The 55,779-nt window shown below is 50.9% G+C and carries 47 protein-coding genes and 1 riboswitch; of the genes, 7 read left to right on the top strand and 40 right to left on the bottom strand.

The genetic code is table 11. The features are described 5' to 3' along the window. Positions 1 to 107: 107 nt before the first annotated feature. From deoD to BMW43_RS11665, 18 genes are all read right to left on the bottom strand, one after another. A complete protein-coding gene (deoD, locus tag BMW43_RS11580; RefSeq protein WP_091747420.1) occupies positions 108 to 809 on the bottom strand; it encodes a purine-nucleoside phosphorylase in 702 nt (233 codons plus the stop codon). Positions 810 to 887: 78 nt separating this feature from the next. Beyond that, a complete protein-coding gene (locus BMW43_RS11585; RefSeq protein WP_245732392.1) occupies positions 888 to 1,814 on the bottom strand; it encodes a DMT family transporter in 927 nt (308 codons plus the stop codon). A 129-nt stretch (positions 1,815 to 1,943) separates the two neighbouring features. Further along, entirely contained in the window at positions 1,944 to 2,939 is a 996-nt protein-coding gene (locus tag BMW43_RS11590; protein WP_245732394.1) for an NADH:flavin oxidoreductase, read from the bottom strand. Positions 2,940 to 3,024: 85 nt separating this feature from the next. Next, entirely contained in the window at positions 3,025 to 3,717 is a 693-nt protein-coding gene (locus BMW43_RS11595) for a winged helix-turn-helix domain-containing protein (RefSeq protein ID WP_091747424.1), read from the bottom strand. A gap of 13 nt (positions 3,718 to 3,730) precedes the next feature. Continuing rightward, positions 3,731 to 6,427, bottom strand: coding sequence for an ATP-binding protein (locus BMW43_RS11600; RefSeq protein WP_091747427.1), 2,697 nt, complete (start codon positions 6,425 to 6,427; stop codon positions 3,731 to 3,733). Positions 6,428 to 6,651: 224 nt separating this feature from the next. Continuing rightward, positions 6,652 to 7,227, bottom strand: coding sequence for a potassium-transporting ATPase subunit KdpC (gene kdpC, locus BMW43_RS11605; RefSeq protein WP_091747430.1), 576 nt, complete (start codon positions 7,225 to 7,227; stop codon positions 6,652 to 6,654). Positions 7,228 to 7,244: 17 nt separating this feature from the next. Beyond that, positions 7,245 to 9,278, bottom strand: coding sequence for a potassium-transporting ATPase subunit KdpB (gene kdpB, locus BMW43_RS11610; RefSeq protein ID WP_091747433.1), 2,034 nt, complete (start codon positions 9,276 to 9,278; stop codon positions 7,245 to 7,247). 26 nt (positions 9,279 to 9,304) lie between these two features. After that, positions 9,305 to 11,011: a potassium-transporting ATPase subunit KdpA gene (gene kdpA / locus BMW43_RS11615; RefSeq protein ID WP_091747436.1), complete on the bottom strand. Its 1,707-nt coding sequence runs from the start codon at positions 11,009 to 11,011 to the stop codon at positions 9,305 to 9,307. Positions 11,012 to 11,013: 2 nt separating this feature from the next. Next, complete coding sequence (gene kdpF, locus BMW43_RS21865) at positions 11,014 to 11,100, bottom strand: K(+)-transporting ATPase subunit F (RefSeq protein WP_091747439.1); 87 nt, start codon at positions 11,098 to 11,100, stop codon at positions 11,014 to 11,016. Between the two features lie 174 nt (positions 11,101 to 11,274). Continuing rightward, positions 11,275 to 12,351 (bottom strand): mechanosensitive ion channel family protein, encoded by a 1,077-nt coding sequence (locus BMW43_RS11625; RefSeq protein WP_091747442.1) that lies wholly within the window; start codon positions 12,349 to 12,351, stop codon positions 11,275 to 11,277. A gap of 248 nt (positions 12,352 to 12,599) precedes the next feature. Then, positions 12,600 to 13,010 (bottom strand): hemerythrin domain-containing protein, encoded by a 411-nt coding sequence (locus BMW43_RS11630; RefSeq protein WP_177173573.1) that lies wholly within the window; start codon positions 13,008 to 13,010, stop codon positions 12,600 to 12,602. 283 nt (positions 13,011 to 13,293) lie between these two features. Further along, positions 13,294 to 14,517 carry a thioredoxin-disulfide reductase gene (gene trxB / locus BMW43_RS11635; protein ID WP_091747448.1) on the bottom strand — a complete coding sequence of 408 codons (1,224 nt, stop codon included), beginning with the start codon at positions 14,515 to 14,517 and terminating at the stop codon, positions 13,294 to 13,296. Positions 14,518 to 14,581: 64 nt separating this feature from the next. After that, on the bottom strand, positions 14,582 to 14,848 hold the full coding sequence (locus BMW43_RS11640) for a hypothetical protein (protein WP_091747450.1): 267 nt from the start codon (positions 14,846 to 14,848) through the stop codon (positions 14,582 to 14,584). A gap of 9 nt (positions 14,849 to 14,857) precedes the next feature. Further along, complete coding sequence (locus BMW43_RS11645) at positions 14,858 to 15,865, bottom strand: DMT family transporter (protein WP_091747541.1); 1,008 nt, start codon at positions 15,863 to 15,865, stop codon at positions 14,858 to 14,860. A gap of 279 nt (positions 15,866 to 16,144) precedes the next feature. Continuing rightward, positions 16,145 to 16,963 carry an ABC transporter ATP-binding protein gene (locus BMW43_RS11650; RefSeq protein WP_218140662.1) on the bottom strand — a complete coding sequence of 273 codons (819 nt, stop codon included), beginning with the start codon at positions 16,961 to 16,963 and terminating at the stop codon, positions 16,145 to 16,147. A gap of 21 nt (positions 16,964 to 16,984) precedes the next feature. Beyond that, on the bottom strand, positions 16,985 to 18,034 hold the full coding sequence (locus BMW43_RS11655) for a taurine ABC transporter substrate-binding protein (RefSeq protein ID WP_091747456.1): 1,050 nt from the start codon (positions 18,032 to 18,034) through the stop codon (positions 16,985 to 16,987). A 41-nt stretch (positions 18,035 to 18,075) separates the two neighbouring features. Then, the gene (locus BMW43_RS11660) at positions 18,076 to 18,882 is read right to left on the bottom strand and encodes an ABC transporter permease (protein WP_218140663.1); all 807 of its coding nucleotides are present in this window, start codon (positions 18,880 to 18,882) and stop codon (positions 18,076 to 18,078) included. A 196-nt stretch (positions 18,883 to 19,078) separates the two neighbouring features. After that, positions 19,079 to 19,972, bottom strand: coding sequence for a LysR family transcriptional regulator (locus BMW43_RS11665; protein WP_091747459.1), 894 nt, complete (start codon positions 19,970 to 19,972; stop codon positions 19,079 to 19,081). A 228-nt stretch (positions 19,973 to 20,200) separates the two neighbouring features. Here BMW43_RS11665 and BMW43_RS11670 point away from each other — a divergent pair, with 228 nt between their 5' ends. After that, positions 20,201 to 22,252, top strand: a complete 2,052-nt coding sequence (locus BMW43_RS11670) for an alkaline phosphatase family protein (RefSeq protein WP_218140664.1) — start codon at positions 20,201 to 20,203, stop codon at positions 22,250 to 22,252. 69 nt (positions 22,253 to 22,321) lie between these two features. Next, positions 22,322 to 22,648, top strand: coding sequence for a thioredoxin family protein (locus BMW43_RS11675; RefSeq protein WP_091747464.1), 327 nt, complete (start codon positions 22,322 to 22,324; stop codon positions 22,646 to 22,648). Between the two features lie 122 nt (positions 22,649 to 22,770). Here BMW43_RS11675 and BMW43_RS11680 read toward each other — a convergent pair whose 3' ends face one another. Continuing rightward, entirely contained in the window at positions 22,771 to 24,324 is a 1,554-nt protein-coding gene (locus tag BMW43_RS11680; RefSeq protein ID WP_218140665.1) for a subtype B tannase, read from the bottom strand. Positions 24,325 to 25,094: 770 nt separating this feature from the next. Next, on the bottom strand, positions 25,095 to 25,457 hold the full coding sequence (locus tag BMW43_RS11685) for a hypothetical protein (RefSeq protein ID WP_245732396.1): 363 nt from the start codon (positions 25,455 to 25,457) through the stop codon (positions 25,095 to 25,097). A 273-nt stretch (positions 25,458 to 25,730) separates the two neighbouring features. Between BMW43_RS11685 and BMW43_RS20895 the strand changes: the two genes are divergently transcribed. Next, the gene (locus tag BMW43_RS20895) at positions 25,731 to 25,880 is read left to right on the top strand and encodes a small acid-soluble spore protein P (protein ID WP_143050613.1); all 150 of its coding nucleotides are present in this window, start codon (positions 25,731 to 25,733) and stop codon (positions 25,878 to 25,880) included. A gap of 240 nt (positions 25,881 to 26,120) precedes the next feature. Here the strand turns inward: BMW43_RS20895 and BMW43_RS21735 are convergent, their stop codons facing one another. From BMW43_RS21735 to BMW43_RS11730, 10 genes are all read right to left on the bottom strand, one after another. Beyond that, positions 26,121 to 26,246 carry a hypothetical protein gene (locus BMW43_RS21735; protein ID WP_281246127.1) on the bottom strand — a complete coding sequence of 42 codons (126 nt, stop codon included), beginning with the start codon at positions 26,244 to 26,246 and terminating at the stop codon, positions 26,121 to 26,123. 159 nt (positions 26,247 to 26,405) lie between these two features. Beyond that, positions 26,406 to 26,494: riboswitch (cyclic di-GMP riboswitch) on the bottom strand. A 161-nt stretch (positions 26,495 to 26,655) separates the two neighbouring features. Further along, positions 26,656 to 27,870, bottom strand: coding sequence for an ABC transporter permease (locus BMW43_RS11690; RefSeq protein WP_091747467.1), 1,215 nt, complete (start codon positions 27,868 to 27,870; stop codon positions 26,656 to 26,658). Further along, on the bottom strand, positions 27,863 to 28,555 hold the full coding sequence (locus BMW43_RS11695) for an ABC transporter ATP-binding protein (protein ID WP_091747470.1): 693 nt from the start codon (positions 28,553 to 28,555) through the stop codon (positions 27,863 to 27,865). Before BMW43_RS11695 ends, BMW43_RS11690 begins: the two co-directional genes overlap by 8 nt. A gap of 20 nt (positions 28,556 to 28,575) precedes the next feature. Next, positions 28,576 to 29,721, bottom strand: a complete 1,146-nt coding sequence (locus BMW43_RS11700; protein ID WP_091747473.1) for an efflux RND transporter periplasmic adaptor subunit — start codon at positions 29,719 to 29,721, stop codon at positions 28,576 to 28,578. Positions 29,722 to 29,734: 13 nt separating this feature from the next. Then, complete coding sequence (locus BMW43_RS11705) at positions 29,735 to 31,000, bottom strand: TolC family protein (protein ID WP_091747476.1); 1,266 nt, start codon at positions 30,998 to 31,000, stop codon at positions 29,735 to 29,737. A 499-nt stretch (positions 31,001 to 31,499) separates the two neighbouring features. Beyond that, on the bottom strand, positions 31,500 to 32,507 hold the full coding sequence (locus tag BMW43_RS11710; RefSeq protein ID WP_091747479.1) for a class I SAM-dependent methyltransferase: 1,008 nt from the start codon (positions 32,505 to 32,507) through the stop codon (positions 31,500 to 31,502). Positions 32,508 to 32,824: 317 nt separating this feature from the next. After that, the gene (locus BMW43_RS11715) at positions 32,825 to 33,274 is read right to left on the bottom strand and encodes a MarR family winged helix-turn-helix transcriptional regulator (protein ID WP_091747481.1); all 450 of its coding nucleotides are present in this window, start codon (positions 33,272 to 33,274) and stop codon (positions 32,825 to 32,827) included. A 119-nt stretch (positions 33,275 to 33,393) separates the two neighbouring features. Continuing rightward, a complete protein-coding gene (locus BMW43_RS11720) occupies positions 33,394 to 34,224 on the bottom strand; it encodes a nitroreductase family protein (protein WP_091747484.1) in 831 nt (276 codons plus the stop codon). A 158-nt stretch (positions 34,225 to 34,382) separates the two neighbouring features. Then, positions 34,383 to 35,138: a class I SAM-dependent methyltransferase gene (locus BMW43_RS11725; RefSeq protein WP_091747487.1), complete on the bottom strand. Its 756-nt coding sequence runs from the start codon at positions 35,136 to 35,138 to the stop codon at positions 34,383 to 34,385. 95 nt (positions 35,139 to 35,233) lie between these two features. Next, complete coding sequence (locus tag BMW43_RS11730; RefSeq protein ID WP_218140666.1) at positions 35,234 to 36,202, bottom strand: AraC family transcriptional regulator; 969 nt, start codon at positions 36,200 to 36,202, stop codon at positions 35,234 to 35,236. Positions 36,203 to 36,469: 267 nt separating this feature from the next. On the opposite strand from BMW43_RS11730, the gene BMW43_RS11735 reads away from it, so the two are divergent. Both BMW43_RS11735 and BMW43_RS11740 read left to right on the top strand, forming a co-directional pair. Next, entirely contained in the window at positions 36,470 to 37,465 is a 996-nt protein-coding gene (locus BMW43_RS11735; RefSeq protein WP_091747490.1) for an aldo/keto reductase, read from the top strand. A gap of 160 nt (positions 37,466 to 37,625) precedes the next feature. Further along, positions 37,626 to 38,771, top strand: coding sequence for an aldo/keto reductase (locus BMW43_RS11740; RefSeq protein ID WP_091747493.1), 1,146 nt, complete (start codon positions 37,626 to 37,628; stop codon positions 38,769 to 38,771). A gap of 97 nt (positions 38,772 to 38,868) precedes the next feature. Here the strand turns inward: BMW43_RS11740 and BMW43_RS11745 are convergent, their stop codons facing one another. Together BMW43_RS11745 and fabF are read right to left on the bottom strand one after the other, a co-directional pair. Then, positions 38,869 to 39,759 carry a helix-turn-helix domain-containing protein gene (locus BMW43_RS11745; RefSeq protein ID WP_091747496.1) on the bottom strand — a complete coding sequence of 297 codons (891 nt, stop codon included), beginning with the start codon at positions 39,757 to 39,759 and terminating at the stop codon, positions 38,869 to 38,871. A 72-nt stretch (positions 39,760 to 39,831) separates the two neighbouring features. Further along, entirely contained in the window at positions 39,832 to 41,067 is a 1,236-nt protein-coding gene (gene fabF, locus BMW43_RS11750) for a beta-ketoacyl-ACP synthase II (protein ID WP_091747498.1), read from the bottom strand. Between the two features lie 310 nt (positions 41,068 to 41,377). Between fabF and BMW43_RS11755 the strand changes: the two genes are divergently transcribed. Then, positions 41,378 to 42,025, top strand: coding sequence for a CatB-related O-acetyltransferase (locus tag BMW43_RS11755; RefSeq protein ID WP_091747501.1), 648 nt, complete (start codon positions 41,378 to 41,380; stop codon positions 42,023 to 42,025). 103 nt (positions 42,026 to 42,128) lie between these two features. Here BMW43_RS11755 and BMW43_RS11760 read toward each other — a convergent pair whose 3' ends face one another. Then, positions 42,129 to 43,814: a methyl-accepting chemotaxis protein gene (locus tag BMW43_RS11760; RefSeq protein WP_091747556.1), complete on the bottom strand. Its 1,686-nt coding sequence runs from the start codon at positions 43,812 to 43,814 to the stop codon at positions 42,129 to 42,131. A 443-nt stretch (positions 43,815 to 44,257) separates the two neighbouring features. Beyond that, a complete protein-coding gene (locus tag BMW43_RS11765; protein ID WP_177173574.1) occupies positions 44,258 to 46,660 on the bottom strand; it encodes a bifunctional diguanylate cyclase/phosphodiesterase in 2,403 nt (800 codons plus the stop codon). 254 nt (positions 46,661 to 46,914) lie between these two features. On the opposite strand from BMW43_RS11765, the gene BMW43_RS11770 reads away from it, so the two are divergent. Beyond that, the gene (locus BMW43_RS11770) at positions 46,915 to 47,499 is read left to right on the top strand and encodes a helix-turn-helix domain-containing protein (RefSeq protein ID WP_091747507.1); all 585 of its coding nucleotides are present in this window, start codon (positions 46,915 to 46,917) and stop codon (positions 47,497 to 47,499) included. Positions 47,500 to 47,703: 204 nt separating this feature from the next. On the opposite strand, the gene BMW43_RS11775 is transcribed toward BMW43_RS11770, so the two are convergent. From BMW43_RS11775 to rsgA, 6 genes are all read right to left on the bottom strand, one after another. After that, the gene (locus BMW43_RS11775) at positions 47,704 to 48,234 is read right to left on the bottom strand and encodes a phage tail protein (protein ID WP_091747510.1); all 531 of its coding nucleotides are present in this window, start codon (positions 48,232 to 48,234) and stop codon (positions 47,704 to 47,706) included. A 20-nt stretch (positions 48,235 to 48,254) separates the two neighbouring features. Beyond that, positions 48,255 to 48,776, bottom strand: a complete 522-nt coding sequence (locus BMW43_RS11780; RefSeq protein WP_091747514.1) for a phage tail protein — start codon at positions 48,774 to 48,776, stop codon at positions 48,255 to 48,257. Between the two features lie 11 nt (positions 48,777 to 48,787). Beyond that, complete coding sequence (locus BMW43_RS11785; RefSeq protein ID WP_091747517.1) at positions 48,788 to 49,315, bottom strand: phage tail protein; 528 nt, start codon at positions 49,313 to 49,315, stop codon at positions 48,788 to 48,790. 128 nt (positions 49,316 to 49,443) lie between these two features. Further along, positions 49,444 to 53,457 (bottom strand): carboxypeptidase regulatory-like domain-containing protein, encoded by a 4,014-nt coding sequence (locus BMW43_RS11790; RefSeq protein ID WP_091747519.1) that lies wholly within the window; start codon positions 53,455 to 53,457, stop codon positions 49,444 to 49,446. 42 nt (positions 53,458 to 53,499) lie between these two features. Further along, positions 53,500 to 53,976 carry a GNAT family N-acetyltransferase gene (locus BMW43_RS11795; RefSeq protein WP_091747522.1) on the bottom strand — a complete coding sequence of 159 codons (477 nt, stop codon included), beginning with the start codon at positions 53,974 to 53,976 and terminating at the stop codon, positions 53,500 to 53,502. A gap of 250 nt (positions 53,977 to 54,226) precedes the next feature. Continuing rightward, entirely contained in the window at positions 54,227 to 55,306 is a 1,080-nt protein-coding gene (rsgA, locus tag BMW43_RS11800; protein ID WP_091747525.1) for a ribosome small subunit-dependent GTPase A, read from the bottom strand. Positions 55,307 to 55,779 lie beyond the last annotated feature (473 nt).

A 55,779-nucleotide genomic window follows, 5' to 3' on the forward strand; every position in this document is an offset into this window, starting at 1 on the left:
TCAAGGGTAATTTTTCCACTAACCATATAACCGCATATTTGCTCAACTTTGCCAAAAGTAATTAAAACAGGCAGCCCCGACCGACTTCGTCAGAACTGCCTGCTTTCTTATTTTACCGTTTCCAGGGCAATGTTCATCATCTGCGTAAACGTGGTCTGCCGTTCCTCGGCTGTCGTTGCCTCACCGGTAACCAGATGATCGCTCACCGTTACAATAGTCAGCGCCTGCACACCGTATTTGGCAGCCAGCGTATACAGTCCCGCTGTTTCCATTTCCACCGCCAGCACGCCATAGGCCGCCCAGCGCTTCCAATAATCCGGATCGTCATGATAAAAAGTATCGGAAGTCAGCACATTGCCTACCTTGGGTTTAATACCCAGCTTCGCTGCCGCCGCATAGGCCTGCTGCAAAAGCGCAAAGTCGGCCGTTGGGGCGTAGGTCATCCCCGGAAACCGCTGAGCGTTGATATTGGAGTCGTGGGAAACAGCCATTGCCAGAATGACATCCTTTACCTTTACGTTTTCCTGCAGCGAGCCGCAGGTGCCGGTCCGGATAAGACGCTTTACGCCATACTGAGTAATTAGTTCATTTACATAGATGGATATGGAGGGAATACCCATGCCTGTTCCCTGCACCGAGATCCGCTCTCCTTTGTAAAAGCCGGTAAAACCGTACATACCGCGCACTTCATTGTAACCCACGGCATCTTCCAGAAAATTTTCGGCAATGAACTTCGCCCGCAGCGGATCGCCGGGCAGCAGCACCGTTTCGGCAATAGCTCCCGGTTTAGCCCCAATATGTATACTCATCACCATCACTCCTTTATATTATAGTAACCAATCTGGCAAATAGCAGGCCGCTACACACCATCCCAAATGCAGCCCGCTTTACGCCTGCTGGTCCATAGCCTGCTTACCGCGGCCAAACTGCGGCAGCGGAAGAATTCCCGTACCGATGGTAACCCCCAGAACAACCAGCACCAAAGCCGTAAGATGGTGCCAGCTTAGCTGCTCACCAAGAAAAAGCACCGAGGCAAATACGCCGATGACCGGACAGCCGTTTTGGAACAACGACGCCGTGGAAGCACCCAAATGCCTGATAGACACATTCCAAAGCAAGGCGCCCAATGCGGTACTGAAAAAACTGGAAAATAGCAGTACAGCTACCGGTATCCAGGAAGAATAAGCGGCATGGCCCCAGTCCGGATTGGCCGCAAACCCGACCAGGCCAAGCCCGGCGGCAGCCAACGCATGGCTGTAGGCGGTAACCGTTAACGGACTGGCATAAGAAGTAGCTGTTTTAACAAAAAGCGAGCCAATGACAAAGACCAGCGTGGCAATCCCCATCACAGCATCACCAAACAGACTGGCTCCGCTTTGTGCATTGGCCGCCACAACAAACAACAACCCACCAAATCCCAAAACCATGCCGGCTGCCTTGGCTGCCGTAAACTTCTCCTTTAAGAAATAACCGGCCAGCAGGGCCGTCATGAGCGGATTCATTCCTAAAATCAGCACGGCATGGGTGCCGCTGGTGGCTTTAATACCGAAAGTAAGGGCAATCTGATGCAAAAATATGCAAAACAAAGCGATTCCACCAACCGAAGGCCAGGCTTTTCGGGGAAGTCTCCAGCATTTCTGGACGATCATAACCGGCACCAGCAACAGGCTGGCCAGGCATAACCGGACAGGCGCCAGGACCAACGGCGGATAAAACTGCGTTAAATATTTTATTGCTACCGCATTCACACCCCATAGAATAACAACCCAGATGAGTATGACGATCATTTTATAATTAGGTTTACCCGTTTCCAATTGATTCACTCCAGCTATTGTCTATGTAAAAATTCCTCTAAAATCGTATCACATTTTTCCGGAAGCGGAAACCCTAAATCCTTTTTCTTTTTTAAAAACCGCCATTACACTCAACCCGGGAAAATCCATTTAACTTGTCTTAAGCCTGTTCCCCGGACATAGTGTATGATCGGTAAACCACCGGCACGCCGGTATCGTGCCGCCACAGCCAAAACACTTGTTTACCGGTTCCCCCTGCAACACGTGATTAGCAAAAGCAGGATCGGTAAACATTCCCCGGCCAATAGCCACTACATCGGCGTAGTCGTTATCCAGCAAAAAACGTACCTGTTCTGCTGTACGGATTTCATTCACCGCGATAACAGGGATATGTACCTCTTTTTTAATGATATAGCCACTGTATGTGGTCGGACTACAGATAAATCCGTCAGGCACAGGCGTTTCCGGCGGCTTCATGCCAAAAGAAATATGCAGCAAATCAACCCCGGCACTTTCAAAGGCCCGGGCTGTTTCTATGCCTTGACGGCTTTCCGGCAAATAGGCTCCCATCCGTACACTCACGATAAACCGGTCATGGACAGAACTGCGAATATCCGGTAATAGGTCCGTCAAAATTCGGGTTCTATTTAGGGCATTGCCTCCATAGCAATCGGTTCGCTGATTGTATGACGCGTCAATAAACTTACATAAAGTATATCCATGAGCAAAGTGGTATTCCACGCCGTCAAAGCCCATGTCACAGGCAGCCAGGGCAGCCTGCTTCATATCCGCCTGCATGGCCTGGATATCGTCGATGGCTAACTGATTGATATCCATATCACCGCAAGAGAGCTGCATCATGACCACTGCACCGTAATCATGACAGTTCCCGGCAATCTGCCGCAATACTCTCCGGTTGTCAGCCGACCACATATCCGTGGCCTGCGCGGCACCGAGAACCCGGGTAGCCTGCAAAATAATAAGGCCTGCCCCGCCTTTTGCCCGGTCCGTATAATGTTCAATATGCTGCCGGCCATAGTAGGAGCCGTTGTCTCCCCGGAAGGAAAAAGTAACCATGGGAGCCATAGCAATTCGATTTTTCACCCGGTTCCCGCGAATCATGATATCGTCGGCTAACTTAGCCACACCGCTTCCCCCTTACCATTTGATATTCCATCATCCAGCTCTGACATTCTCTTATCTATTATACACCTCGCCGCACCTACTTTGGTTAGCTTTTTCCCATCAGGCGGTAACCGACACCCGACTCGGTGATAATATAGCGCGGCTGCGCCGAATCGGCTTCAATTTTCCGCCTCAGTTGTCCGATATAGACACGGATGTAGTGCGTATCATTATTGTAGTCGTTACCCCAAACCGCCTTTAGCAGTTGCTTGTGCGTCAGTACACGGCCGGCATGCTGCGCCATGACCTTGATAATTTCGTATTCAGTGGGCGTCAGCTTCACTTCCCTGCCGTCTACCGTCACCGTCCGCTGCAACAGGTCGACCGCCAGCCCGCCGCAGGTAAGCACCGGCTCATCCTCCACCTGGGCCATCCGTCGGAGACAGACCCGCATGCGCGCCATGAGTTCTCCCATACCAAAGGGTTTTGTCACATAATCATCGGCACCGGCATCGAGGGCTTCGATTTTTTCCTGCTCCTGGTCACGGGCCGTCAAGACAATAATCGGCACCTGGGACCACTCCCGCACCTGCAGCACCACCTCTTTACCGTCCATGTCGGGCAAGCCTAAGTCGACAATCATGATATCCGGTTTCATGATCGCCGCCCGGACCACACCGTCCTTGCCGGTCAGTACACCTTCAAACAGGTAACCCTGAACCTGCAGTGACACACGCAGCAGCTTTTGGATCTGTGGCTCGTCATCAATAACCAATACCCGTAATTTCTTTTCATTCATCCGACTCACCTCTTTAAGGATTTGTGCCGTCACTGGAGACCGGCAGGCGAATAGAGATTTGCGCACCGCCGTCAGGATGATTCTCCGCCCAGATAACTCCTTTGTGGGCTTCCACAATACCTTTACAAATGGATAATCCTAAACCGGTGCCGGACACTTTTCGCACCTGCGGGGCCCGGTAAAACTTTTCAAAGATGCGCTCCCGGTCTTCCCTGCCGATTCCCGGCCCCTCATCCCTTACACTGAGCACCACCTGGCTCCCGTCTTGCGCCGCGCTGACGGTAATGGGACTTCCCTGCGGTGAATACTTGATCGCGTTGTCCAGCAGGTTAATCAGCACCTGTTCCAGCAGAACACAGTCGGCCCGGAGCAGAGGCAATGTTTCCGGCAATTTAGTAATTAATGTATGAGTTTGTTTTCTTTCGCTAATACGGCGCCAGGCCGATCCCACCATATCCTCTATATCGCACCAGTCGGTTTTTAGCTGCAGCATGCCGCTCTCCTGCCTGGCCGTATCCAGCAGATTGTTGACTACCCGTTCCATCCGGGCCGCTCCATACAAAATGGTTTCCAACAATTCGGTCCGCAATTCCTCCGGGTATTGAATATCCGGATCAAGCAACGTGGACACTGCTCCGGTTATGGTCGCCAAAGGCGTCCGCAGTTCATGGGACACCGAATTAAAGAGCGCCATCCGAAGTCTGTCCGACTCTACAACTAACGCAGCCTGCTGCGCCTGGCGGGCCAGGGTTACCCGCTCGATGGCCATGGCCGCCAAACCGGACCAGGCATCAATCAGGCGTTTCTCCTCCGGAGTCACCGGCTGCGTGCCGATGCGCACCCCGAACACCCCGCCCACGTTTTCTCCGGCCGTCAACGGCACATAGAGATTCTCAGCCCCCGGCAGCGTTTCTGTGGAACAGCCTGCCACCCGCCGATTTTTATAAGACCAGACCGCTACGGCATATTCAGCGTCGGATAAAGAAAAATCCTCAACCAAAGCAAACCGGCTGCTGTCATAGCTTCCCGCCAGATACAGCTTACCGCTTTTATCCGGGCACAGTACCAGCGTATCCCGTCCGATGGTTTCGCCGGCGTGCCGCACCAGCTCCCGGCAAATAAACTCCAGGTCAATAACGGCGGCGATTTCCCGGCTGAATTTATATAAGGCCCGGATACCGCGTTCCCTGAGTTGAGCTGCTTTGGCCTCCCGCCGCAGCCATTCCGTCCGGCCGCCAATCAAAAAAGAAACCAAGAGAAAAATCGCGAAGCTCCAGACAAAGCGAAAATCATAGACGGAGAAGGTAAACAGCGGCGGGACAAACAAATAATCAAAACATGATACGCTGATCACCGCTGTGAAATAGGAAGGCCACCGGCCCCACCAAACGGCGGACAACAGCACCGGCAGCAGGTATAGCAGCGCCACATTGACCAGTTCCCAATGGTCTCTGCCCAGCCAGCCTGCCAGGGTGACCAGAGCGGTCATGGCCAGCCCGCCGGCAAAAGGCATCATCCCGGCAAAAGAAGTAGTAGGAATTACCGTCTTGATTTCGGGACGTTTTTCCTCTTCCACCGTCCCCTGGATGACATACACATGAATACCGCCGCTGGCCCGGATCAACCGGTCCACAAAGGATTTGCGAAAAAGGTCCTGCAGGTGGGTATTGCCCGATTTGCCGACTACGATGGCGGTAACATTATGGGTTCGCGCTACTTCCAGAATTTCCTTCACCAGATCATTGCCTACCACCATAAGCGTCCTGGCCCCCAGTTCTTCGGCTAACCGCATATTGCGGGCAATCCGGTCCCGTTCTTTATCGCCCAGAGGAAAGCGCCGCTGCGCCGTCTCGATATGGACGGCGAGAAACTCGGCATGCAAGCCGCTGGCAAACCGGTGCGCCGCCCGGATCAGTTGGGCGGAAAAAGGGCTGGGGCTTACGCATACCATGATGCGGCCGGCAGCCGGCCAGGGCCCGGCAATCTGTTTCTGACGCATGTACTCGTTCAGGTCCTGGTCAACCCGGCTGGCGGTAAAGCGCAGGGCCAGCTCGCGCAGCGCGTTGATGTTGCCCAGGCGGAAAAAATTCTTTAAAGCCTGCTGCACCTGTCCCTGGCGGTATACCTTGCCCTCCTGCAGGCGCTTGATCAATTCCTCCGGCGGAATATCGATCAACTGAATATTATCTGCCTGGGCCAGAACATAATCAGGCACCGTTTCCCGTACAATCACGCCGGTAATTTGAGCTACCACATCGTTCAGGCTCTCCATATGCTGAATATTGACGGTGGTATAAACGTGGATGCCGGCAACCAATAATTCTTCCACATCCTGATACCTTCGCACATGGCGGGAGCCGGGAATATTGGTATGAGCCAGTTCGTCCACCAGCACCAGTTCGGGTTGCTGCAGCAGCACGGCATCAATATCCATTTCCTGCATGACCCGGTCCCGGTATACCAGTTCCCGCGGCGGAATTCCGGGTATGCCGGCCGCCAGTCTTTCCGTTTCCGGGCGGCCGTGCGTTTCAATCCAGCCGGTCAGGACACGCACACCGTCCGCTTTGCGTTCATGGGCCGCTTCCAGCATTTTATACGTTTTTCCCACACCGGCAACGGCACCTAAAAATACCGTCAGCTTACCTCTTGCCGCTTTTTTGATGCTTCCCAGCAGTTCATCCGGATCGGGACGCAGCCGTTCCTCCGCCATACAGGCCCCTCCTTTTACACAGCAGCAAACAGGGCGTAGTTTAGTGCTCCACCAACTCTGAAACTACAATTTCTTCACGAGTCTTTTTCCGTAAGACCTCGTTGTCGTCGGCTTACCTATGCTCAATAGGTGCGCCTCCTCCGCCTTGCCTTACGAAAAAATCCCCCTAAATATAATTTGTACTTTCAAAGTTGGCGGAGCACTAAAGCCCCGTTTCTCCTTGTTTATATGCTCTCATCAAGTGCCAGATTTAATTCCAGCACATTTACCCGTTCTTCACCCAGCACACTGGCCAGCCGGCCTTCGGTCTTCGCCTCAATCAGCCGCTCCACTTCAGCCACATCCCGCCCCCTGGTCCTGGCCACCCGTGCCGCCTGCAGATAGGCGGCGGCCGGTGTGATATGCGGGTCAAGCCCACTGGCGGAGGCAAGCACCAGGTCGGCCGGAACGGGTGCTGCCTGGCTCAGCCCATTTTCCTGGCGAACCTGGCTTAACCGTTCTGCCACCGCCTGCAGCAAAGCCTGATTGGTCGGGCCCAAATTACTTCCCGCCGAAGCCGTTCCGTCATAGCCGTCCTGTCCGGCCGCCGACGGGCGGCCGTGAAAATATTTATCGCCGGTAAAATTCTGTCCAATCAGCCGCGAGCCTACAGGACTCCCGTTTTTCGTCACCAGGGACCCGTTGGCCTGGGCGGGAAATAAAAGCTGCGCTACCCCGGTTACCAGCAAAGGATAGACAAACCCTGTCAGCAAAGTAAATACAGCCAACATCCTTAGTCCTGTTACCACCCATTTCCACATTATAAACCCTTCTTCCTTTATACCAAGTGTAAAATAACCAGCAGCCAGTCAATCAGCTTAATCCCGATAAAGGGAATAATCAGTCCGCCCAGTCCATAGACCAGCAGATTGTTCCGCAGCACCACATCGGCGCCCACCGGCCGGTAGGCAACGCCGCGCAGCGCCAGCGGAATCAATGCCACAATGATCAGGGCGTTAAAGATGACCGCACTTAAAATGGCGCTTTCCGGGGTAGCCAGTTGCATGATATTAAACAAACCAAGAGCCGGATAGGTTCCCATAAACATGGCCGGAATGATGGCAAAATACTTGGCAATGTCATTGGCGATACTGAACGTGGTCAAAGAGCCTCTGGTCATCAAGAGCTGTTTACCGATTTCCACAACCTCAATAAGCTTGGTGGGATTGCTGTCCAGGTCAACCATATTGCCGGCTTCCTTGGCTGCCTGGGTTCCGCTGTTCATGGCCACCCCCACATCGGCCTGAGCCAGGGCGGGCGCATCGTTGGTCCCGTCACCCGTCATGGCTACCAGCAAGCCTTGTTCCTGATACTGACGGATCATGGCCAGCTTCGCTTCCGGCGTAGCTTCCGCCAGAAAATCGTCCACACCGGCTTCGGCGGCAATCGCCGCGGCCGTCAACGGGTTGTCACCGGTAATCATGACGGTTTTTATCCCCATCTGCCGCAGCTCGCGGAACCGTTCCTTAATACCGCCTTTGACAATGTCCTTCAGCTTAATGACCCCCAATACCTTGTCTTGGGCGGCCACCACCAGCGGGGTACCGCCGTTTTTGGCAATCTCCGCGCAGGTCCGGTTCACCTCAGAGGGAAAAATCCCGCCTTGCTGACGGACATAATTTTGAATGGCATCCATTGAGCCTTTCCTGATTTCCTGCCCCTGCTGATTGATTCCGCTCATCCGGGTTTGTGCCGTAAAGGGAACAAACTCCGCGCCCAGTGCTGCCAAGTCCCGTTCCCGCAAATTGTATTTTTGTTTGGCCAGAATGACGATACTCCGCCCTTCCGGCGTTTCATCGGCCAGCGATGACAACTGGGCGGCGTCAGCCAGCTCGGCTTCCCCGATGCCCGGTGCCGGAAAGAAATCGGTTGCCATCCGGTTGCCCAGCGTAATGGTGCCGGTCTTATCCAGCAGCAGGACGTTCACATCGCCGGCGGCCTCTACGGCACGGCCGGACATAGCCAGTACGTTCCGTTTCAATAACCGGTCCATGCCGGCAATACCAATGGAAGAAAGCAAACCGCCAATGGTCGTCGGAATCAGGCAAACAAGCAGCGCCAGCAGCACCGGCACAGAGATGGTGGTTCCCGTATAAATCGCAAAGGGTTCCAGCGTGGCGACGGCAATTAAAAACACAATGGTCAAGCCCACCAACAGAATGGTCAGGGCAATTTCATTGGGTGTTTTTTGCCGTTTGGCCCCTTCTACCAAAGAAATCATCCGGTCCAGAAAGGTTTCTCCCGCATTGGCGGTGATTTTTACCCTAATCCAGTCGGACAACACGCGGGTGCCGCCGGTAACCGAAGATTTATCGCCGCCCGCTTCGCGGATGACCGGAGCCGATTCGCCGGTGACCGCGCTCTCATCGACCGAAGCCATGCCTTCCACCACTTCCCCGTCACTGGGAATGATGTCACCGGCTTCTATGAGAATCAAATCATCCTTCTTTAACTGAGTAGCGTCAACCAGCACGATCTCACTGGCGCCAGCCAGCTTCTTGGCCTTGGTCTGCGTACGGGTTTCCCGCAGCGCCCGTGCCTGCGCCTTGCCCCGGCCTTCCGCCACAGCTTCCGCAAAATTGGCGAACAAGACGGTAAACCAGAGCCAAAGGTTAATCTGCAAAGAAAAGAATACACTCCCGGTTATCCCCTGCAGGCAGTCGCGCAGTAGCAATATACTGGTGAGTATGGCGCCAACAAATACAACAAACATGACGGGATTTTTTATTTGTGTCCGGGGATTCAGTTTTCGGAACGCATCGCGTACCGCTTCCCCCAGCATATCCCGGCGAAAACCGGTTTCTCTATTCATGATTGGAATCTTCCTTTCCGTTTGTTCTAGAATGCAACGCCGCCATAAAGCAATAGCTGTTCAAGCACCGGTCCTAAAGCCAGCGACGGCAAAAAGGTCAGTGCCCCGACAATTAAAACCACACCGCTTACCAGTACGACAAACAAGCCGCCTGTCGTCGTGAACGTCCCCGGTCCCACCGGCGACGTTTTCTTCTGGGCCATGCTGCCGGCAATAGCCAGTACCGGCAGGATCACGCCAAACCGCCCGATCAGCATGGCAACGGCTAATAGCAGGTCATAAAAAACGGTATTTACCGTAAGCCCGGCGAAGGCACTGCCGTTATTGGCGGCACCGGAAGCAAAAGCATACAGCACTTCACTCAGCCCATGGGGTCCGTTATTTAATATACCGGCCTGGCCGGCCTCGGTTACCACGGCGGCGGCAGCCCCCAGCAAAATGACGGCCGAAGGAATCAGGATAGCTAAGCTGGCCATTTTCATTTCGCGGGCTTCAATCTTTTTCCCGATATATTCAGGAGTCCGGCCCACCATCAGACCGACAATGAAGACGGTAATGAATACATACAGCATGATGCCGTAAAAGCCGGCCCCCACACCACCAAACACCACTTCGCCCAGCATCATCTGCAGCATAGGGAATAATCCGCCCAGCGGGGTTAAGCTGTCGTGCATGGCATTAACCGCGCCGCAGGATGCCGCCGTGGTCACAGTGGCAAACAGGGAAGATCCCCCGATGCCAAACCGTACTTCTTTCCCTTCCAGCGAAGAGAAACCACTGACACCAAGCTCCTGCACCAGCGGATTGCCGTATCGCTCACTGATATAAGTACCGGCAAACATCAAAGTAAACAATAACAGCATGGCACTTAAAATGGCATAGCCCTGCCGTTGGTTCCCGCTCATCCGGCCAAACAGGAGGACCGTAGCTGCCGGTATTAAAAAGATACTGAGCATCTGCAGGAAATTGGTCAAAGCTGTCGGGTTTTCAAAGGGATGAGCCGAATTGGCGTTGAAAAAACCACCGCCGTTGGTACCAAGCATTTTAATGGCTTCCTGTGAGGCCACCGGTCCCATGGCCAGCGTCTGTTTGGCCCCTTCCAGCGTCTGGACAGTCACATAGGGGGAAAGATTCTGCAAAACCCCCTGCCCGACCAGAATGATCGAGAAAAGGATGGATAAGGGAAGCAGGACCCAAATCACGCTGCGAGTCATATCCACCCAGTAATTGCCGATCCGGTTGGTTGACTTACGTACCAGTCCCCGGATTAAGGCAACAGCTACAGCCAGCCCCGTAGCAGCCGACAAGAAATTCTGCACCGTAAGCGCCAGCATCTGCGTAAAATAGCTCATGGTCGACTCGCCGCCATAGGCTTGCCAGTTGGTATTGGTCATGAAGCTGACAGCCGTATTCAGGGCAAGGTGCCAGGGTTCTACATTGGCTAACTGCTCGGGATTAAAGGGTAAATATTGCTGCACCGCCTGCAGGACATACACAGCTATCGCTCCCGCTATATTAAAGACCACCAATTGCAGGCTATAGGTTTTCCAGTCTGTTTCTTTGGTTTCATCAATTCCGCCAAGCCGGTATACAGCTCTCTCCAGGGGACGGAACAGCCGGTCAAGCGGCGTTTTTTCCCCGGAAAAAACCCGGTCCATATAGGCCCCCAAGGGCCAGGCCAGGCCAAGCAGTAGAGCCACAAACAATAGAAATACAATCATATCATGTGTCATGGTTAAAATTCCTCCGGCCTTACCAAGGCATAAATTAAATATATCAACAATAAAACCGCCAATATCCCTGCCAGATATAAATCCATCATGAATCTCCTCCTCCGGAAATGTAGCTTTATTGTAATCCCGTTCCCGGTAAAAATGGCGTCAAGAATCCGGCCGGCCCTATAAAGAAAATGTAAAGATTGCAGCAAAAACCGATGGAAGCCACAAAAAAACAAAAATCCCCGACCTGTTAAGTCGGAGATTCTTAGTATGTACTGCTATGATACGGATTTTACCGCCACCGGCTGCGGCTCCCAGCTAACCGTGCGGGTAGGGAACGGAATAATGATACCCTCTCTCTGATAACGGACATGGATCCGTTTGATAAATTCGTGGCGGACAAGGCTTTGATCCGTAACTGTCTTAACCCGCAGAATCACGTTAAAATTGATACTGGACTCGGCAAAGCTGTTATAGCGGACTACCGGCTCAAAATCGTTGGCCCCGCCGGCCATCTCCCGGATCACTTCTTTAGCCACTTCGACAGTTACCCGTTCCACCTGCTCCAAATCACTCTCGTAGCTGACGCCGATCGGAATGGCGATAGAACACTCGGCAAAAGGCTGGGCGTAATTGGTAATGGTTGTCGAGGCAAATTTCTGGTTAGGTATAACCACCATGTTTTCCGTAGGCGTCATGATCGTAGTATTCCGCCAGTTCATATCCACCACATGACCCTCTTCATTCGTCGATAATTTTACAAAGTCACCAATCTTGATCTGTTTGGCCACCAGAATATTAATGCCGGAAAATAAATTGGCCAGCGTATCCTGCAACGCCAGCGCAACGGCCAAGCCGCCGACACCTAAAGCGGTAAGCAAAGGCGAAATGGCAACGCCGAAGGACTCCAGTAAAAACAGGATGCCTATGGTATACACGGCCAAATCAATCGTTGTCGCCAAAATGGATGTGGATGCAAAAGCACCGGACGTCTTCCCGAACTTTTGCTTCAAATAGCCTGACGCCAGACGGGCAATCAGCAAGGTGAACGATAAAATGACCAGCGAATGGAACAATCGTTGCAAAAATAGCAGCGGGTGCGGCGGAATTGCCAGAATTTCAGTCGCCGCGTACAAGCCGATCAGTATGCCCAGCAGAGTAGGAATGCCGCGAAAAGTTTGCTTTAGCAGGGAATAGGCTATATTCGTCTTTCCGGCAATGATTTTCAGCAGCTTGTCAAATAGCACCCGGATAACGACAATGCCCAGTATCAGACATAATAAGAAAACCAGCAGGTGGACTTTTAAACCACCATTGATAATTCGGTTCATCCATTCAGTTATTATTGCAGGCATATGTACCTCCCTTAACAAAACAATATGTTTACATAATATGTATTCGTCTTATTCTGTCTTTTTCCTCCATCCATCCGTACCTTTTTCAATTTGACGGCTGGCGGCAACTTCCTGCCGCCAGCCAGCTTTCCCCGGCTATTCTCTTTCCACAATAAAAAAATCCCGGCCCGCGATCAGTGCCCCGCCAACTTTGAAAGTGTAGTTTCAGAGTTGGCGGAGCACTAGCTATCGCAAGCCGGGATTCGCCTTTATCCCACCAGAGAATATAAGGAATGATCTTCTTTTTTTATCCGTTCGGCAATGGCCTTAAACACTAGATCCCGTTCCTGCATAAAGCCTGCCGGGTCCGCCTTAATGGCCGGCGCCGACATATATTTCCCCTTAAAAGCGGTAAAGGCATTAACCAAACCACCCATTTCACGCATAAACCGCAGGCTGGCTTCCTTGACTTTGGCATCCTGATGCTTTTGTAAATCAGGATACACATATTTGTCCTCATGCAGCAAATGTATATTGATTTTCCCGGCCAATTGCCCCAGCAATAGCGATATTTTAAAGGCGTTCTCCGTAATATTGTCAAGGCTGCGATAACCGCCGATCGCCGCCAGCAGTTGCTTGATTTCATCATGCTGCCGGTTAATTGTGTTCTTATCAATCATGTTGATCCCCTCCAACCGTACTTTTAGCCTTATTTTACCAAGGCTTGCTTTCATCGGCTGTGATCTATATCAACATGACAGCAATAATTTTCAACTGGCAAAATAGAGCTTCACCTACAGGGTAGCTACTAGGGAACCACTGATTTATTCACACCGCACATCCTGGCGGATCTTTTTCCGCCTGGCTGCGTCAGCAAAACCTTGAAATAGGGACCGCTATTCCTGCGGTTTTACTTTCTTGCCAGTCGAAAAAATCTCTCGCCAGGCCGGCAGGCTCATTAAATCAACGGTTCCCTAGACCGGCCAGAACCTCTGTCACCGCATCGGCGGTCCCAACGCCAGCAAAGGTTTTTACCGTTTTTCCCTTGTTGACGACAACGGCAGCCGGAACGCTGTCAATCCGGTATTTGTCCGCAAGTCGTTGTTTACGGGAAACATCCACCTTAACAACTTTTAGTGGGCGGCCCGAAGCAGCGGCCGCCGCTTCCCAGGCCGCTACCGCGTCAATACAGTTATTTTGCCGCGGATTCCAAAACAGCAAAACAACGGGAATATCCGACGCCAGCACGTCCTCCTTAAAGCTGGTTTCCTCTTCCAAATACCGTTCGGCCGCCACCGCGGCAACGGCACCGTCGTGGGCTGCCGTTACCACCTGCCGTAAATATTTCGGTTTTACATCACCGGCAACAAATACCCCGGCCACAGAGGTTTCCATCCGCTCGGAAGCAAGCACATAGCCGCTTTCGTTCAGGTTCACCTGTCCTTGTAAAAATTTCGTGTTGGGGATCATGCCGGCATAAATAAAGACACCGTCCGCCTGCCGTTCCGTCAAGGCGCCGGTTTTCAGATTTTTCACGACCACGGCAGACACATCGGTATCACCCTTGATTTCATGGAGGACCGAGTTCCAGACAAATTCGATTTTCGAATTTTTAAAAGCCTTCTCCGCACTTACTTTATTACAGTCCACAATCCCTTCACCGTGAATCACAATGATGGTTACCTTGCGGGCAAACTTGGTAATATAGCTGGCTTCTTCCACGGCGGCATCGCCATTCCCCACCACCACTACCTCCAGATCCTGATAAAACTGCGCATCACAGGCGGCACAGTAGGATACCCCATTGCCGCGGAAGGCCCGCTCACCGGGAATATTAAGCAAACGGGGCTGTGAGCCAGGAGCTAAAATAACGGCTCGTGCCTGGTATGACTGGCCTCTTTTGGTACGGACCTGTTTGATTTCTTCCTGCAAATCGACTTCCGTTACTTCCGCTTTGACCAGCTCCGCCCCAAAGCCGGCGGCATGCTCGGCCCATTCCTGCATGAGCTTAGGTCCGGAAGCGCTTTTGACCCCAGGGTAATTGACGATTTCGCGGGTGGTAAACGCCTGTCCGCCCAGGGTTCCCTTTTCTAAAATTACCGTTTTCAGCCGGGCCCTGGCACCATAAATACCGGCCGACAAGCCGGCCGGCCCGCCGCCGATAATCAACAAATCATATACTGACAATGGTATGCACTCCCATCCTAATTGATCAATATGCCTCCCGGCACGCGCCTTCTAAGCCGTTTTTTCATCCTATATATTTCATTTTGCCAATCCCCTGCGAAGTAATCCGGTAAACGGAAAGCAGTTTGCCGTCGGCCGCTATGGCCGCGTCAGATACTTCGATTAAGCCGGCTGTTTTTAAGGAAATCAGACATTCGCCAATCCCTTTTTCATTTATACAGGCATCCCGGGGATATTCTCTTTTCAACATACAATATATATTTTCCACGGAAGTTTCCTGCTGCTGAAAGATGATTTGCAGCACCCGGAACTTCACAGGCAATATTCCCATATAATTTCCTCACTTGCTTCGCAGATTAACCAAATTCCGGGGATTTCCGATGGTAAGCACCGTACCAATGCTGATAACAACCACACCGCCCAGCAAGCCGGGAGTGATGGTTAGGCTATTCAGCAGCCAGCTAAAAAACACCGACCACAGGGCATAGGTCACGTTCAGTCCCATAGCTCGGGCAACGCCGGTCATATTCATCGCGCGATACCAGAACAAAAAAGAAGCGGCGCCCACCAGGGCAATACCCGCCATATACCAGGCCACAGATGTGGTCAAAAGCGCCAGCAGCAGGGTATAGGAGCCACTTCCCAACAAAGGAAAAATGGCTAATACATACACAGCAAAGGAAGTACATTGTCTTATCCCGCTGGCAATATCCGAATCGACTAAATCCATGCCAAACGTGGCCAGCACTCCTTCCAGAGCCCAGCCCAGGGCTGCGACAGCCGACAGGCCAATTCCCAAATAAAAATCAGGATACTTGCCTGTATCCGGCGGCACATAGCCGACCAGGAACGATCCCAGCACGGCCAGCCCGATGCCGCACCACACCCGGACGTTAACTTTTTCCTTAAGAAAAATCCCGCCCAGGGCGGCACCCAACGCCGGATAGGCAGCGGTAATCGCCGCCGCGTAAGAGGCACCGGCAAAATAAATGGCCAGCAAATTAGCTCCCATACCAATCGGTCCGCCTAACAAAGCGGCAGCCATTACAATTTTACCCGGCTGGGTTTTTAAAGTCCGCCAGTAATCGCGCCATTTGCCACTTACCACATTCCTGCCAAACAGCCAGGCAGCCGCAAACCCATCGTGCAGGCAGCCCCCGACCAGCGGAACAAGAAACATACCCGTCTGACCGGTAACCGGCAGTAACGCAAGCACCAACCCCATGAGCACGCCGTCCAGCCCCCAGGTGATGCCTGCCAATAGGCCCATGGCAATTCCTTTTTTCGCATAATTCAATTCCTTCAACGCAAGCGGGGCGTTGATCTGCCCATCTCGCCGGGAACTCATCGTTGAACCCAGCTTGGATTCATCCTTGCCCTGACCGCCCATCCGGCCTCAGGCAAGGCCACACTTTTAAGCTCGCTGCGCGCGCGCACTGCTAATCACTCCCTGTTATCTTCCGCTTTTTGTGCTGATACCTGATAGCTTTATATTCAGTGAAAAAGCAGACGCAGCAGTATGGAATACGTCTGCGTCCATCTTTACTGATCGTAAGGAACCTTTGCGACACCCAGCATCTTGTCATGGCTTACAGCCTTGCTGATACCCGGCCCCGATAGCATGATTTTAATTGGCCGCCTGAATTTGCCCGATCAGGTATTCCCGCATTTGGACAAATTCTTTCGAGGACCGCAACGCACTGAAGGACTGGTTCCGCAGCCGCAACACCAGCGGATTCGGAATATCGCATACGATTCGCCCCGGATTCGGGTGCATAATCAAAATTCGCTCCGCCAGCAGCAAGGCTTCATCGACATCGTGAGTAATAAAAAATAAACATTTGCCTGTTTCTTCCCAAATAGCTCTAAGATGCTTTTGCATGGATTCACGGGTTAACGCGTCCAGGGCGCTAAAGGGTTCATCCAGTAAAATCACGCGCGGATCGGTCGCCAATGTTCTGGCAATAGCCGCTCTTTGTTTCATTCCCCCCGACAGTTGATAGGGCAACAGGGCCGCAAATTGCTCCAGACCAACCATTTTTATATACTTAGCAACAATTCTTTTTCGCTCTTCCTTGGGAATTTGCTGCATCTTCAAACCGAATTCGATATTTTTTTCGATATTGAGCCAGGGCAGCAAATTAGGCTGTTGGAACACCACACCCACCTGAGAGTCCGGTTGAACATGCTCTTTACCGTCCACTTGAATGCTGCCTGCGGTGGGAGCCCGGTAACCGGCAATCACGTTTAACAGCGAGGATTTGCCACAGCCCGACGGACCTAATACGCAGACAAAATCCTTATCGCCAAGGTCCAGACTGATATTGCGCAAGGCTTCCACCTGGCAGGTATCCTGCAGATAAGACAAACTGACATTCGTAAGGGTTATAGTCGACGCCTTTCCCGCTGAGTCGGGCGATGGCGGCTGATATGCCTGGTGCTGCAAGGTCATTCCTCTTCACCCGCCTTACTTTGTATTGTCATATAAATCATTGCGCAACGCCTTTTGATAGACCGATAGCTCCGGCGCCGCCGTTATGGTTTTCTGGACAACCAGAAAGTCTGCCGTTTCTTTCAAGAGTTTGGCAAAATCGCCCGGATGGTCCGGCGTTCCTAAATACTTGCTGTCGGTTTGCTGTTTGGCATCGAGTACAATAATCTCATTCATCGCTTTCAAGCTGGCCTCGGGAGAAAGTCCCAGTTCTTTGGAAAGTGCCTGAGCCGATTCCTGTGGGTGGGAACGGTAGTATTGCACGGCTTCATCCAGCACCGAAATATACGTTTTCACTGCCTGCGGATACTTTTGGACAAAATCGTTATAGACAATGCCGAATTCTCCCGTAATGCCGCCTTTTTCCGCCACTTCCTTCGAGGTGATCAATACTTTGCCGCCGTCGGCCACCAACTGGGATTGAGCAGGCTGCCAGGCATAGCCGCCGACAATGTCATTTCTTTGCCAGGCCGCGATTAAATCAGGCATCTGCATATCCAGAATCGTAATGTCCGCCGGGTTGATTCCCTGCTGTTTCAGGGCCGACAACAAACTAAAATGAGAGGTTGAGCCAAAGGTTGTGGCAATCTTTTTACCCTTCAGGTCCTGCAGCGAATTAATGCCACTGTCTTTTTTTACTACCAGGGCTTCGCTTTCACCGATAATATCGTGTAGATAATACACCTGATAAGGCAGGCCCTGGGCAATGCCCACCGCTCCCGGTGGTGTTCCTACCAGGCCAAAATCAATGGAGCCACTGGCAATTGCCGTATTCACATCCCGCCCCGAATCAAATTTAATCCACGAAATCTTAGTTCCCGGGAATTTCTTTTCCGCCAACCCCAGAGCTTTTGCCAATAACTCACCATTGGGGCTCACCTGATAGCCGATGCGGATTTCTTTGGGTACATCGGCTGCCCCCGTCTTAGTGTCGCCTGTTTTGCCGGTATCCGTTGAACAGCCGCCCGCTACCACCATGAAACTTAATAAAAGCATGATTACGATACTCTGCCATCTGATTCTCATTTTTCCTCTTTCCTTTCGTTTTTTATTTTATATATAATTTCTTAGTCCTTACCAATCCACGGCGAGGTACGCCGCAAGGCCAAACGTATTCCGGCGTCCAGTAAAATAGCAATGGCGCCCATAATAATAATGCCTACGTAAATAATGTCGTTGCGCAAAAATTTGCTGGCATCGAGAACCATCCAGCCAATACCGGAAACGGCTGCCACCATTTCGGCCGCCACTAACGTCGCATAGGTCACACCCACAGCGGTCCGCAAACCGGTCAATAAGTCAGGCAGGCAGGAAGGCAGAATCACGTAGACAAATAACCGCCACCCCGCGGCCCCCAGTGATTTAACGCCGTTAATCCGGTCCACCGGTATACGCTGCACGCTGTATACGGCGGCAATAAACAGCGGCGGAAAAGCGCTTAATGCCAATAAAGCCACTTTGGAAACATCGGTAATGCCAAACCACAGCACCAGCAAGGTATAATAGGCCAGCGGCGGCAAGGGCCGGTAAAACTCAATAAACGGGTCGAAAACAGCCAGGATCAGCCGCGACCGGCCGCAAACAAGCCCTAAAGGAATCGCAGTCACCAAAGCCATCGCCAGCGCCAGAAAAAGCCGTCTCATACTGGAAAAAATATGATACCCTAACGATTGACCCTTATAGCCTTCGGCCAGAATATCCTGAAAAGCCCGCCATACCATCTCCGGCGAAGGTACAAACACCTGATTAAACATATGCAGCCGGCTGCCCACTTCCCAGCCGGTCAGTACGATGAGCACCGCCAGCATAGAAACCGTCTTATACAATGCGTCACCCCGCCAAAACCGGCCAGCTACCGCGTTTGATCTCGTCAAACTCTTCAATCCTCCTCATCACCGCCGGAAAATCCGGTTCAAAAAAAATAAAAAAAGGCCAAGAAAAACACGACTCGTTTTTCTTAGCCTTCAGTCATCTGATCAGCTACTGTGGAATTTGTGATAAGTCTATAACAGGAATATCCCGATTGTCAAGTGCCTTTTTTTATATTTTTCCCCGTTGTGTGCCAGGCTGTTAGGAAGAAAACGCCGCCCGGATTGCTTTCATCAGCTCTTTTTCCAAAGTGGAAAAATGATGCCGTTTGGACCGGGCCATGACAATGGGAATATCGAGCGAGGCATCCGCTACAGGCAGGGCCACCAGCTTTTGGGTCTGGGTATATTCACCGGCCGCCAGACGGGGAACGAAAGCGATGCTGCGGCCTTGCTGCAGTAGTTTTTCCAGCATCGGTATGCTGTCCACCCGGAAGGCAACCTGCAGCGGGCCGTACTCACTCAAAATTTCCGATATGCCGCACTGCGTCGTATATTCGGTATTCAGCAAAATCAGCGGCTGCCTGATGGCTTCGCTCATCTGAATACTGCCTTTGGCCGCAAGCGGGTTATTCCTGCCGGCCAGCACCACCAGTTGGTCACAAAACAGCTCGGTAACCTGAAGGTCTTTGGTTTTCTCCAACTCGCGGGTCTTTATCACAATGCCGAAATCCGCTTTGCCCGCCTGAATATCGCCTAGAATATTATTGGACTCGCCGACCTTTTGCATAACCATAACATTGGGGTAGCGCTGCTTAAACAGCGTCAGCACCTTGGGCATCAGGATCATATTTACATGCTGCTCTACCGCCAGGGATATATCCCCCTTTAGCTCCAGGCCGTCCTGTTTGCCGATCAGCGTGATCTCCTCCATGAGGCGGACGATGTCCTGCGCCTTTTGAATGACGGCCAGGCCGGGTTCCGTCGGATATACGCCCTCGCTGGTTCTTTTCAGCAACCGTACGCCCAGTTCATCCTCCAGCTTGCTGATGGCGGAACTCATGGCCGGCTGGGAGATATGCGAACGTTCCGCAGCCAGGGATATGGACTGAGCCTTATAAATGGCAATCAGGTAAAGCAACTGTTCTATGCGCATGGTTTCCACCCTCACCTGTAATTGATTTCTGATAAACAAGTATTACACTTAATTCACTTCCTGACCGGCAAATCCTTCCCGCGTTTCCCGGATTATTGGGGGCCGCTATAATCTTTCGCTTATACCAGGTATAAGCAGTCCGTATTGTACAGGAAAAACCGGAATTCTTATAATGTATAATCAAAAGCGACCTTAGAACAAGGAGCTCCGAAAAACAAAGGAGTAACCATGATGAAAAGAACGGCTCTTACGCAAAAACTGCTGGTATTGGGCATCGACGGTATGGACCCCAAGATCACCGGCAAATATCTGGCCGCCGGAAAAATGCCCAATTTGCAGGCATTCATTGACCGGGGCGCTGCCAGAAAAGACTTAACAATGCTGGGAGCCATTCCGACCATTACGCCGCCCTGCTGGACCACACTGGCCACCGGTGCCTATCCCGGCACCCACGGGATTACCTGCTATTGGCGGCAATCGCCGGACAGTCTCGACGCCGTGGTGTACAATATGGATTCCCGTTATTGCACGGCCGAACAAATCTGGAACATTACCGCCGAAGCCGGCAAAAAAACGCTGGTCTGGCATTGGCCCGGCAGTTCCTGGCCGCCGACTTCGCCAAGCCCGCAGCTCAGCGTCGTCGACGGCACGCAGCCCGGTTCCGTCAACATGGGCGTTGCCCAGCTCGACTGGGAAAAAATTATTGTGGCCGCACCGGACATCAAAGAAGTCCGCTATGCGCCGCGGGTCGATAAACCGGCCGGCGTCGGCTGTATTATTACCGACCTGGAAGCTACGCTGGACGATGAAGTGGACGATGAAATGATGGAGCTATGGTGGGGGGATAAAGCCCGCCAGGGTGATGAAATCCGGACCTACGTCATGGATGATCAGGATACGGAGGTCGTAATCGGCAGCAAGGTAGCCTACGATATTGTCAACTCACCGCTCAAAGAGGCCACCGGCTGGATAAGTGCCCCGGCGGGGGCCAAAGAATTTACCATCCTGACGTCCGGCGGCGTCATGCGACGTCCTGCCCTGCTGCTCCGGAATGAAACAGGCGAATATGACCGGGTAGCCGTTTATAAAAATAAAAAGGCCGCCGCACCGCTGGTTACGCTGGAAAGAGACAAAATGGTGACCGGAATTATTGACGATGTGACCAAAAATGAAGTAACCAAGCCGGCCTGCCGTTCGATGAAGCTGCTGGAGTTAGATCCCGCCGGCAACCGGGTCCGGCTGTGGATCAGCAACGCGCTGGATATTGCCAACGATATGCTCTGGCATCCCAAGACCCTCTTCGACGACATAACCCGGCACATCGGCGTCGTTCCGCCGGTCAGCTTAATCGGCGGCGAGGATGCCGAATTAGTGCGGGAAATTTTCGAACCGTCCTGGGCGCTCTATAACCGGTGGCAAGCCGCCTGCCTCAACTATTGCATCAGGGAAAAGGGCTATGAAGTCGTATTTTCTCATTTACACAATATTGACTGCGCCAGCCATCAGTTATGGCACCTGGCTAAAACGCTGCCCGAATGGCAGCATACCGACGAGGCAACCTATCAGCAGTTTATCGAGAAATTCTACCGCCAAACCGATGAGTATTTCGGGGAATTCCTGCACCTGCTGGAAGACGGCTGGACCGTGCTCATTGTAAGTGATCACGGCCTCATTGTCGGCGAAAATGTACCGCCTATTTTAGGGGAATACGGCGGTCTTAATACCAAAGTCATGGAAGCACTTGGCTATACCGTGTTAAAGAAGGATGAAAACGGCAACTCCCTGCGGGAAGTGGACTGGGAAAAAACAAGAGCGGTCCAGATCCGCAGCAATTATATTTATATTAACCTGAAAGGGCGCGACAAACACGGCATTGTTGATCAGAAGGACAAATACGCCCTGGAAGAGCAAATTATCAATGACCTGTACAATTACCGGGATCACCGGTCCGGCCGGCGGGTTGTCGGCATCTGCCTCCGCAATAAGGACGCGGTGCTGCTCGGCACGCACGGCCCCGAATGCGGCGATATTTTCTTTTCCATTGAGGAGGGGCATAATCGCTTGCATGGCGACAGCCTCTCGACGTCGGAAGGCTATTTTGACACCTCGGTCTCACCGATCTTCGTAGCGGCCGGCCCGGGCATTAAGCCCGGCTTTACCACCGACCGTATTATCCGCCAGGTCGATGTGGCACCGTCCGTTTCGGCGTTGCTTGGCTTGCGGTATCCGGCGCAGTGCGAAGGAGCTCCCCTTTATCAGATTTTATCCGAAGAAATTTAATTTCCGGCGGCGGGACGCTTGTCTTAAAAAAACTCTGCCGTTTTAAAGCATGCAGGAAGGAGAAACACTATGACACTGCAACAGTTGGAAAGCAACCGTTTTGACGAGGTTATCTATGACAACGGCGAAGCCTGCCTGGTAGCCTTTACCAAGAAAAACTGCCCCGTTTGCAAAGAAGTCATTCCCTTACTGGAGGACCTGCAGGCGCAGCATAAAGAAAACTTCGGCTTCTATACCGTAGATGTGGAGAAAAGCGTGAATTTATCCCAACGTTTTTCCTTAAAGGGAGTCCCGTCGATTATTTTCTTCAATGACGGGGCACTAAAGGGAAAACTGGCCGGCCAAATCGAAGAAGAACAAGTCGAAGAAAAAATTACCGCCACACTTGGTTCCTAACGGCCTTTTCTTGAACTTAGGCGGTAAAACCGTTCTTTAATAAGTAAGCTAAAACTGCCTGGATAAGCTAATACCGCCCTGCCGTTCTTGCCTTTGAACGACAGGGCGGTATTCATTTCTTGTTATTTCGTTTGACAAATCCTGTCCATCCAGGTAAAAAGTTCATCCAGATCATAGTCCCCGGCGTGGCCGATTCCCCAGGGTACGGCAAAGTCTGTGTCATAGCCACTGTTTTGCAATTTGGTAGCCAGGATAAGCGGTATGGCCAAAGCCGTGTTATTATCGGCAGAGCCGTAACGAATTCTCCAGTAATGGGCGGTGGTCGTGTTTTTCGCGCCAATGTAATCCATGGGATTCATCAGTTTGATGATTGTCGGGTCAGCCAGGGAAGCGTTGGCTGCTTTACTATTGTCTTTGGCAAACTGCGTAAAGTGCTGCGCTTTGATGGTGGCCGTACCGAATTCATCATTCTCGGCTGTTGCCAGATTGACGTCGTCAAAGGCGGGGGTAGCCTTCATTCTGCCAATGTACCGATTGTATTGAACTACATCAAGGTCTGTCACCTTTCCATCCTTTATAGTTATCCATTTTAGTCCGGCCAGCTTTGTACCACTGTCCAAAGCTTTTTGGGCCGAAGCAATCACCAGGGATTTCAGATAATCCCTAAACGGGCCCTCTCCGTTCGAGTTTAACGTTAACGCGATTCCGTCGGCCGTTTTAAGCCCCAGGGTGTTCAAATAAGACGGGAACAGCTTCTTTAAAGCCTGGGACAGCTTGGTCTGCTCGGCCGTCAGCGTACCGGCACCGCCCCCCATTTTATTGTTGTAGTCCTGGATGCCGGCAAACTGCCACTCATACGCCGCATCGGCATGGTCTAAGTTGGTAATCGGGCAATAGGCAGAAGCAGCAAAGACATCGTCGCGCGCAGCCGCCGCCCCCAGTTCTTTCAGATAAGGCTCGTAATCGGCACTGTTGCCGGTAGCGCCAAGCAAGGCCGACAAGGCCCCGCCGGCACTGGTGCCGTTGGAAATAATCTTCTCGGCGTCACCGGGCATAACCTTATCGTTATAGCGCAAATACCGGACGGCAGCCTTCAAGTCGACAATAGCGGCAGGTGCCTTGCCAGTGTACTGTCCCTGTTCGTTCTGAGTAGTACGGCCGCGGGCGCCGGCTTCAGCCACCACATACCCTTTGGCTAAGGCAATAGCGGCAGCGTTTTGGCCGTCGTCCGGAGCGCCGCCGGTAGGTCCGACGCCGGGCTGGCCCTCAGGTGCTCCCTCCGGGGCTCTATCCGGCGGACCACCGGGCTTTCTGTCAATCGTCCCCGGAGTACCGGGCATGTAGCCACCCACTGTATTGGGGAAGAAAATAGGAGCTGTATCGGCCGTGTAATTGCCAATGGCTTTCCCTTCAAAATATTTTTTTGGAATATAGATGTTCATAATCTCATAATTGGTATCCACAGGATTTTTCACATAGACAAGGTTCTCATAGGCACGGTAGGTAATCGTCTTATTATCTACGGTTACGGTTTTCTCGGTAAAATTGTTCGCATCAAAATCCAGGCTGTACCCGCTCTGCTGCTCCGGTTTTAACTGTGCCTTGCCCTGACAGCCGGACAGTATCGTCAACGACGTCAGCATCATGATCATGGCCCAACATGTTCTGGCTTTCATAGCTTCATTTTCCTTTCCTGAACAGTCTTTACTATTATTTACGCAGCAAATAAAGCCCCGTTATTCCGGGGTCGTCTTACGCCAGCGTCTGGCAACCACAACACAATACGTTGCGCAATCAACTATATCATAACTTAATTTAGTTGTTATTATAACACTATTGGTAAATTTTTATTTACTACCTATTTTTTCATTGCCTTAGCCTTTATAAGGCAACCAACGTTTTGATCCGGTCAAGGTACTAGTATGATCCTGTGAATACTGACGGCCTATTTTCCGCAAGCCTTCGTTGTCGTCAGTCGGCATACTAACGGTATGCCTCCTTCCTCCGCCTTGTCTCACGAAAAATAGCCTCGCCATTATTCTTACAGTTTTAGGATTGACAAGGTACTAGCTATTTTGCCAAAAACACCAAGAAAAATTCAATTACTTCCTAGGGCTTGTTTGTAAAATACCCAAACGCCCCCTGACAGTGCTTTTTGTGCCATACTTCATTAAATTTTTTTGAAATAGGGGCCGCTATTCCTGCAAAATTTCGCGTGCCCTTTAGGGTATAATTCGTCTGGCGCAAAAATCACTCGCCATAAGTCATTCCGTTAATTTACAAACAAACCCTAACTGAAAACAAGTTTTTTAAGAAACTCCTGCTAAAAACAATAAGAACCTGCGAAGTTCGCAGGTTCTCAACTATTTCGGCTGGCAGGACAGCTTGCCCGGTATTTCTTTATCCTTCCCTGAATGACCGTATTGCCTTGCCAATGACCGTTTTCCTATTTTTTCTCAGCCTTTTTTTCCTTTTTTTCCTTTTCCCCGTTCAACTTCTTCTGCAGCATTTCCATAGCAAGCTGGACCGTTTTCTTATTCTTGCCGCCCACAATAATGCGGAATTCCGGTTTCCACCAGGAACCGCCCACTTTGCCAAAAATAATATTGACCTGAGAATGGGCCTCCCTGGTTTTTTTCACACTTCTGGCGATATGTCCTTTAAACAAAAAGAATAGGCTTAACGATAATTCGCTGCGCATAGGATTTTGTACGCGAAATATCCGGTTGTCCTCTTTGATAACCGGTTTGTCGCTCATTTGCATTTGCATCATCTGCGTCTGTTTTTCTTGTCTATAACGTTGCTGCACGGTGGCCCCCCCTAATGTATTATACTTTGATTGTATCAGGTCTGGCCCGGAAAACCTATACTTATTTTTCACATAACGGCACTCTTTTAAAAAAATGTAATTAAGCCCTCTGCTGCTGCTTCCAATATAGCGTTTTCGGCCTGACAGAAAAGCACAGGCAAGCGCAAATTTTCCAGGGATAGCACCGGCCAGGCCGCGCAAGCTATAGTTAGTATCTTGCTATCGACACAAGACATCCGTTGCCAACAAAACCTGCAAACCGGAGGGGATTGCATGTCCAAGCCCGAAGCCTATCCCGTTGACCAGCCGCATCGTGCCAAAGGTCACAAACAGTCTGACGACAGCCTGCAGGAACCACTTTCGGGATCTAAAACGGTAAAAAATCAAAATCATACCGGTCATCGCCACGGTGAAGGCTCCTAACCAGTACCCTGGCAGTCTTAAAACAGTATCCACTGAATTAAGGCTGATAAGGTACTAGCCCTGCAAGCCGCCCGCTGATTTCTCTTAAAAGAACGGCGGGCGGCTTGCTCTATGATCTCTTTAGTACAGAAAAACCGGTTTCCGTCAGCTACCGCTTTTTTATATATGGAAAAACCTTCGCCGCCATCAATTGTTTATTCCTTATATATACGGCACATTACTTGCCAGCCTGCTGTACACCTATTCCCCTGCCTCTGCCTGCTTTCCATGCTCGGCAATCAGTTCCTCAAGAATCTGAGGTAAGTTCTTCAACAGTTTCATTAGTTCCTCTTCGGTTAATTCTATTTCAGAATCATCCTTTTCCATAATTCAACCCCATCCTCTCCACATGATCTGTACGCTCGGCTCCTAATCGAATAGAATCCGGCCACGGGCTCTCCTTGCAGATAAAGTAACTATCTACAGTTATATTATTTTATGGAAATCCACACAAAAAAACCAGGCAACCTGATCTTCCTGCTGGAAGAAGGCAACCTGGCGATCACAAGCGAATTTTCGCTGACAGACCCATAGCTTTGCGTCCTCATCTTTCGATGAGTTTGCCATTATTATACAATTACTAACTAAATTCTACTTGATCTCGCAATATCCTGTCAATATCCCTTACAGATATTCAGTTAAAAATCAAAAGTAAAAAAAACAGAGGACATCGCCGTTTGACTTGAAAAAGTCCTAGCTGGCCGATAAGCAAAGACCCGTTTATCAAGTGACGGCCTCACTCATAGCGCAACGCTTCGATCGGGTCCATCAATGCCGCTTTCCGGGCTGGATAGATGCCAAAAAACAAGCCCACTGCGACCGAAAACCCAAAAGAAACTACAATCGCCAACAAGGAAACTACCGTATTCAATCCCCCGAAAAGCGAGATGGCAAAGGCCCCCATAATGCCTAACACGACCCCTCCGGTGCCGCCCAGAATACCAATGACAATGGACTCAATCAAAAACTGGAGCATAATATCCCGGTAGGTCGCGCCCAGCGCCTTACGAATGCCAATTTCCCTGGTCCGCTCCGTCACCGAGACCATCATAATATTCATAATCCCGATGCCGCCGACTAACAGCGAGATGGCGGCAATACTGCCCAATAGCAGGGTAATCATCCCTGTTGTCTCGGTCATCATTTCCATAATGCTGGTAAGATTACGTACGTTAAAATCATCTTCTTTGCCGGCGGTGATTTTATGCTGCTGTCTCAATGCGCTCTTGACCTGCTCCTCTACTCTGTCCATGGCCTCTGCTGACGAGACTTGAATGCTGATCATATGAAGATAGGTAATGCCGAGAAGCCGCTCCTGGGCCGTGGTGAGCGGTACCATGACAATATCATCCTGGTCCTGTCCCATGGAAGATTGTCCCTTACTATCCAATACGCCAATCACCTGATAGGGGGTATTATTGATACGGATATTCTGCCCTACCGGGTTCATTTCACCAAACAGACTCTGAGCGACTGTGGCACCAAGCACGGCGACCCGGTTGCGCGCATTAATATCCTGCTGTGAAATAAAACTGCCGCTGCCGACCGACAAACTGCGGATGGCCATATAGTCCGGCATAATGCCCTGCACCGTGGTTGTCCAGTTCTGATTGCCGGCGATGATTTGATAAGACTGGCTGACACTTGGCGCCACATAGGTAATATCCTGTACTGTTTTCTTTATATATTCGGCATCTTCCGGCAACAGCGTCGTGTTGCTGCCGGCGGCTGACCGTACCCCCTGCGAAGACGCCGCGCCCGGCGTAACAATCAGCAGATTGCTGCCCAGGCTGGCAATGGAATTTTGTACTTTTTCCCTGACCCCCAGCCCTACCGACACCATCGCAATCACCGCTCCGACACCAATAATAATGCCCAACATAGTCAAAATGGAGCGGAGCTTGTTGGCCAGCAGCGCGCGCAGGGCAATGGCGATGCTTTCTTTAAACATAGTTTGACTCCTTTACCTCGTCACTGATAATCAACCCGTCCCGTACGGTAATAATCCGCTTGGCATAGGCGGCAATATCCGGTTCATGGGTAACCAGAATGATCGTTTTGCCCTGCCTATGCAACGTGCCAAACAGTTTCATAATTTCAATACTGGACCGGCTGTCCAGATTGCCCGTCGGTTCATCGGCCATGATAATGCTCGGATTATTGATCAGGGCCCGCGCGATGGCCACCCGCTGACGCTGCCCCCCGGACAGTTCATTGGGCAAGTGCTGCTTGCGGGTGCCTAAGCCCACAGACTCCAGCAGCGCAGCCGCCTGCTCCAGCCGTTCCTTCTCGCCAATTTTGGCATAGACCAGCGGCAAGGCCACATTCTCCCAGGCCGTAGTCCGCGATAGCAGATTGAAATTCTGAAACACAAAACCGATGCTGCGATTACGAATATACGCCAGTTGATCATCGGTCAAATGGGCTACCTCCTGCCCGTCCAGTAAATACGAACCGCTGGTGGGCCGGTCCAGGCAGCCGAGAATGTTCATCATAGTCGATTTACCCGAGCCCGACGGTCCCATAATGGCGACAAATTCTCCTGTTTCTATCGCTAACGAAACGCCGGCCAGCGCCGCCACCAACTCGTCGCCGACAGTATACTCCTTGGTAATTGCCTCCAGTCTAATTCCCATAACAGCCACTCCCTTACCTATTACATCGGCGGCGGCGGACCGCTGTCCTTTTTCGTGGAAGAAGCAGTTGTCGACTTGGTATAGGAGATGACCAGTTTATCGCCTTCCTGCAAACCGTCAAGAACTTCCACCTTGTCATTGCTCGTCAGTCCAACCGTGACCGGCACATTGTCGGTTTTACCGTTTTCACGCAGGACGGTCACATATTGGCCGCTAGTGCTTGTTTTTAACGCCGCCAGTGGAATCAGTAAAGCCCCTTCTTTCTCGCCGGTGATGATGCTGACCCTGGCCGTCATATCTACTTTCAGCACATTATCCGGGTCTTCTGTCATTAGTGTCACATAATAATAAATGACACTGCTTGACGAGGAAGATGACGAAGAAGATGACGAGGAGGAGGACGAAGAGGATGATGAAGACGAGGTCGTCGTTGTGCTGGTCGCAATCTGACCAATCTTGGAAACAACACCGGTAAAGCTTTTGCTGCCATAGGCGTCAACCGTAAAGGTTGCCTGCTGTCCAATCTTCACCTTGCCAATATCGGTTTCGTCCACCTTTACTTTAACCATCTTCTGCCCGACATCACCGATCATCATGATCACCTTCGGGTCATTAACCCCTGCGGTCACCAACGTGCCCACCGACACCGGCTCGCCTAAGACAATGCCATCCTGCGGTGAAGTGATCACGGTCTTTTCCAGGTCCGACTTATCTGATTCATAGGTGGAAGCAGCCGTCTGATAGTTGAGCAGCGCATCCTCCAGGTCGGCGTCCGATTTAGCACCAATCGAATGCAGATAGTTGATCCGGCGGTATTTCGCTTCATAGTTGTTCATTTCATATAAGGCTTTATCCACCGCTGTCCGGTATGTGGTATCATCTAAAATCGCCAACACCTGCCCCGCTTTCACCCGGTCATTTTCTTTGACCTTGATTTCCTTGATTAATGCCGTAATCTGTGATGAAATATCCACCGCATTGACCGGCTTAATTGTCCCGGTGGCCGACACGCTGGAAACGATTTTCCCGCGCGTTGCCGCAACGGTTTCCTGGCTGCCGGTCACCTTTTCCTGTGTAGTATGGTAATAGTAAAATCCGCCGCCGGACACTGCCAGCAACAGCACCAGACCTGTCAGCCATTTGGTGACGGAATAGGTATTCGTCATCTGCTGTCCCTCCTTAATCCATGCCCATCGCATTGTCGAGTTTCGCCCGGTAGGTGTCATAGTCATACTGAGCGGCAATATAATTGTCTTTAGCCGTTGTCAGTGCCAACTGGGCATCAATGACATCAAGCAAAATCCCTTCGCCGATTCTGTATTTAGCCTCGGCGATAAAATAATCTTCATCTGCCTTCTTAATGGCCACCTGTGTGGTTGCCATCCGTTTCTCCGCCTCTTTTGCGCTCAGATAATATTCCTTAACGGAAAGAATCAGTGAATCCTCCTGTGAGGTCAAATCCAGATAGGCCGAATCGACCTTGCTTTTCGCTTCTTTGATCTTGGCCGCAGTAACCTGGCTGTCAAAAAGATTCCAGGCCGTCGTTACCCCCACATAAACATCCTTATTGTCGTCTTCCGGCAGCACGCTGCTGTTCCAGCCGGTAGCGGCCGTTAAAGAAACCGTTGGTTTTTTATCGGCCGCAGCTACCCCGACATTCTGTTTCGCTTCTTCGATGTTGAGACGATACTTTTTTAAAGTCGGGTGATATGTCTTGGCGTAAGCCACACAATCCTCCATCGACCGGGTCAGGGGCTCATGCTGAAAACCGCTGACCAATTCCGGCTGGTCGGGCCGGTCCCAGCGGATCAGATTCTTCAGCTTGTTTACCGCGACCTCATACTTGTTTTTATCCTGCATTAAGGTCTGCTGCGCATTAATCAATTGCACCTCCGAGCTTAATACGTCAGACTTGGGGAGATTACCCGCACCATACTGGTCCCTTACGTTTTCCAGATGCTTCGTATAATTGTCCACCGTTTCCTGATCGACGCCTATAGTCTCCCGGTAATTGATGATATCAAAATAAGCGGCTACCGTATTTAGCTTTACATCCTGCCTCGTCTTTACCAAATCCAAGCCGGCAATCGTTACATCCGTTTGGGCAATCGCGATGTTCCCCTCATTCTTGCCGCCACTGTAAAGCGGCAGGGAAAGCGAAATCTGACTGCTATTGGAATCAGCCGAATAATCAATCCGTTTGAGATAAAACGTGTTCGAAGCATCCAGTGAGATGCCCCGGCTGCCCCGGGCAGCGTCCAGCGCATACTTGGCCTGAGTCTCCGTATTGACCGCCAGCTTAATATCCAGGTGATTGCCCAGCGCCATATTAACAGCCTGTTCCAACGAAAGAGGCTCGGCCAATCCAAGGGAGCACTGCGCAAAAATACTCAACCCCGCAAGTCCTGCCCCTCCCGCCCGCAACATTCTTTTCCAAACCTTCAAGTGTAAAAACCTCCCATCCTTAACAACCTCCAGAGAACCACTGATTTAATGAACCTGTCGACCTGGCGAGAGATTTCTTCGCCTGGCAAGAAAGTAAAGCCGCAGGAATAGTCCAGCTATTTCCAGGCTTTGTTGACGCAGCCAGACGGAAGGATCTCCGTCTGGGCGTAACTCAGCGGTTCCCTGTACTTTGTGTCATCTAAATACATGGATTATTTCGCAGTCTTTTTCTGTCCCATTTATTTTAGCCGATGGACCTTGTGATTTTTATTTGAAAATCGCAATCTGTAGCAATTTTTCTTTTCTTATTTACCATGTAATTAGTCCCTTGCTGCTAGACCTCGCCCCTTTAGTAGTAAACAAATGACAACCGGGAAAAATCCCCGGTTGTCATTTGTTTACTACTAGGCCATGCTGCTATGGCTATAATTTTTCACTGGCGATCTGCAGCTTGTTTCTTTTTCGCCTTACTTCTCCTTCGCCTGACCGGGTGCTTGCGCTAAACAAAATGATACAACTCGCCACGAAGCCCGCCTGCTGCCCCCGCAGCATCCCGGCTGGCTTTGGTCAAGCCGGCCTGAGTCAGAGCGGCCTCAATGCTTTGCCGGCTCTGCAGCAGGTCCAGCCCGTCCAGATGACTTGGCAGCCACCCCACAATCACTTCCTTGGGGGAAAGAAAATCGGCGCTGACCTGGTGACTGACCAGATACAAATAGCCGTGCGGCCGCAGCGCCCGGGCAATTTTGCCGGCCATTCCCGGCAAGTCGGCACTGGCAAAATCAAAAATGCCGGAAGCAACAATCAAGTCGTAACCGTCTCCAATATCATCTGTCATAAAATCGCCCCGCCAAACCTGCAGCCGGTCCATTAACCGGCGCTCCTTAACAAACTGTTCCGGAATGTCGGCAACCTGCGGATGTTCAAAAATCACCCCCGAAGCCCGGGAAAACTGCGTAAGGGTCTCGATAGCCAGCATGCCGGAGCCACCTCCCAGGTCAAGCACGTGTAAGGCACTGTCCGGTAAAAACACGCTCTGCACTGCCTGCAAAAAATCCTGAACCCGCCCGGTATATATTTCAACAGCCGACAGGCGGGCCAGTTCCCGGAAATTGTATACCCTGCTGCCCTGATTATGCTGCCGGATGCTTACATCCGGCCCCTGGCGCACCCGTGCCACCACCTGGTCCAGGCTGGTCATTCTGTTCCGGAAGGCCAGATATTCTCCCAAATAAAGCTCACTATGCCTGTTCAAAAAAACTTCGGCTACCGGCGTATTCTGAAAGCAATCACCGTTTTTTTCAAGCAGGCCGATGGCCGCCAGACTGTTTAAAAACAACGCCAGATTACGCGCGTCATACCCTGTCTTGCCGGCAACCGCAACTGCGGTCACCGCCCCCTGCAAATAGAAAAAAACATCCAATTCAATCCCGGCAAATAACAACTGGGCCTCTTTATATTGCTGCATCATCCGGTATAACGGTCCTGGTGCCTGCACTGAATTCTTCATAATCAATAACCTCCTATTTATGTACGGTTTGGTTAGCGTCCAAAGAAAACTCAAACACTTTCTTTCGCCGGCAACGATTCCAGCAAGCAGCTAGGTAACCACTGATTAATTCACGCTGCGCCGCGTCCTGACGGAGCTTTTTCCGCCTGGCTGCGTCAGCAAAACCTTGAAATAGGGGCCGCTATTCCTGCGCTTTTACTTTCTTGCCAGACGAAAAATTCTCTCGCCAGCCCGACAGGTTCATTTAATCAGTGCTTACCTAGCAAGGATAAAAAGGCAACATATAGTATAGTTACTAAACTAAATATATAAAAAAATTACTCGTCTAGTACTTCACAAAATATATCCACACATTTTTCAAAAACAGCTATTTCCTGCGCGGTTAACTGTGCGCCAAGCCTTTCATAAAACTTCTGATTTAACTGCCTGTGCGCCAGATATGCCTGCTCCCCTTTGGTACTCAGCGAAACCAGTGTCGCTCTACTGTCCGTAGCATGGGACCGGCGCTGCACACAGGCCTTACCTTCCAGACGGCTGACAAGCTGGGTAACCGCCCCCTTGGTAATCCCCAGGCGAGCTGCCAGTTCACTCATTAACATTCCGCCCCCCATACCAATCGCATCAATCGTATGAATTTCACTGGGTGTCAGACAGCCTGCGGCACCGAAGCGGTGCGGCTGCCGTTCAAGGCGTCTGAGCTTCATAATAAGCCGGCCGATTCGGGCGCTGCCCTGCCGGGGATCACTGTTTTCCGTTGCTGACTGCATGTTGCCACCCTCCCGTTACAAATAGTTTAGCATATAAACTAAAATTCGTCCAGACTTTAGTGACAACGCAGCACCAGTGCGAGGCATCACGGAGCAGGGCAAACGCCAGCCGGTTTGTTCTATTGCCAGGTAACTTGCAGGGGGTTTCTCTCCACCCATCGTTTATAGGTGAATTGCGGATAACCAACCATCATGCCGCTGGTCACCTGCAGGTTTTCCGGCAGATCCAGCAATTGAAGAAGCGGTTCGTAACCGGAGGCGGCACAGTATTCAAACAAGCCGGCCCAACACGTGCCCAGTTCCAATGACGTGGCAAAGACCTGCAAATAAGCAAAGGATATATACGTATTATCCCTTCCTGTAGCAAAGAAATGTTTATCTGCGGCAGCTACAATCAAACATGGGGCTGATCGCAAAACAACATCTTCGCCGGATCGCCGGTACATTTCCACCATCATCGCCAGATGGGGGGCATACTTTGCTGAAGCCATGGCGGGAGAATGGTTCAGCTGGTCTTCCGTCCAATCCATAACGACTGCAGAAATCTTCTGCAATATAGCGGGATTGTCCACCACATTATAGGAAACTCCCTGTGAATTGCAGGCAGTCGGAGCCATCCGGGCAATATCAAGCAACTGCAGTAACTTTTCCCTTGCTACACGCTTAGGCTGATAATTACGAATCGACCGGCGTGACCGCAAAAATCCGGCAGCCCGATCCGGATCAAGAACCGCGTTTCCCGCAACGGAAACCTGATTTGCTAACGGCGTATTGGTGTTATCCAAGGCCCCCGTAGGACAAACCGCCACACACTGTCCGCAGCCTACACAAAGATCCCGGACAGCCTGCGGACCGTTGCTTCCCATACCGATAACACCAGGACAAACGGTAGCACAAATGCCACATCGGGAACATGTTTCTTGATCAACTTTAATAAAATTTGCAGTCATAGTTTCTCATCACCTCTTATTTTTTCTTTATTGTACAAAAGGTAATGAGACAACTATATGTCATATTCATTTTTTATTTTTATCTATTTACTTGTACCATTGCCGGCCGCGTACCGGCCAACCTCATCCGGAAGCGACAGGAGAAACCACCGGCCTTCCTATACCTCGCCAACATAACTTCGCGTAAGACTAGGCACACGCAAATAACCGGATTTACTGTATTTTTGAAATAACCGGGTAAGGTCAAAAATATATGGCTGATAGCCTTCTGTTCCCTGTTTGGGTGCATAGGACGCCGACAGGTTGCGGCCGATAAAGCCAGCTTCATCCAGAATCGAGTCATTGTTAAACACTTTATATTCGCAAGTGCCACCTTTAAAAAAATCACCGTATTGTTCCGGGTTTGGCTCCCTCATTCCACCGGAAAACCCCTCGAAGCCCGGACAATATTTTCGGTTTATTTCAATAGTTTCCCTGGTCAATTCACTTTCATTGCCCCGGCTATTCCATACCAAAATTACTTTGCCTTTTTCTCTTAATATTCTTTTGCATTCCATTCTGAATTTTTCCCTGTCAAACCAATGAAAAGCCTGGGCAACGGTAACAAAGTCAATGCTGGCAGTTTTTAATCCCGTTCTTTCAGCCGGTGCATGTATCGATACAAAATTCCGGTAGCGGGCCAGCTCACTCTCGGCTGTTTTTCGCATATCCTCATTGGGCTCGACTCCATAGACAAAACTGTGTTGCCTTAGCATAAGCCTGGTGAATATTCCTGTACCGGAACCAATATCCGCAATGATACTATCTTTAGTCAAACCAACCTGCGAATATAAATATTCAATAAAATCATCCGGATATGACGGCCGGTATTTTGCGTAAAGGTCGGCTCTTCCGGTAAATCTATCTTCATTCATCTTGTATCTCCTGCCTTAGTCGTTTTTTTGCCTGACTTATTTTGCAAATTCCATTCCCCTTGCAAAAGCTTTTTCACAAGCATACTAGTAGCCGTTTACTTATTGCCGGCTTCTCCGGCATCAGGGGTTTCTCGCACAGCTTTCATATCCTTTAGCGGCGGCAAGCCAAACAGACGCCGGTATTCCCTGGTAAACTGCGACGGACTTTCATAGCCGACTTCCAGCGCGGCGCCGGTTGCATCCAGGGAACCGCTCAGCATGAGACGACGAGCCTCCTGAAGGCGCAATTGCTTCTGATACTGCAGGGGCCCCATCGTGGTGATTGCTTTAAATTTGTGATGTAGCCCGGATACACTCATATTGCTTAATTTTGCAAGTTCTTCCACAGTAAATGGCTGAGAGAAATTTTCTTTAATCCAGGCTATGGCCCGGCCGATTCCGTCGGCTTGCTGATCATAAAGAGCCTGTTGAAGAAATAGGTGTCCATAGTCGCCTGACAGTAAATGAAACATCATTTCCCGTTTGATAAGCGCAGATAAAAAAGGAGCTTCCCTTGGTTTATCAACCAGCTTCAGCAACCGTACAAACATGTCCAGCAGCTCTGTATCGGCTCTTCCAATGAAGGCCGCTGTGCCGACCATTTTATCCTTGGATTTAACGTTAATCTCAGCCTCCATCACCACCGAGGCGATTTCTTTTGTAGTAAAATCGATACGCAGGCCGATATAGGGTGTCGCTTCTGTTGCGCCAATCACTCGCCCCGATGCCGGTATATCTATGATGGATGCAAGATAATCGCCTGCGTGGTAAGCAATGATATCCTGCCCAAGGTGAAGTTCCTTTTCGCCTTGCAAAATGAGGCAAAACGAGGGAGTTAAAACACTGGGGATCAGCGGAGCCTGATAGCTGTGCCGGCAAATGGAAAGATAGGGAATCAGCGTGCCGGTGGTTCCTTCGTCCCTGGTAATCCTCTCGGTCATCGCTATGATCTGCTCCAGCAGTTTCCGGTGAATGGAAACCATCTCACCGAAGACCGCTGCGGGGTGCTGTTGCTGCTTCTCCACGTGTGTTCCCTGCCCTTCGCTAGATAATTCTTTAGTTGCCGTACATCCTGGCAGCAGCCGCTCTAACGCTTCTTAATACATACTACTATCGTAGCATGGTGCAGCATGTGCGGCAACACGAACCAGCTCATTTTGCAGTTTTAGGCAAGTATTAAGCAGTAACGGTCTATTTCCTTTTATTCTTTCAAGTAATACTATTCTTATAGCAGGTAACACAGCCTCTTTTTTATATACGCTTCTAAATTATTAACCGGGAGGACAATATCTATGACTTTACCCAAACGCAAACTTGGCTGCCAGGGACTGGAGGTTTCAGCCATCGGACTTGGCTGTATGGGCATGAGCCAGTCCTATGGTGCGGCAGATGAAAAAGAATCCATTGCCACTTTACATCATGCCGTTGAACTGGGCTGCAACTTCTTTGATACGGCCGAAGGTTATGGCCCCTTTACCAATGAGGAACTGCTCGGCCGGGCTTTCCAGAACCGGCGTAATCAGGTAATCATTGCCACAAAGTTTGGTTTCCGTTTTGAAAATGGCAAACAGGCAGGCGCGGAAAGAGACAGCCGTCCCGCCCATATCCGGACAGCAGTAGAAGGTTCGCTACGCCGGCTCAACACCGACTATATCGACCTGCTTTATCAGCATCGTGTCGATCCTGCCATCCCGATCGAAGAAGTTGCCGGCACGGTCGGTGATCTGATTAGGGAGGGAAAAGTGCGCTTCTGGGGTCTCTCTGAGGCCGGAGTCGCAAACATCCGGCGCGCCCATGCCGTCCAGCCGCTCTCTGCCCTGCAGAGCGAATACTCACTCTGGGAACGGAATCTGGAAGCCGACATCATCCCGGTTCTGCGTGAACTAAGCATCGGTCTGGTCCCTTTTTGTCCCCTTGGCCGGGGCTTTCTGACCGGCCAGGTCCAGCGCGCCGAAGAATATCCGGCAGGTGACACCAGGCGCAGTGACCCCCGCTATCAAGGTGACAATTATGATGCCAATAGGAAAGCAGCAGAGAAAGTACAGGAAATCGCCGCAATTAAACACGTAAAACCCGGTCAGATTGCTCTTGCCTGGCTGCTGCATAAAGGCGGCAATATCGTGCCCATCCCCGGGACCAAGCGGCAAAACTACCTAAAAGAGAATGTAGCTGCCGCCAATGTTCGGCTTGATGCCTCAGAACTCAAACTACTGGACGATGCCTTGGCTCCGGAAAAAGTATCCGGTAAACGGTATCCCGATTGGGTCATGGCGACCATTGACCGTTAGGGGATTCTAAATAAATTTATCAGAAGGACAAAACGGCAATATATTTTTACCCAAAAACCGCTGAGGCCGTGAACCTGCCATAGAGGTAAGAAATTCCTAATTAATATGCATCTTCCCGATGGTTCTGAGACATTAAAAATACAATAACCTGGAGGAAACTATGGAATACGCACTGTATGGGAAAACAGGACTACAAGTATCCAGATTGGGCTTGGGCTGTATGCGGTTTCCGCAAGACGAAACGGAAGCCATCCATATGGTCCATTATGCCATCGACCAAGGTATCAACTATTTGGACAGCGCTTATGTCTATAAAGATAGCGAGGTCATTACCGGGAAAGCGCTAAAAAACGGCTACCGGGATAAAGTCTATCTTGCCACCAAAAGTCCTATCTGGAACATCACAAAACATGAGGATTTTGAAAAATATCTGGATGAACAATTACTGCGCCTGGGAACCGATCATATCGACGTATACCTGCTGCATAATCTGTTTCCCGCCAACTGGGAAAAAGTACAGCGCTATGATGGGCTGACCTTCCTTGATAACATGATAGAAAAAGGCAAAATCCTGCATAAAGCATTCTCGATTCACAGTACAACGGCAGCTTTTAAAGAAATCGTTGATTCCTTCGACTGGGAGATGGCCCAGATTCAGCTCAACATTCTGGACGAATATCAGCAGGTCGGTATCGAGGGGGTACGGTATGCCGCCCAAAAGGGGCTGGCCACCGTCATTATGGAACCGCTGCGCGGAGGAAATCTGCTGAGTAACGCCCCCCGGGAGGTTCACGCTCTGATCGACGCTTACTCTCAAAAACGCTCGCTTGCCGCATGGTGCTTCCGCTGGCTTTACAATATGCCGGAGGTATCGCTCATTTTAAGCGGCACCAGCAATCTCGACCAGTTGAAAGACAATTTGAATATCTTTGCTGCTGCCAAACCTAATATTATGTCGGACGAAGATCAAAAACTAATAACTAAAATCAGAGAAGCCTTCGAAGCAAAAAACAGCATCGGCTGCACAGGCTGCCAGTACTGTATGCCCTGTCCCCAGGGCGTGAGTATTCCCGAGCTGTTTAAACTCTATAACAACTATCAGCTTGTAAAGCCTCACCCGATCGACCAGGCTTTTTATCAGGGAACCCTGCTGCCTTCCGGTCATGGCGCAGACCGGTGCATCGCTTGCGGCCTGTGTACACAACACTGCCCACAGGGGCTGAAGATTCCTGATTTGCTGGAACAAGTCCATGGAGAATTAAATGAAGACTGGCAGAAGAACGTTCAGACGCTAGTAAGAAAATAATTGAATCCATTCTTTCTCACCGCATAAGCTCTGTCAGTTACTTTAAAGGCAAAACCGCCACTTGCTGCACAGCAAGTGGCGGTTTTATTGGCTGGGTCTACATTTTATTGGCGTCCACGATGGGTTGATAAATGTCCAATTCACAGTAATCATCTTTAGCTAAACTGGAATCGATATATTCAAACCGGAACTTATCGGCAAAAGTAAAGCCGGATTTTATAATCCATTTGGAATACATGTGGACCAGCAGCCGGCCAACCTGCCGGCCGTTGATTTCATCGGGGCGGAAAAAACCAACAAAACGAAAGACGACATACTTGTGCGCCGGAATAGCGATACCCATCATTCCTTCCGGAATATGATCTAGATCCTGCACCTGCACGGAAGGCATATAAAAAATATATCCATTCTCGCTGTCCTTCCAGTCGGTGTAGCCAAAGTATACATGAGGATTTATCGGATTTGTTACTTGCTGTTGATGATGATAGAAAAAATCCCTTCCATACGCGTTAGCAACCTTGTCTCCCGATTTACTCATAATTTTATGTTCCATGCCGACAAGGAAAAACTTTTGCCTAAAAATAAATGACGGCTTATAAATAATGGAATTATCCAGCGACAGGATGTCATTCATGTTGAGCCTTTCCTTAATGGGGATGGACATTTGTTCCGACCGTACTTTCAAAGGCGTATGGCCAAATCTCTTGCGAAAGGCTCTGATATACGACTGTTCATAATCAAAGCCGTACTCCAAAGCGATATCGATAATTCTCATATTGGTATTGGTAAGTTCATCGATACTGGAGGAAAGTTTCCGCGTTTGGACATATTCCATCAGCGACTCTCCCGTCAGTGATTTGAACATCCGGTGCAAATGATATTTTGATATCCTGCTGTGAGCGGCAATGTCATCCAGGGAAAGCTTATTATGCAGGTTATGCTCAATATAGGCTATGCATTCTGCTATCGTGTCTTTTAAATCACTCATCTTTTACCTCCAGACTGCCGTCGATCTGACTCCGACTGATAAACTACCTCAGACAACCTGCGCTGCAGTCAACTATTGGTAATGTTTTAGAACCAATACCGCATTGTGCCCGCCGAAACCAAAAGAATTGGTCATGGCATGAGTAATATCAGCCTGCTTGCCAAGATTGGGTACATAATTCAAGTCGCAATCCTCATCCGGGTTGACATAGTTGATCGTCGGCGGTAAAAAGCCTTCCTTTAACGCATAGGCAGTAAGCATCGTTTCAATAGCGCCGGTGGCGCCCAATAAATGGCCGGTCATCGATTTTGTGGAGCTCACGGCTAATTGATAGGCATGCTCCCCAAATACAGCTTTTATCGCGGCAGTCTCGGTCTTGTCGTTCAATCCGGTGGAGGTTCCATGAGCGTTAATATATTGAATATCGCTTGGCCTAAGCCCTGCATCGGTTAAGGCCAGTTTCATACACCGGGCGGCACCTTCTCCATCGGGAGGAGTTGCAGTCATATGATAAGCGTCGTTTGTGCAGTCATAGCCCACGATTTCGGCAATAATGTCTGCGCCCCGGTTCAAGGCATGGTTAAGTTCTTCGAGAACGACCACTCCGGCACCTTCTCCCATCACAAATCCATCCCGCTTCGAATCAAAGGGCCTGCAGGCACTGTTAGGATCAGGGTTTGTGGTCATCGCCTTATTGGCACAAAAGCCTGCCATCGCCAGCCGGGTAATGGGTGCTTCCGTTCCTCCCGCAATCATAACATCGGCAGCATTTCTCTGAATTGCTTTATAAGCATCGCCAATTGCGTTGGTCGATGTTGCACAGGCCGTAGCAACGCACTCGACAAACCCTTTAATGCCAAACTGAATGGCAATCATTCCGGCGGCCATATTGGGCAGCATCATCGGCACCAAAAACGGGCTGACCCGGTCTGCGCCCCGTTCCAATAGCGCCCGGTGCTGATTCTCCAGCGTTTCCAAGCCGCCGATCCCGGAACCCATAATCAGGCCGGTCCTTATGGAATCGAGGTTGCCGGCGCTTAGTCGCGAATGTTCCAGCGCCATATGCGTTGCCGCCATGGCATACTGAGAAAAGCGATCCATTCGTTTAGCTGCCTTTTTATCCATAAACTGCTCCGGATCAAACTCTTTTATTTCCGCAGCCACCTTAGTCGGTAAATCGGCCACATCAATCCTTTCGATCCGGCTTATTCCTGATACACCTTTTTTAACCGCTTGCCACAGGGCCGTTGCACCCTGTCCCAAAGAAGTTATGGCGCCTGCTCCTGTAATAACTACCCTTTTATTCATATCGTTCCTCCATAATTCTTATTATCAAATTTCTTGTACTTTCCATACCTGCTACCTTGTCAGCCTTAATTCAGTGAATACTGGCGATCTATTCTCCTGCTGTTTTAAAACTGACAGGATACTAGCCAGCAGTTCGCAACCATCACTAACTTTAGCACGTTTCAACGGGTAAAAATGAACAGCTATTGCTATAGCCAGGCGAATAGGCATGCATGGAGCAAACTTTTATGCCCATATTAATAAAAGGGGTTCATCCGGTTTATCTTGAACAATATAGATAAAAGACGCAGCAAAAAAAGGAGCGATACTTATGACTCAGCGGCCTGACCCCAACAAGCTGTTCCCGCGGGAAGGCAACACCAATATGTGTTATATCAAAAATGCCATCCATAATCCGGATATTCTCATCGGCGATTTTACGTTCTATCATGATTCAGTGGATCCTCTGTTATTTGAGAAACAGAATGTTCTTTATCACTATCCTGTCGTCAATCACGACAAGCTGATTATCGGCAAGTATTGTTCCATCGCTCATGGCACAAAATTCATCTTTACTGCCGCCCATCACACACTGCATTCGTTATCGACCTATCCGTTCGAGCTGTTTGACGACTGGAGCCACGCCGGCTTCGTCACCGAAGCCTGGGATAATAAAGGCGATATTGTCATCGGCAACGACGTATGGATCGGCTATGAGGCTTTCATCATGTCCGGCGTTCATATCGGCGACGGAGCCATCATTGGCGCCCGGGCAGTGGTAACCAAGGATGTTCCTCCTTATACCGTGGTCGGCGGCGTACCGGCCAAACCAATCCGGAAACGCTATGACGATGCGGTGATCGAAGTATTGCTGCAGGCCAAATGGTGGGACTGGGACCCGCAAGTCGTCTCGGACAATGTACGGGCCCTTAAAGACCTGGATCTTGCTAAGATTAAAGAAATTGCCAAACTATCCTAACATATTCCAAATAGGATTGGGCTGCTTTCATGGTGTTCATAACAGCCGAAAAATTCATGAACAAAAGGTTCTGCCTGGTTGGCAGAACCTTTTGTTATATACCCTATATTCGAAAACTGGCTACTGCAGTTTTAAGATCCTGGGCCAGCTTAGCCAGAGCTTCACTTGAGGAAGCAATTTCCTCCATGGATGCCAGTTGTTCCTCGGTCGCCGCCGATACGCTCTGCGCCTCCTCCGCTGATTGTTTACTAAGTTCATCAATTCGCTTGACAGATCCAACTATATGCTGGCTGCCAGACGCTGTTTGCTGAATGGCTGCCGAAATATCCCTAACTTGACCGGAGACTTGTAATACCAGTTCCGCAATATCCCGGAAGGTATCACCGGCGGCGTCGACCACGGCTGCCCCGGTCTTCACCTCCTGTGTTCCTTCGGCCATAGCAACAACTGCCTGCTCCGTATCTTCTTGAATGGCTCCAATCAAACCGGCGATCTTTTTAGCCGCCTCTTGCGACTGTTCGGCAAGCTTTCTTACCTCCTCCGCCACCACGGCAAAGCCTCGCCCCTGCTCACCGGCCCGGGCCGCTTCAATCGCGGCGTTCAACGCCAAGAGATTGGTCTGCCCGGCAATGCCGGCAATGGTATCAACGATTTGGCCAATTTCCTGGGACTGTTCTCCTAACTTGGTAATTACCGTGGCCGAGGTGTTAACCGCATTTTCAATCCGGGTCATTTGACTAACCGCCTGGTCCACAGCCACCCCGCCTGATTGCGCCTTATCTGCCGCCTGAGCCGACTGAGCGGCAACCTGATTGGCACTGGCCGCCATCTCTTCCACGCCTGCCGCCATTTGCTGGACAACTGCAGAAGTCTCATCGGAAGCCGCCATCTGTTCACTAGCACCATTGGCTACCTGGGTAATCGAAACAGCTACCTGCTCAGCGGCCTGGGCAGACTGCTGTGCACTGGCGGTTAATTCTTCCGACGAGGCCGCCAGTTGTTCCGTATTCAGATTAATTTGCCGGATCAGCGCCTTAAGCTGGGCTACCATCGTGTTAAACGAGGTTGCCAACTGACCGATTTCATCCCGGCTTTCCACTTTCGCCTGCTGTGTTAGATCACCACCGGCCACTTGCTGCGCCACAACCGCCAGTTGGTTAACCGGACGGGAAATGCTGCGGGCCGCAAACAAACCAATAGCGCCGCCAACCAGAATGCTTAATAGCCCGGCAATAATCGAAGCCATTTCACTGTTATCGGCAGCTGTCACCGACCGCTCCATAGAGTCCTGGATTTGTGCCCGCCGGAAATCCACATACTCTTTCGCCTTATTGCGCAACTGCCGGCCCACATCGGTAAGTTCGCCATTCATCACCTGAAGGGCCGCTGCTTCTTTACCGGCTTGCTTATAGGGAATGACAACGGTTTCAGCTATCTGTGAATATTTTTCATCTAAGGCCATTAATTCACTGAGTATCTTTTTACCTTCTTCCGTACGTGCTACTGCCAACAATTCCTGTTCACTCTTTTTCGCTTCGGCGGTCACCCGAAGATAGTTATCCAGCGAAACTTTATCGCCGGAAATCAGGAATCCACGCAGAGAAGCAAATTTATTTTCAATCTCCCTGGAAACCTCTGCCGTTTGAATCAAACGCGGCATGTCCTCCTGTTTAACCTTATCCAGCAAACTTCCGGCCACGTTGACATTGTACAGTACAAAACCGAAACCGATTGCACCAATTGCCACAACAAACATAAAATACACAAGCATTTTCCCTGCCAGTTTCATATCCAACATCCTTTCCCCTACCTTTAATCAATAAATCGCTTAATAAGTCTACCCATTGTTAAATCCTGTATTTTTTTATTTTACTCATATTTCTTCGCCTACATAAAATTCCTTTCTTCGACAAAATCAGTCTTTTCGTCTAATTAAAAAATAAAGCTTCTCCCAAAACGGTTAATAACCCGTATCGGGAGAAGCTTTATCCAGGATTATATCCAAAGGAGACAGACACCAGTTCCTCGCCTTCATTCTTCTTTCTTCTCTGGGTAACCACTGATTAAATGAACCTGCCGGCCTGGCGAGAGATTTTTTCGTAAGGCAAGGCGAAGAAGACGCACCTATCGAACATAGGTAAGTCGACGACAACGATGCCTTGCGGAAAAGGGACCATAAAGGAATTGTATTTTCAGAGTTGGTGAACCACTTAGCTGCACAGTGTGGATGAATCAGTGGTTACCTAGCATATTAATAGCCTCTGTTTCACTGACCGGTTTGCTTATGTAGTAACCTTGGATTAGATCACAGCAGTTTTCATTCAGATAGCAAAGCTGCTGCTCCTGCTCTACCCCCTCGGCAACCACCAGCATATCAAAATCGTGAGCCATATGGATAATGGTACTTACGATTTTCGCTTTAGCAGCATCATATAAGATAAGATCGATAAAGGATTTGTCAATTTTCAACGTGCTGACCGGTAAGTTCCATAAATAGGTCAAAGAGGAAAACCCGGTTCCGAAATCGTCCAAAGCCAGCCGGACTCCCATTGACCGCAGCTCATCCAGCTTGCATCTGGCATCTTCCAGGGAATTCATCAGCAGGCTTTCGGTAATTTCCAGTTCAACCTGACTGGGTTTTATGCCGGTATCCGCCAAAGTATTACGAACCAGGTCAATAAAGTCATCGGCGGCAAGCTGCTTGGCCGATACATTGATGGCAATCGTGACATCCTCATGACCGTTCATCGCCAAGCGCCGGGCAAAGCTGCAGGCTTCCCTCAGCACCCAGGCCCCGATATCATAGATAAGTCCGCTTTGCTCGGCGACGGGAATGAACGCCGCCGGCGATACCGGGCCGTGCTCGACGCTGTCCCAGCGCAGCAGTGCCTCAAAACCGATAATAGCACGAGTTCCGGCAGTCACCTGAGGTTGATATTTCAAGGAAAGCTCGCCCCGTTCAATCGCATATCGCAGGTTGTTGCGCAGTACCATCTTGGCCGTCGCTTCCTTTTGCATATACGTTTCGTAGAAACTCCAGCTATTCCGGTCATTCTTTTTCGCCGCATACATGGCATTATCCGCATTTTTCAATATGTCTTCAGCAGTATGACCATCCTGGGGATAGCGGGCTATGCCAATACTCGCCGACATGGAAAAGCATTCACCGCCAACATCATAGTCAATCCTCAGTTCCCGGACAATCGCCTCGGCAATGCCGGCAATAGCCTCGCGGTCACTCAACCCGGGCAGAATCACGACAAATTCATCGCCGCCGATGCGCGCCACCAGCGCATCACGGCCGGCGGTGGCAACAATCCGCTGTCCGGCTATCACGATGGAAGCATCGCCATAGGAATGGCCCAGTACATCATTAACCGTCTTAAAATCATCCAAATCGATAAATAAAACACAGCCTGCCGTTTCTCCGCGGCCGGCCTTTCGCATTTCCTGATCAATCCACTCATTAAAGTACAAGCGGTTCGGCAAGCCGGTCAGAGCATCTGAATAGGCAATCTCCTGTATTTCCTCCGTCTTCTTCGCCAGTTGCCGGTTAGCCTTTTGCAGTCCTTCATTGGCTGCCGCCAGTTCCCCGTTCGTTGCAAAAAGTTCCTTGGTCCGCAGCAACACCTTGGCTTCCAGGTCCTCGTAAGCCTGATGCAAAGCCTCCCGGTCACGTCTTTGCTGTGTGATGAATTTAATCAGCAGAATACCAAATAGAATGATGATTACCGTAGCGATGATACAGCCCCAGTAGTAGCCCTTCGTCCGTTGATTCATTCCGGCCAGAGCTTCCTGCTCGTCTATGCCGACCAGCACCGCCAGAGGGTACTCGCTAAAGGCGCGGTAACTGTAGATACGTTTTATACCGTCCACCTTGCTGTTGGCAATATAATAGCCTGACGCGTTAGTTGTTAATTGGTTCATGACCACACTGTCGCTGATATCCTGGCCCAAATCGGCATTCTGGCCGGCTTGCCTGGCACGGACAATACCGTCAAGGCCGACCAGCGTGATAGAAAAATTCCGGCCCAGGTCCATCCGTTTATAAAAGTCGGTAAAATAAAAAGGATCGACCGAAATCACCACTACGCCGCCGAAACCGCCGTCCGGTCGATCAATCCGCCGGGTCATCTGCAGCGCCCATTTACCGGAAGACCGTCCCAGCACAGGCTTGCTGATGAACAATTGATTTTCCCGTGAAGCTTTGTGCACATAAAAATGTTCCCGATCCTTCAAATTGGAGGGAACGAACGGTACCTGATCACTGGCGGCAAGCTCGCCATTTTCGTCAATAATGCCCATCAGCAAAAAGGGTTGATGGGCAAAGCTGCCCTCCTGCTTATACCTGGGAATATTAATGTTCCTGCCTTCTCTTTCATACTGATATTTTAGAAATATAGCCGCCTGATCGGCATTTTTGATAGTGCGCAGCGTGTGTTCCTCAAAAGCGCGCGCCAAATTGGCCGTTTCCCTGACGGCACTATTAATTTCAAGCTCCCGCTCGCTTTCTATTTTGTGCAAAAGGCTGCCCCAGATAAAGCATAAAAGAAACACATCAAAAAGGATAATCACTTTTTTCAGGTTTTTTAGCGATAAATGGGCAGCAAATTGCTTGGCGTAATTCCAGTTCATAGGACCGGGACCCCTCCCGTGCTCGTTACTCGTGTTGCTGCACAACATATTGGACTTTTAATATAATTATCCGGCTTTGCCGGACTCTCCTTCCCAAACTGAAAATTATTCTTAAATAGTAACCCCTCCACCAGCCGCTATTGGTCGGCTTCTGCACTTTTGCACATACTAAAATCGCCGGGAGACGCCACTCTACGGTTCGTTTATTGTCTAAAGACCCCTTATCGTCTAAACTACAAATGGAGGTGCTGCCAATGGATTGCGCAAAAACAGGCCAATTGCTCTACCGCTTGCGAAAAGAAAAAGAAATGACCCAGAAGCAGGTTGCCGAGCTTATGAATATCAGTGACAAAGCAATCAGCAAATGGGAACGGGGGCTCGGCTGCCCCGACGTGTCCCTGCTGCCCGAACTCTCCCAGATCTTCGGAGTCAATATCGAAGAAATCCTGTTGGGGCATATCGTACAAAATGATCTAGTCGGAGGAAATATGAAAAAAACTCAATTTTATAGCTGTCCACAGTGCAAAAATCTCATTACCGCCACAGGTGATGCCGGTATTTCCTGCTGCGGCAAAAAACTGGAGCCGCTGACGGCGGTCAAAGCGGACGAACATCATCAGCTCCAGTTGGAGCCAGTCGAGGACGAATGGTATGTTTCGGCTTCCCACGAAATGACCAAGGAACATTATATTTCTTTTGCCGCTTATGTGACAGGCGATAAAGTCTTTCTGGTAAAACAATATCCCGAATGGAATTTCCAGTTCCGTTTCCACAAATTCGGCCACGGCAAGCTGTATTTTCATTGCTCGCAGCATGGCTTGTTTTATCAGCTCATCTAAGAAGATCAGCGTAAATTGCCCATTTGCCAACTGCGCCGTACAACTCTGCGGCAAAACAGAAAAAGATCAAGTCCCCTTCCGGGAGCTTGATCTTTTTCTTATTATCTACGTTTTTGTTTTTGCTTGCCTAAAGCTCTCACTGTTTCCGGCCGCCCACTTCCTTGAACATTCGGTTGGTCTTTTCCTGTCCAAGCTGCACTATGGTCAGGAAAAAGCCGGAAAATAACCTTGCAGACAAATGATAAAATTGACGGCTAAAGATGGCATGACATTATTATGCACCTGACCGCCGCCGCTGGACGCAAGCGCCGCCGCGTTCATGACAGCATCTGCCGGTGACGAGTCCGTAACCGTAGAATAAGGTCTAGCGCTGCCACCATTAGCCCAAACCGTATTACTGCCGGGAATATTCGTCGTCCCCGCCGCGTTTGACGCGTATACGGCGTGACTATGGCTGGGCATTTCAGCCACCGACAGGGCAACCGTCTCACTGCCGCCGTCCTGGCCCAGTACATACGCGGCGCTGCCGCTCCGTTGTCCCATCCCCACCGGCACCCGCCCCCGCAAATCAGGCAAGGCAAAATTTTTTACACCGTCACCGCCATAGGCTGTGCCAATCAGGTCAAACAGCGGCTTATACGTCGAAACATCCAGCAGGCTTCCGTCACACCAGTGCCAGTCCACCGGCGCTTTGCTGCCGGCGAACATACGTATTTCTCCTACATATGCCTCCATATATCGCTCCTCCTCTTTTCTTATTCAGGCATCGGATAAGCACCGTCATAACAAATCATATACTGCACGCAAACACAGGGCTGCAAGTTATTGTGCGCTCCTGCGCCGCCAAACGAACCGACCGCGCTGTCCGCCATCACCGCATTCGGGGCACCCGTCGTATAGGCGCTGAGTGAACCGCTAGCCCAGATATTGGCCTGCGGACTATTCGACAAGGTCACCGGTGTAACCTTGTTCTTAGCCTGCACGCTATGGTTATGCGCCGGCAGTTGCTGTATAGTCAGAGTTTCAGCTACCGTGCCGAAGCGGTCATTCAACGCTCTTGCGGTCAGGCCGTCTCCCTGCCCTACTCCCACCGGCACCCGGCCGGAAAAGTTAGGCAACGCAAAGGTGTTCGGCCCACTGCCGCCATACAGATTGCCAATCACGGCATACAAAAGTTTATAAGGCGCTGTATTCAGTATTCTACCGTCACAAAAGAGCCACCCTTGCGGCTCATAGGTACCGCAAAACAAGCGAATCTCGCCAATAAAGCCGTCCATATACTCTCCTCCTACGTATGCGGCGGGTATATACCCGTGACCGCAATACAATAATTCAACGCCAAATAGGGCTGCAGGTTATTATGCGCCAGATCACCGCCGGCGGCTGCTGCCGCGCTGCCGTTCATCGATACCGGCGTACTGGCGGGAGCACCATATACAGTTTTTTCCGTCGCGGCCGCCGCCCATATCGCTCCGGCCACAGCCGACGTAGTTCCCGGTAAGGTGCTGCACTGCGCCGTATGAGTATGACCGGGAACCTCACCGGCCAGGAGTGTATGGCTCTCTTCGCCCGCCGTTTGACCGATCCGAAACAGGGGGCCCGCTAGCGGATTGTACTGGGGAGCCACAGCGGCCCTGCCCTGCAGATCCGGCAACGCAAAAGTGCTTCTTCCGTCACCGCCATAATTGGTCCAAATAAGACTGTATAACGCCGTGTATTGCGTGATCGGCAGCATTCTGCCGTCACAGGGAAGCCAGCCTTGCGGTGTCTTCCCGTAAGGAAATACTCTAATTTCGCCTAGATAAAAATCACCCATCTTTTCAGCCCCTTCCACTTATACGGAATCAACAAGCATAGCCCTCTTACCTACAGCCCGTCTATTCAAGCCAGTAAATTCTCATTTTCCACCTCCTGCTTGTTAGTTTATACCGCGTCAGCTTTAGTTTATAAAGAGACAGTATATACTCCCGCCGATGTAGTAAATGTAGCATCATAAATGTCCACTATACCTCCATTTAGCCCGGAAAAGTCGTCATGGTCATCATTCGTACTACCCCACGCGGTATAATAACCAGTAGTCAGCGCTTCTAATTCGAAATATGCCGATCCGCCTGTTACCGGATGACTGGCCACGAAATTAGCGTCGTTGTAGATAAAAATATACTGCGTATCTGTATATGAACCGACATAAACCGTAACCTTAACCTTGGAAGTATGCAGCGAAACCGTTGCCGTAGCCGGGTTTGAACTGATATTGGTGCCGGCAATGGCCAGACTACCTGTACTGGTTGTATAATCGGTTGCAGTCACCGCGTAAGAGTAGTTGCTTCCCACCAATATACCGTTAAAGGATGCCTTTCCGTCAGTGCCTGTAGTGACCGTGCTGTTTACCGCAGTGCCAAGGGTTGACGTACCGCTCAAAGTAACACTGGCTCCGCTGATCGGACTCCCGCCGCTACTATCAGTAACGGTAACGATCGCGTAACCGGTCTGCGCGGTCAGCGACACCGCCACATTGGTTGTCTCACCATAGCTTATACCGCTGCTCGCTGAGGTGGCATTAGCATAGCCGTTCTTGCTAACCGTAAAGGTATAACTGCCGACAGGAATATTGCTGATAGTCACCTGTCCATTCGTATCGGTCGTGCCGCTCAGCCCGGTGCCGTCCACCGTCACCGTGGCACCACTTACCGGACTGCCGCCGCTTGTTACTGCGACTGTCGCACTACCCACCGGCACCGGCAAAGCAATCGAGACCGTAGCCGTACCCCCATTACTAATAGCGGTACTTGTTGAGCTGGCATCGGTATAGCCGCTCTTACTGGCCGTAAACGTATAGTTGCCAACCGGAATACTATGGATAGTCACTTGTCCGTTCGTATCGGTTGTGCCACTCAACCCTGTGCCGTCAACCGTCACCGTCGCGCCGCTTACCCCACTGCCGCCGCTCGTTACCGTGATGGTTGCGCTGCCATATTGCCGGGTAATTGCGATACCGACGGTTGCCGTCCCCCCATTGCTAATGGCGGTATTCGCCGAGGTGGCACTGTCATAGCCGGTCTTGCTGGCCGTAAACGTATAGCTGCCTACCGGAATATTACTAATAGTCACCTGCCCGTTCGTATCGGTTGTGCCGCTCAAACCGGTGCCGTCAACCGTCACCGTCGCCCCGTTTACCCCACTGCCGCCGCTCGTTACCGTGATAGTCGCACTGCCGTATTGCCGGGTAATCGCAATACCGACGGTTGCCGTTGCCCCATCGCTAATAGCGGTACTCGTCGAACTGGCGCCGGTATAGCCAGTCTTAGTGGCCGTAAACGTATAGCTGCCTACCGGAATACTATAGATAGTCACTTGTCCGTTCGTATCGGTTGTGCCGCTCAATCCTATGCCGTCAACCGTGACCGTCACGCCGCTTACCCCACTGCCGCCGCTCGTTACCGTGATGGTTGCGCTGCCATATTGCTGAGCAATCACAATACCGACGGCTGTCGTTCCTCCGTTCGTAATACCCGTGCTTGCTGAGGTGGCATTGACATAGCCTGTCTTGCTGGCCGTAAACGTATAGCTGCCTACCGGAATACTATGGATAGTCACCTGCCCGTTCGTATCGGTTGTGCCGCTCAAACTGGTGCCGTCAACCGTCACCGTCACGCCGCTTACCCCACTGCCGCCGCTCGTTACCGTAATAGTCGCGCTGCCGTATTGCCGGGTAATCGCAATGCCGACAGTTGCCGTACCCCCATCGGTAATGGCAGTGCTCATTGAGGTGGCACTGTCATAGCCGGCCTTGCCGGCCGTAAACGTATGGCTGCCTACCGGAATACTATGGATAGTCACCTGCCCGTTCGTATCGGTTGTACCGGTCAGACTTGTGCCGTCAACCGTCACCGTCGCGCCGCTTACCCCACTGCCGCCACTTGTTACCGTGATGGTTGCGCTGCCGTATTGCTGGGTAATCGCAATACCGACCGTCGCCGTACCTCCGTTGCTGATAGCGGTACTCGCCGAAGTGGCGCCGGTATAGCCGGTCTTACTGGCCGTAAACGTATAGCTGCCTACCGGAATATTACTAATAGTCACTTGTCCGTTCGTATCGGTCGTACCGCTCAAGCCGGTGCCGTTCACCGTCACCGTCGCCCCGCTTACCCCACTGCCACCACTCGTTACCGTGATAGTCGCACTGCCGTATTGCTGGGTAATCGCAATACCGACCGTCGCCGTACCTCCGTTGCTGATAGCGGTACTCGCCGAAGTGGCGCCGGTATAGCCGGTCTTACTGGCCGTAAACGTATAGCTGCCTACCGGAATATTACTAATAGTCACTTGTCCGTTCGTATCGGTCGTACCGCTCAAGCCGGTGCCGTTCACCGTCACCGTCGCCCCGCTTACCCCACTGCCACCACTCGTTACCGTGATGGTCGCACTGCCGTATTGCTGGGTAATCGCAATACCGACCGTCGCCGTACCTCCGTTACTGATAGCGGTACTCGCCGAAGTGGCGCCGGTATAGCCATTCTTACTGGCCGTAAAGGTATAACTGCCTACCGTGATATTGCCGATGGTCACTTGTCCGTTCGTATCGGTTGTACCGGTCAGACTTGTGCCGTCAACCGTGACCGTTGCGCCGCTTACCGCACTGCCGCCGCTTGTTACCGTAACTGTCGCGCTGCCAACCGGCACCGGCAGGCTGACCGTAGTGCCGGCAGTTTGATTTTGGCCGACGGTAATCGCCCCACTGTCATTACTGTACGTAGAATAGCTGACTCTGACCGTGTAGACTCCCGCAGTAATTCCACCGATAAGAGCATTGCCGCTGGCATCAGTCGTGGCCGCACGGCCTATGGCAACACCATTTTGGCAGGCTTGCACCTGAGCCCCCGGCAGGGGAACGTTACCGCTATTCGTAACATGCACCTGAATGCTGCCGCTATAGGCAACGAACCGGGTAAAGCGTTCTGTTTTGATGGTATTGTCCCGCTCTACCTTTTGCAGCAGCTTACCTGTCAGATCGACTGCTTTACCTGTCTCCTGACGGCCACTTGACAGGGACGGCCCAAAACGATCGGCTAATTCACAACTTACTTTGCCATAGAAATTGCCGCCGGACAGATTGGATTGGTTATAACCGATTTCCGCTGAAAAGCGTGGCGTAAACTGCATAACGCTGCGCAGGCGATAGCCGGTCTCATTACTTTGATATTCATTATCGTAAAAATAACCGGCTGCATACAAATGCAACCACGGAGCGTGTGAAAACGAGGTGCCAGCCTCATAGTCAAAGCCCCGGACGGCCCGGATGTAAGAATACAGGATACCGTCAGGTTCATCGGCAACATCGGTCAGCCGGTCACCGGACAACGGCTGATAAACATTCACCCGGTATTCCGCCAGCTTGTTAAAATATTCGGCCCCGACACCAACACGGGACAGATTATATGGGAAGCCATAATCATAGAACATATTCAAACCGTATAGCTGTTGTTTGTCTGCCGACAGCTTGCGCCAGCCTATCCCCAGATTCGCCGTGCTGGTATGATCGCTGCTTTGCCTGGCATAGCGTCCCTGCCAAAACCACAGTTGGACTTCTTTGTCGGCCTGCCCGAACGGTTGAATAGTTGTAAGCGCGTATTCCGGCTTATAGTTTTCCGTAAAGGAAAAAGTCAGGTCGGTGGTTTTCAACCATTCGGGGCCGTTCTTTTTTCCGTCCCGCCAAAAATAGGGAATCATTCCGTTGAGAAACTGATTGAATTTTTGCCCCTCTGTCAAATGCCCGGCCGAATCGGTCTGCCCGTCGCCGGTGGATTCCCGTCCGGTGGTAGACTTATCCACAGTAAAAACAAGAGCTTCCCCGTCAGCTGCGGTTGCCGCCTGCAGCGGAGCAACAAGCGCGAGCTGCGTCGAAAGCATCATAATTAGGGTGAAAACGGAAATAAACCGATTATACGTTCCGCTCATGACGATCTCTCCTTATCCCTTTAATTTCCGGACAGCCCACCTTCACGGCCCGGGCACCGGCAGCCATTGCATCAGAACGTGTGGAGTATCAGCTCCGCCTACCACCTGAAACCCGAATCGCTCATACAATCGCCGGGCCCGGTTACCCTGCAGGACGGTTAAGGAAACCGGCAACTGCTTTCGCCCGGCCTCCGCCTGCAATTCCTGCAAGAACTTTGAACCTAAGCCCCGGTTTTGAAATTCCGGCAACAGGATGATATCTACCAGAATGATGGCCGTATCTGTCTGCACGGTAGCCACACGTCCGGCTTTTTGATCGCCGGAATATATGATCCGATACTGAAAGCCCGGATATCTCTGCCCATAGGCCCGCCGCTGCGCTTCATACTGCATACGCAAAAACGGCCAACGCTGCATTTCAGGCCAGCCCCATAATTCCATTTCCGCCTGGCGCGAACTGGCATACACGGCGAATAGAAATTCAGCGTCTTTTTCCTTATCTGCCAACTGCAGCTTCATGGTTCCAACATCCTTTATCTCTTTAACATCACAAAAATTACATAAAATTCTATTTTCAGGTACTACACAACAGAGTAGCAAAATTCTAAAAAAATCACATTATACGAAAGTATAAATTTTAGCCCAAAAAAAGTATAAATTTTTTATACTTCTTATCGCAGTACGGCCGGCTTACCCATTTAACAGAGCCTATACCACGGCAAAATAAAAAAAGATCAAGTCCCCTTCCGGGAGCTTGATCTTTTTCTTATTATCTACGCTTTTGTTTCTGCTTGCCTAAATCTCTCGCCTGTTTCCGGCCGCCCACTTCCTTGAACATTCGGTTGGTTTTCTCCTGTTCAAGCTGACGGGAATTCAGTCCCTGATAGGATAATTCATGCTGCAGCTTCACATAATTTTGAAGCCGTCCGGCAGAGAGGGTACCTGCCCGGACAGCCGCCTGCACGGCGCAGCCCGGCTCGCTGTCATGGCTGCAATCGCGAAAGCGGCAGCGTCCGGCTAATTCCTCAATATCGGCGAAGGATGCCGTCAGATCGGCATTTGCCAACTGCAGTTCCCGCATGCCCGGCGTATCAATCACAATCCCACCACCGGGAACCGGCAGCAGTTGGCGATGGGTCGTTGTATGCCGGCCCCGGTCATCGGCCCGGATGTCCCCTGTCGCCAAGGTCTCGCTGCCGAGCAGCCGGTTGATCAGCGTGGACTTACCGACCCCGGACGAGCCGATGAACGCGACAGTAGTACCTTCCGTAATATATTGCCTGATTCCGGCATAGCCGTCTTCCTCCATCGCCGTGGTCACAAGCACGTCAACGCCAATGGCCACGGTATATACCTCCGACAACTTGCCAGACAGTTCCGGACACAAGTCAGCCTTCGTCAGGACAACGACCGGCTTCGCCCTACTATCCCAGACAAGGGACAAATACCGTTCCAGCCGTCGCAGATTAAAATCATGATTTAGCGCCATACAAATAAACACCACGTCTATGTTGGCTGCAATGACCTGGCTGTCATAGGCCGTACCGGCGGCTCGACGCATCAGGACGCTGCTGCGCGGCAGGCGTTGCTGAATGATGGCATGGCCGCCGCGATTGTCCAGGCGGTCCACCATCACCCAATCCCCCACAGCAGGATAGTCCCCATTTCCGCTGCCCAAAAACTGCAGCTTACCGGCAAGCTCGGCCCGCAGCTCGCCCTGTTCCGTAATAACCATATATAACTCTTTATGCTGTACCGATATGCGGGCCAGGTGCAGTTCTTTATATAAAGCAGCCTCCTGTGCAACACCGCTATTAAGTCCCAGACTATAAAGGTTTGACTTTTCCATTTCCGATTGCCTCCCCAAATTTCATGTCTGAAATACCGGGAGGGCTATACGTTTACTGTACTAGCACCTCCCGGCACCATACAGACTCAACATCATATATGAACATAAGCACAACTCCTCGTATTATAAAGTAGTAGTGATTAGAGCCCCTCTCCAAGGGCTATGTGCTACAATGTTTAGGATGCTGTGGATTGGTTTATTTCTCCTACCACATGATGGTTGCAGAAAGGCTCCAACCACAGCCCTTTGCAGAATTGTTAATCAGTTAGATACCGCCTGACGGTTTATTTAGAACGAGGTTACAAGAGCAGAGGGAGCTGTGGGCCTAAACAGCGTCAAATCATCATACACCGGAGGTATCATTATGGTTTGCGTTGGAATTGATGTGGCGAAGGACAAGCACGACTGCTTTATCCTCCATTCAGAAGGTGAGATTCTTGCGAATGTCTTCACCATCCCGAATAATAAAGAAG

Source organism: Propionispora vibrioides, from assembly GCF_900110485.1.
Lineage (GTDB): Bacteria > Bacillota > Negativicutes > Propionisporales > Propionisporaceae > Propionispora > Propionispora vibrioides.

What these genes read in the sequence shown, in the direction of transcription:
- BMW43_RS11785 (WP_091747517.1), bottom strand. Translation starts at nt 49,315, where the DNA reads ATGGGTGATTTTTATCTAGGCGAAATTAGAGTATTTCCTTACGGGAAG.
- BMW43_RS21735 (WP_281246127.1), bottom strand. Translation starts at nt 26,246, where the DNA reads ATGGAAAAGGATGATTCTGAAATAGAATTAACCGAAGAGGAACTAATG.
- BMW43_RS11680 (WP_218140665.1), bottom strand. Translation starts at nt 24,324, where the DNA reads ATGAAAGCCAGAACATGTTGGGCCATGATCATGATGCTGACGTCGTTG.
- BMW43_RS11695 (WP_091747470.1), bottom strand. Translation starts at nt 28,555, where the DNA reads ATGGGAATTAGACTGGAGGCAATTACCAAGGAGTATACTGTCGGCGAC.
- BMW43_RS11780 (WP_091747514.1), bottom strand. Translation starts at nt 48,776, where the DNA reads ATGGACGGCTTTATTGGCGAGATTCGCTTGTTTTGCGGTACCTATGAG.
- kdpF (WP_091747439.1), bottom strand. Translation starts at nt 11,100, where the DNA reads ATGATGGATTTATATCTGGCAGGGATATTGGCGGTTTTATTGTTGATA.
- BMW43_RS11765 (WP_177173574.1), bottom strand. Translation starts at nt 46,660, where the DNA reads ATGAACTGGAATTACGCCAAGCAATTTGCTGCCCATTTATCGCTAAAA.
- BMW43_RS11760 (WP_091747556.1), bottom strand. Translation starts at nt 43,814, where the DNA reads ATGAAACTGGCAGGGAAAATGCTTGTGTATTTTATGTTTGTTGTGGCA.
- kdpC (WP_091747430.1), bottom strand. Translation starts at nt 7,227, where the DNA reads ATGTGGAAATGGGTGGTAACAGGACTAAGGATGTTGGCTGTATTTACT.
- kdpA (WP_091747436.1), bottom strand. Translation starts at nt 11,011, where the DNA reads ATGACACATGATATGATTGTATTTCTATTGTTTGTGGCTCTACTGCTT.
- BMW43_RS20895 (WP_143050613.1), top strand. Translation starts at nt 25,731, where the DNA reads ATGTCCAAGCCCGAAGCCTATCCCGTTGACCAGCCGCATCGTGCCAAA.
- BMW43_RS11675 (WP_091747464.1), top strand. Translation starts at nt 22,322, where the DNA reads ATGACACTGCAACAGTTGGAAAGCAACCGTTTTGACGAGGTTATCTAT.
- BMW43_RS11795 (WP_091747522.1), bottom strand. Translation starts at nt 53,976, where the DNA reads ATGAAGCTGCAGTTGGCAGATAAGGAAAAAGACGCTGAATTTCTATTC.
- BMW43_RS11725 (WP_091747487.1), bottom strand. Translation starts at nt 35,138, where the DNA reads ATGAATGAAGATAGATTTACCGGAAGAGCCGACCTTTACGCAAAATAC.
- BMW43_RS11770 (WP_091747507.1), top strand. Translation starts at nt 46,915, where the DNA reads ATGGATTGCGCAAAAACAGGCCAATTGCTCTACCGCTTGCGAAAAGAA.
- BMW43_RS11700 (WP_091747473.1), bottom strand. Translation starts at nt 29,721, where the DNA reads ATGACGAATACCTATTCCGTCACCAAATGGCTGACAGGTCTGGTGCTG.
- deoD (WP_091747420.1), bottom strand. Translation starts at nt 809, where the DNA reads ATGAGTATACATATTGGGGCTAAACCGGGAGCTATTGCCGAAACGGTG.
- fabF (WP_091747498.1), bottom strand. Translation starts at nt 41,067, where the DNA reads ATGAATAAAAGGGTAGTTATTACAGGAGCAGGCGCCATAACTTCTTTG.
- kdpB (WP_091747433.1), bottom strand. Translation starts at nt 9,278, where the DNA reads ATGAATAGAGAAACCGGTTTTCGCCGGGATATGCTGGGGGAAGCGGTA.
- BMW43_RS11625 (WP_091747442.1), bottom strand. Translation starts at nt 12,351, where the DNA reads ATGCCTGCAATAATAACTGAATGGATGAACCGAATTATCAATGGTGGT.
- BMW43_RS11755 (WP_091747501.1), top strand. Translation starts at nt 41,378, where the DNA reads ATGACTCAGCGGCCTGACCCCAACAAGCTGTTCCCGCGGGAAGGCAAC.
- BMW43_RS11735 (WP_091747490.1), top strand. Translation starts at nt 36,470, where the DNA reads ATGACTTTACCCAAACGCAAACTTGGCTGCCAGGGACTGGAGGTTTCA.
- BMW43_RS11600 (WP_091747427.1), bottom strand. Translation starts at nt 6,427, where the DNA reads ATGGCGGAGGAACGGCTGCGTCCCGATCCGGATGAACTGCTGGGAAGC.
- BMW43_RS11710 (WP_091747479.1), bottom strand. Translation starts at nt 32,507, where the DNA reads ATGAAGAATTCAGTGCAGGCACCAGGACCGTTATACCGGATGATGCAG.
- BMW43_RS11745 (WP_091747496.1), bottom strand. Translation starts at nt 39,759, where the DNA reads ATGAGTGATTTAAAAGACACGATAGCAGAATGCATAGCCTATATTGAG.
- BMW43_RS11775 (WP_091747510.1), bottom strand. Translation starts at nt 48,234, where the DNA reads ATGGAGGCATATGTAGGAGAAATACGTATGTTCGCCGGCAGCAAAGCG.
- BMW43_RS11740 (WP_091747493.1), top strand. Translation starts at nt 37,626, where the DNA reads ATGGAATACGCACTGTATGGGAAAACAGGACTACAAGTATCCAGATTG.
- BMW43_RS11640 (WP_091747450.1), bottom strand. Translation starts at nt 14,848, where the DNA reads ATGGGAATATTGCCTGTGAAGTTCCGGGTGCTGCAAATCATCTTTCAG.
- BMW43_RS11720 (WP_091747484.1), bottom strand. Translation starts at nt 34,224, where the DNA reads ATGACTGCAAATTTTATTAAAGTTGATCAAGAAACATGTTCCCGATGT.
- BMW43_RS11595 (WP_091747424.1), bottom strand. Translation starts at nt 3,717, where the DNA reads ATGAATGAAAAGAAATTACGGGTATTGGTTATTGATGACGAGCCACAG.
- BMW43_RS11715 (WP_091747481.1), bottom strand. Translation starts at nt 33,274, where the DNA reads ATGCAGTCAGCAACGGAAAACAGTGATCCCCGGCAGGGCAGCGCCCGA.
- BMW43_RS11645 (WP_091747541.1), bottom strand. Translation starts at nt 15,865, where the DNA reads ATGAGTTCCCGGCGAGATGGGCAGATCAACGCCCCGCTTGCGTTGAAG.
- BMW43_RS11690 (WP_091747467.1), bottom strand. Translation starts at nt 27,870, where the DNA reads ATGTTTAAAGAAAGCATCGCCATTGCCCTGCGCGCGCTGCTGGCCAAC.
- rsgA (WP_091747525.1), bottom strand. Translation starts at nt 55,306, where the DNA reads ATGGAAAAGTCAAACCTTTATAGTCTGGGACTTAATAGCGGTGTTGCA.
- BMW43_RS11630 (WP_177173573.1), bottom strand. Translation starts at nt 13,010, where the DNA reads ATGATTGATAAGAACACAATTAACCGGCAGCATGATGAAATCAAGCAA.
- BMW43_RS11665 (WP_091747459.1), bottom strand. Translation starts at nt 19,972, where the DNA reads ATGCGCATAGAACAGTTGCTTTACCTGATTGCCATTTATAAGGCTCAG.
- BMW43_RS11670 (WP_218140664.1), top strand. Translation starts at nt 20,201, where the DNA reads ATGATGAAAAGAACGGCTCTTACGCAAAAACTGCTGGTATTGGGCATC.
- BMW43_RS11655 (WP_091747456.1), bottom strand. Translation starts at nt 18,034, where the DNA reads ATGAGAATCAGATGGCAGAGTATCGTAATCATGCTTTTATTAAGTTTC.
- BMW43_RS11790 (WP_091747519.1), bottom strand. Translation starts at nt 53,457, where the DNA reads ATGAGCGGAACGTATAATCGGTTTATTTCCGTTTTCACCCTAATTATG.